Below are 48,407 nucleotides of genomic sequence, written 5' to 3'. Positions count from 1 at the left end.
TCCCATACCGAACACGGAAGTTAAGCTCTCTAGCGCCGATGGTAGTTGGGACCTTGTCCCTGTGAGAGTAGGACGTCGCCAAGCAACTAAAGCACGAGTCTTTTGACTCGTGTTTTTTCGTGTTTTTAAACAGTACGTGAAAGAAGTAAGGGAATACATAAGTAATACAAACACGTCGCCCAAGGATAAAACATATTATATAAGAAATTGAGGTATATTTTTCTGAAAATTGTTAAGGACTAGAAGTGTATAATATGTTTATTTAAATAGGGGAGGAAAGATCATGAAATTACCAAGTGAAACTTGCATTGTTTGTGAGACAAAAGGAAAAGAAGGCATATATGTTTATAATAATTTGATATGTTATGAATGTGAAAGAGATATGGTGAATACTGAGACAAATGACCCGAAGTATATACATTATTTAAAACAACTTCGAAAATTAGAAGTATCATATTTTTAAATAGGCATATGCCTATTATTTTTTTTGTCTTAATATCTGTATAATAGATACAGAATGAATAATAAGGAAGAGGTATATATGAATCAAAATCGTATGCCTTTATATGAGGCGTTAATGGAATTTAAAGAAAGACGACCACTATCTTTTCATGTTCCAGGTCATAAGAATGGTTTAAACTTCCCTCAGGAAGCTATAAGGGAGTTTAAAGATATATTACCTATCGATGTAACAGAATTAACAGGATTAGATGATTTGCATAGTCCGTTTGAATGTATAGATGAAGCACAGCAATTATTAGCTGATGTATATGGTGCGCAAAAAAGTTATTTTTTAATTAATGGTTCAACAGTTGGAAATTTAGCGATGATATTGTCTTGTTGCGGGGAAAATGATATTGTCCTTGTACAAAGAAATTGTCATAAATCAATCATTAATGGTTTGAAATTAGCTGGGGCTAATCCAGCCTTCTTAGATCCATGTATAGATGAAGTACATAATGTACCAGTAGGTGTTCAAGAGGAAGTTATTAAGAAAGCAATTGCAAGGTATCCTGATGCTAAAGCGCTTATTTTAACGCATCCTAACTATTATGGTATGGGAATTGATTTGGAGGCAAGTATAGCTTATGCACATGCGCATAAGATCCCGGTTTTAGTAGATGAAGCACATGGAGCACACTTTTGTATAGGTGGACCGTTTCCAAAGTCAGCATTAGCCTATGGTGCAGATATTGTGGTGCATTCTGCACATAAAACGTTACCTGCGATGACAATGGGGTCATACTTACATATAAATAGCCGTTTGGTGAACGAAGAAAAAGTTTCCGCTTATTTAAGTATGCTGCAATCTAGTAGCCCGTCGTACCCAATTATGGCTTCTCTTGATATAGCTCGATTTACAATAGCAGGTATAAAAGAAAAAGGTTACGATAAAATCGTTGAGTTCTTACGCCGATTTAAAGAAGGATTGCGCTCTATCCCACAAATAGCTACTTTGCAATATCCATTGCAAGATGAATTAAAGGTTACGGTACAAACTCGTTGTCAGCTATCAGGGTATGAATTACAGTCTGTATTTGAAAAGGCCGGTATATATACGGAAATGGCAGATCCATATAATGTCCTATTTATTTTGCCGTTGCAAGTAAATGAGGAGTACATGAAAGCAATAGAGATACTCCGAGTAGCGTTGCAACAATATAAGGTAAAAGACAAGACTGCATCTATTCGTTATACTTATAAAGGAGAAATCTCTCCTTTACCGTATACGTATAAACAATTAGAGAGATACAAAACGAAGCTAGTATCTATAGAAGAATCTGTGGATATGATAGCAGCGGAAATGGTAATTCCATATCCACCTGGAATTCCATTGATTATGTATGGAGAGAGAATTACTAAAGAGCATACAGAGCAAATTGCTCATTTAGAGAAAACAGGGGCTCGTTTTCAAGGTAGTACGAAATATATGAAAGTGTATGATATAGAAAGTAGGTTTTAGGATGAAAGGATTATTTGTAACAATTGAAGGGCCAGAAGGTTCGGGTAAGACAACATTAATTAAAAGGTTATTGCCGTACTTTGAGCAAAAGGACCAAAAGGTAATGGCGACGAGAGAACCAGGTGGTATTGCAATTTCTGAAGATATTAGGACGATTTTACATAAGCAAGAATATACAATGATGGAAGCACGCACAGAGGCGCTTTTATATGCTGCTGCACGTAGACAACATTTAGTGGAGAAAGTTATGCCAGCACTTAATGAGAACTATCTTGTGTTATGTGATCGTTTTATAGATAGCTCTTTAGCATATCAAGGATATGCAAGGGGATTAGGTATGGACAACGTATTTGAGATTAATCGTTTCGCAACAGAAGGTTGTATGCCTAGCTTAACAATTTATTTAGACATTGAACCAGAGGTTGGTTTAGCGCGAATTGAAAAAGATGCAGGGCGCGAAGTGAATCGACTAGATATGGAAGACATCTCTTTCCATAAACGTGTGCGTGAAGGCTATTTACAAGTTGTAGAACGCTTTTCTGATCGTATTGTATTAGTCAATGCTGACCAACCAATGGAAAAACTTATAGAAGAAGTTGTTCAGATTATAGAAGATAAATTGGTATAATAGAAGGAAAGAATGAAATAAGTGAGGTATGCATTATGATGAAGACGTGGGAGCAGCTTTCTTCTATACAGCCCATCGGTGTCAAAATGTTGATGAATAGCATTGCAAAAGAGCGTATATCCCACGCTTACCTGTTAGAGGGAGGAAAAGGGACCGGGAAGTTCGCAACAGCAATTCAAATGGCAAAAAGTTTTCTTTGTTTACAAAGGGCTGGGGTAGAACCTTGTCACGTATGTACGAATTGCCGCCGAATTGATTCAGGTAACCACCCAAACTTACATATTGTAAAACCAGATGGATTATCTATTAAAAAACAGCAAATTCATGACTTACAAGAAGAGTTTTCGAAAACAGGATTAGAAGCAAATAAAAAAGTATATATTATTGAGCATGCAGATCGTATGACAGCGAATGCAGCGAATACACTCTTGAAATTTTTAGAAGAACCAAGTAGTGATACAACAGCTATTTTACTTACTGAACAAAGTCATCAGATTTTAAATACGATTTTATCTCGGTGTCAAGTTGTTACATTTAGACCTTTATCTACAGAATCTTTAATTAAGAGATTAGAGGAAGAAGGTATTACAGTCTCGTTATCGATGCTTGCTGCACAGCTTACAAATAGTTTTGAAGAAGCTTTATTAATGTGTAATGATGAATGGTTTGCACAAGCAAGAGCTTTAGTGATAAAATTATGTGAAGCGCTCGAAAAAGATAAAGCCTCTATTTTTTTTGTACAAGAAAAATGGGGGAAACACTTTAGAGAGAAAGAACAATTACAGCAAGGTTTAGATATGTTACTCCTTATTTATAAGGATTTATTATATGTTCAACTTGGAGAAGAAGATCGACTTGTTTTTCATGAGCAGAAAGAGATGTTTGAATCATTCTCCTATGCTCAGAAGCGCATTGTATCAGCTCTCTTTAATATATTAGAGGCAAAAAATAGAATCAACGCTAATGTAAATGCGCAGCTTGTGTTCGAACAGTTAGTGTTGCGGTTGCAGGAGGGATGACCGTTTTGTATGATGTAGTAGGTGTTCGCTTTAAGAAGGCCGGAAAGGTATATTACTTTGATCCGAATCAGTTCGATATCTCAGAAAATGAGTTTGTAATTGTAGAAACGGTAAGAGGTATTGAATACGGAAAAGTAGTTATTACCAAAAAGCAAGTTGATGAAAATGACGTTGTATTACCGCTTAAAAAGGTTATTCGTATTGCAAATGAAAATGATCGTACCATTGTTGAAGAGAATAAGCATGCTGCGAAAGAAGCATATCAAGTGTGTCAACAAAAGGTAGGAGAACATAATCTTGATATGAAGCTTGTAGATGTAGAGTATACGTTCGATCGTAATAAGATTATTTTCTACTTTACTGCGGATGGGCGGATTGATTTCCGTGAACTAGTGAAAGACTTAGCGGCAATTTTTAGGACAAGAATTGAGCTTAGACAGATCGGTGTTCGTGACGAAGCAAAAATGCTTGGTGGTATTGGTCCATGTGGTCGTATGCTTTGTTGTTCTACTTTTTTAGGGGATTTTGAACCTGTATCCATTAAAATGGCGAAGGATCAAAATTTATCATTAAATCCTGCAAAAATCTCTGGTTTATGTGGTCGCTTAATGTGTTGCTTAAAGTATGAGAATGATGAATACGAGGCAGCAAAGGAACAACTTCCTGATTTAGATCAACGTATACAAACACCACATGGTACTGGCCGTGTTATCGGATTAAATATTTTAGAAAGATTAATTCAAGTGGAACTAGTAGACAAGGAACGGATAGTAGAATATACGTTAGATGAATTAATGAATAAAGGGGTCGTTTCGAGTCAAACCACAGATTAATGAGGTGGGTGCTTGTGGAGAAAAAGGATATTTTTGCATCGGTTTCTAGTATGGAAGAGCAAATTGGACATTTATACAAACAGTTGGGAGAATTAAAACAGCATCTTGCAGAATTACTGGAAGAAAACCAACATATAAAAATGGAAAATGAAAATTTGCGACATCGTTTTGAAGAAGTGCAGAATAAGGAAAAACAAAAAACTCAAAAACGCAAAGAAATGAAGCCGAAGACAGATATTGGTGAAGGTTACGATAACTTAGCAAGACTGTATCAAGAAGGTTTTCATATTTGCAATCTACATTATGGAAGTGTACGTAAAGAGGGAGATTGTTTATTCTGTCTGTCATTTTTAAATAAAAAGTGAAATTACCTTTCCAATATAATTGGAAAGGTAATTTTTTATACATGAGAGTAGAATGAAATTTATTTTTACATTAATAGAGGCTGAAATAGGGTAGGTTAAGTGTAAGAAAGGGAGCAATATATGAATTTATATGAAGATGAACGTTTAGATTACTTATTAGCGCAAGATATGAAGATTGTACAAAGTCCATCAGTATTTAATTTTTCTTTAGATGCAGTTTTACTTGCAGATTTTGCTTGGGTGCCAATTCAAAAAGGTAATTTACTTGATTTGTGTACAGGTAACGCAGTTATCCCTCTTTTATTAAGTACAAGGACAAAAGGGAAAATTACAGGTGTAGAAATTCAAGAGCGTCTATATGATATGGGAATAAGAAGCGTTCAATACAATAAGTTAGAAGAAAGAATCAATTTAATCCATGGAGATTTGAAAGATATGCCGGAGAAACTTGGGCGTCATCAATATGATGTTGTAACGTGTAATCCTCCTTATTTTCAAACACCACAAACCTCTGAGAAGAATATCAATGAGCATTTAGCGATAGCTCGTCATGAAATTATGTGCACATTAGAAGATGTTGTATATGCAAGTAGCCAGTTAGTGAAACAAGGCGGGAAGGTAGCATTTGTACACCGCCCAGGTCGTTTGCTCGACATCGTCACATTAATGCGTAAATACAAAATCGAACCGAAACGTGTGCGATTTGTTTATCCTAAGGCTGGTAAAGAAGCGAATACATTGTTAATTGAAGGAATTAAGGATGGAAATGCAGATTTAAAAATCTTGCCACCTCTTTTTGTATATGAAGAAAATAACGAATATACAAAGGAGCTTCGTTCAATTTTATATGGAGAAGAATAAGCATTGTTTTTATGTGGTGGAGTGTTCTGATGGAAGTTATTATGCCGGGTATACAAATCATATAGAAAAGCGGATTCAGATCCATAATAGTGGAAAAGGTGCTAGATATACACGCGCTAGACTTCCAGTTATTTTAAAATATGTAGAGGGTCACGAGGATAAACGAACGGCTATGCAAGCTGAGTATCACTTTAAACAGTTAACGAGGAAACAAAAAGAAGAATATATGCAAAAAGGAGAACGCTATGTGGCAGCAAAAAAGCTTTCAGCAAAATGAAAAGGGAGTTTTATATTTAGTACCGACTCCAATCGGAAATTTAGAGGATATGACATTTCGTGCAATCCGAATGTTAAAAGAGGCAGACATTATTGCAGCGGAAGATACAAGGCAAACGAAGAAGCTTTGTAATTATTTTGAAATTGAAACACCAGTTATGAGTTATCACGAGCATAATAAAGAAGTAAGTGGACGAAAAATTTTAGATAAGTTAGAAGACGGTAAGACTGTAGCCATTGTGAGCGATGCTGGTATGCCGTGTATTTCAGACCCTGGTTACGATATTGTTGTAGAGGCTGTAGCAGAACAATATCATGTTATTCCGCTTCCTGGGGCAAATGCGGCCCTTACAGCGTTAATTGCATCAGGACTTGAGACAAAACACTTTTATTTCTATGGTTTCCTGCAAAGAAATAAAAAAGAACGTAAGAATGAGTTAGAAAAATTGCGCTATATTCCAACTACAATGATGTTTTACGAGGCACCACATCGTTTAGATGATACTTTGATTTCTATGCAAGAAGTATTAGGAAATAGAGAAGTTGTATTATGTCGTGAGCTAACGAAAAAATTTGAAGAGTTTATTCGTGGCACAATTGAAGAAGCAATTGAGTGGACGAAGCAAAATGAAGTTCGTGGTGAGTTTTGTATTTTAGTAGCCGGTTCAACAGAAGAAGCTACTCCAGAAGAACAATGGTGGGAATCTATTTCAGTATATAATCATATTGAACATTATATAAATGAAAAAGGTATGAATTCAAAAGAAGCGATTAAAACAGTCGCTAAAGATCGAGATTTGTCGAAACGAGATGTATATCAAATTTATCATGTCGATAAAAAATAAGCTTCTCATAATTGAGAAGCTTATTTTGCTGTTTCGATATAATCTTGAAGTTCGTTTAAGATTTGTTCAGCGCCTTCTTTGCTTAAGATAATTTTACCCTCAGCTAAAGATAGGTTACCATCAGATACTTCACCAGTTACTTGGCAAGTCATGTTTGGTTTATATTTCTTTAAGATGATTTTTTCGTCATCTACGTAGATTTCAAGAGCATCCTTTTCTGCAATACCTAAAGTACGGCGTAATTCGATTGGAATTACTACACGACCTAATTCATCAACTTTACGAACGATACCAGTAGATTTCATATTTTGTTCCTCCTAATAGTTTATAAGTTTCGAGTCTATTTTTTGATTCGTCATTTTTCGACAAAATACCCTATGGACATATGATACCAATCATTTACATTTCCGTCAATTCTTAAATTCTATATTTTTAAAAAAGATTTATAGATTTTTATACTACTTATATATAATAGAATGTGAGTAATTTCTACAATTATTTTGTTTTATTTTCTGAAAAATATATATTTTTCAGAAAGGGATTGTATATTTTTTTTGAATATGAGTAATAGATGATAAAGATATCGAGCATTAACTCGTTTTTACATGTGAGTTTTTGTTATACTGTTTATAAATACATATGAGGTTATTCGGGAGGTCCAAAACAATGACAGAGGAAAATAAGTCCTTTTATATCACTACCCCAATTTATTATCCAAGTGGAAAGTTACACATTGGACATGCTTATACGACAGTGGCAGGAGATGCGATGGCACGATATAAGCGTATGCAAGGATACAATGTTCATTATTTAACAGGAACTGATGAGCATGGACAGAAGATCCAAAAGAAAGCAGAAGAACTAAATGTTACACCACAAGCATATGTGGATAACATTGTATCAGGGATTAAAGAACTTTGGGGGAAGATGGATATCTCTTATGATGACTTTATTCGTACAACTGAAGATCGTCATAAAGATGTTGTTGAGAAAATCTTCAAGCAGTTAGTAGACCAAGGTGATATTTATCTTGATGAATATGAAGGTTGGTATTCTGTACAAGATGAAACATTCTATACAGCGCATCAATTAGTTGATCCAATTATGGAAGGTGATAAAGTAGTTGGCGGGAAAAGCCCAGATAGTGGTCACGATGTAGAGCTTGTTCGTGAAGAATCTTATTTCTTTAGAATGGGTAAATATGTAGACCGACTATTAAAGTTCTATGAAGATAATCCTCATTTCATTCAGCCAGAGTCTCGTAAAAATGAAATGATTAATAACTTCATTAAACCAGGATTAGAAGATTTAGCTGTTTCTCGTACTTCATTTGACTGGGGAGTTCGTGTTCCGGGTAACCCAAAACACGTTATTTACGTATGGGTAGATGCCTTGTCTAATTACATTACTGCATTAGGATATGGAACAGAAAATGAAGAGAAGTATAAAAAGTTCTGGCCAGCAGATGTCCATTTAGTTGGTAAAGAAATCGTTCGTTTCCATACAATTTATTGGCCAATTATTTTAATGGCTTTAGATTTACCACTTCCGAAGAAAGTCTTTGCTCATGGCTGGATTTTAATGAAGGATGGAAAAATGAGTAAGTCAAAAGGAAACGTAGTAGATCCAGTTACACTAATTGATCGTTACGGATTAGATGCATTACGTTACTATTTACTTCGCGAAGTTCCATTTGGATCTGATGGAGTATTCACACCAGAAGGATTTGTTGAACGAATCAACTTTGATTTAGCGAATGATTTAGGGAACTTATTAAATCGTACAGTAGCTATGATTGATAAATACTTTAATGGGGAAATCCCTGCATATAAAGCAAATGTAACTGAGTTCGATGAAACGCTAGTGACATTTGCGAAAGATACATTGAAAAAAGTAGAAGAGGCAATGGAGAATATGGAATTCTCTGTAGCGCTAAGTTCAATTTGGCAATTAGTTAGCCGTACGAATAAATACATTGATGAAACACAGCCATGGGTATTAGCGAAGGATGAGAATGATCGCGAAAAACTTGCATCTGTAATGGCCCACTTAGCAGAGGTGCTTCGTCAAACAGGTATTATGCTTCTGCCATTCCTAACAGTAGCACCAAGTAAGATGTTTGCTCAACTTGGCCTTACTGAAGAGGCACATAAATCTTGGGAGAGCCTATCTACAATTGGATGTATTCCAGCTGGAACAAAAGTAGAAAAAGGAAACCCAATCTTCCCTCGTTTAGAAATGGAAGTAGAAGTAGAGTATATTAAAGAACAAATGCAAGCGTCTGCCCCTAAAGTGGAAGAGAAAAAAGAAGAAGAACCAAAGGCAGAAGAAATTACAATTGATGATTTCTTTAAAGTAGAATTACGAGTAGCTGAAGTAATATCCGCTGAACCTGTGAAAAAAGCAGATAAGTTGTTAAAAATTCAACTTGATTTAGGTACAGAAAAGCGTCAAGTTGTTTCAGGAATTGCAAAGTTCTATACGCCAGAAGAACTAAAAGGTAAAAAGGTTATTTGTGTAACGAATTTAAAGCCTGTAAAATTACGTGGTGAATTATCACAAGGTATGATTTTAGCAGGTGAAGAGAATGGCGTATTGTCATTAGCAACAATCGACCAAAACTTACCAAACGGTACAAAAATTAAGTAATTGAGACAAGAAAAGAGGTGTTTCACGTGTAACATTTGTGAAGCATCTTTTTTCTTTTTAAATTCCCCTTTTTTGCATTAAAATTGTAGTATTGTTATCGTTAAGTTATAAAGGGCTTAATTTTTCTCGAGAATAGAATTGATTTCAATATAAAAGGAGTTATTTATTATGTTGTTTGATACACATTCACATTTAAATGCAGAGCAGTTTGAAGAAGATTTACAAGAAGTTATTGCAAGGATGAAAGAAGCGGGAGTTACATATACAGTTGTTGTTGGATTTGATGAAGTAACGATAAAGAAAGCAATTGAATTAGCAGAAGTTTATGATTTTATTTATGCTGCGGTGGGGTGGCATCCTGTGGATGCAATCGATATGAAAGAAGAACATTTAGTTTGGTTAGAGGAACTAGCTTCACACCCAAAGGTAGTTGCTCTTGGAGAAATGGGACTAGATTATCACTGGGATAAGTCTCCAAAGGAAATACAAAAAGAAGTATTCCGTAAACAAATCGCATTAGCGAAAAAGGTGAAATTACCGATTATTATACATAACCGTGATGCAACTCAGGATATCGTTGATATTTTAGAAGAAGAACAAGCTGCTGAAGTGGGAGGTATTATGCATTGCTTTAGCGGTAGTGTAGAAGTAGCGCAGCGATGTGTCGATATGAATTTTTTAATTTCGTTAGGTGGACCAGTAACATTTAAAAATGCCAAGAAACCGAAAGAAGTTGCTGTGGAGATCCCGTTAGAAAAATTATTAATAGAAACAGATTGTCCATATTTAACACCGCATCCATTTCGAGGAAAACGAAATGAACCTAGTTATGTAAAACTTGTAGCAGAAGAAATTGCAAATTTAAAAGGAATTTCTTATGACGAAGTAGCACAAATCACAACAAAGAATGCAAAAGCCTTATTTGGTGTTGAATAAAAAAGAGTGGGGAGACCCATTCTTTTTTGTTTTTTGAGAAGAGAGACGTAGAAATGATAAGACTCGATTATTTATTCGTAATATGAGTGTAGATATATTGCGGATAAATTAAGGAAAAGATGGAAGTGTTACAATAAGAATAGTGAACAAAGATATTTTTCTTCCGTTTTTTAAAATATTAGAATGGGAAAATAATAATGGAAAAGTCGTCATTTTTTTGTTTTACTAAGTAGAGACGAAACGAGTGTGGAGGCAAGTATGAAAATTAAAGAGATTATCGTTGTAGAAGGTAAAGATGATACAGTTGCGATTAAACGCGCTGTTGATGGGGATACAATCGAAACGAACGGTTCAGCAATCGGTGATCATGTTATTGAGCAAGTTAAATTAGCGCAGCAAAAACGAGGCGTTATTATTTTCACGGATCCGGATTATCCTGGAGAACGTATTCGAAAGATTATTTCAGATAAGGTTCCAGGATGTAAGCATGCTTTTTTACCAAAGGAAGAAGCACTTGCTAAAAGGAAAAAAGGTGTTGGAATTGAACATGCTTCTAACGAATCGATTCGCCGTGCTTTAGAGAACGTACATGAAGAAATGGAAGCTTACACAAGTGAAATTAGTTGGAGTGATTTAGTCGATGCAGGCTTAGTGGGCGGAGAAATGGCAAAGAGTCGCAGAGAAAGAATGGGTAAGCTATTAAAGATTGGTTATACAAACGCAAAACAGTTACATAAACGTTTACAAATGTTTCAAGTTTCAAAGGAATCATTTGCAGAAGCTTATAAGCAAGTAATACAGGAGGAAAAAAAATGAAGGATATCGCAACACCAAATCGTACGAAAGACATTGTTGAAAAGTATGGATTTTCATTCAAAAAAAGTTTAGGACAAAATTTTTTAATTGATACAAACGTATTAAACCGTATTGTTGATCACGCAGAAATCGGTTCAGAAAGTGGTGCAATTGAGATTGGACCAGGTATCGGTGCGTTAACAGAGCAGTTAGCGAAGCGTGCTAAAAAAGTAGTAGCTTTTGAAATTGATCAGAGATTATTACCAATTTTGGACGAGACGTTAGCACCATATGGTAACGTTACAGTTATTAATAAAGACGTACTAAAAGCGGATGTACATGAAGTATTTGGTGAGCAATTTGAAGAAGGACAAGATGTAATGGTTGTAGCTAACTTACCATACTATATTACAACACCAATTTTGTTTAAATTGCTTGAAGAAAAATTACCGGTTCGTGGATTTGTTGTTATGATGCAAAAAGAGGTTGGGGATCGTTTAGCAGCTAAACCTGGAACAAAAGAGTACGGTTCTTTATCAATTGCAATTCAGTACTATACTGAGGTAGAAACAGTTATGACAGTACCGCGTACAGTGTTTGTACCACAACCAAATGTTGATTCTGCGATTATCCGCCTTCTAAAGCGTCCGAAACCAGTTGTAGAAGTAACAGATGAGACTTTCTTCTTTGAAGTAGTACGAGCAAGTTTCGCACAGCGACGTAAAACTTTAATGAATAATTTATCAAATAATTTAAATGGTTTCCCGAAGGATAAAGAACTGTTGAATCAAATTTTAACAGAAGTAGAGATTGATCCAAAACGAAGAGGCGAAACACTATCTATTGAAGAGTTTGCGAAACTAAGTAATGCGTTAGTTCTTCATAAATTATAATAAGAATAATAAAGGGACAGTTCAACTTGAACTGTCCCTTTTGTCACCTTTCCTACTCAAAATTCATACTTTAAAAACAGGTAAGATGGCCTAATGAGTTTGGGGGTAGGAGAATGGCTTTACATGTTGGAGAGTTAGTGGAACGATATTCGTATAAGAGAGATATTCTTTTTCGTGTTATAGAAATAAAAGGTGAAACAGCAATATTGTTTGGAGAAGAAATTAGACTTGTGGCAGATGCACCACTAGAAGATTTAGTTAGTATAGATCAACGAGAACATAAAAATAGAGTGAAGCATGAAAAAGAAACGATGGAGCGTACGTACCGTTTGTTTCAGCAAGATTACGTATTGATGAAACAAAGGCATGAACACACTTCAACTGGTGGGTACACAAGCGAAGTGAATTATTTTCAAATGCCAGGACGTGTATTGCATATAGACGGAGATCCTTTATATTTGCGTAAGTGTTTAGATTTATATAATAAAATAGGCGTTCCTGTTCAAGGTATTCATTGTAAGGAAACAGAGATGCATGAAAAGGTAGTAGATTTAATAGATCACTTTCGTCCAGACATTTTAGTAATTACAGGGCATGATGCATATACAAGGTCAAAAGGGGTTATGGGAGATTTAGCGGCATATAGACATTCTAGACATTTTGTACAGGCTGTTCGAGAAGTTCGAAAAAAATATCCATCATTGGATCAACTTGTTATTTTTGCTGGAGCTTGTCAATCACACTTTGAGGCGTTGATTCGAGCGGGTGCTAATTTTGCTAGTTCACCGGCTAGGATTAATATTCATGCTCTAGATCCTGTATATGTAGTTGGAAAAATTAGTTTCACTTCATTTATGGAAAGAGTAAATGTATGGGACGTTGTGCGTAATACAATTACTGGTGAAAAGGGACTGGGCGGGATTGAAACAAGAGGGATTTTACGAACAGGGTTACCCTTTCAACATTATGACGAATGAGCAAGGTACATACGTATCTTGCTTTTTTATGCGGAAATGATTTGAATGAATTTGGATAAAAAGCGGCAAGAACGTGCAGACTATACAATGATACTTTTACAATATAGTATTTCTTCTATCTATTCGAACGCATGATGCTTTTATAATGATATTGTCTGTGAATTGCGGTTAATAATTGGGATAGATATATCGTGTTTTAAGTGTTCAATCTAAATTACAGCGAGGTGTAGCAAGGTATATGTCAAAACGTTTAGATGATATTAAAAACGAATTAGATCACCATCTTGGACAGCGACTTATGTTAAAGGCGAACAGCGGAAGAAGAAAAACTGTGGAGCAGTCGGGTGTACTTGCAGAAACGTATCGTTCTGTCTTTGTTGTACAATTAGATCAGCAAGAAGATGCATTGCAACGTGTATCGTATAGTTATGCAGATGTTTTAACAGAGACAGTAGAGTTAACATTTTACGATGAACCTCATAATGAAGCATTTTATAATTAATGCGCTGTCTGTTACATATATTTCCATAAATGAAAAGCTATATTATTTTGCATACTAATTATACCGTAGCAAAATAAGGAGGGACTCTGCATTGAGTAGACGAAGAGGAGTCATGTCAAATCAATTTAAAGAAGAGCTTGCAAAAGAGCTTGGCTTTTATGATGTTGTTCAGAAAGAAGGATGGGGCGGAATTCGTGCGAAAGATGCTGGTAATATGGTGAAACGTGCTATAGAAATTGCAGAACAGCAATTAATGAAACAAAACCAGTAGTTGTAAGATACTTTCTATGCTACGGTAGCCGAGGAGAGATTCCTCGGCTTTTTGTACGCTAAAAGGTGCCATCATTTGACATAAGTAGTTTCATTCTGAATGCTTTTCGTTATAATTAGGGAAGTGTCATCGTCTTACTATAAATTTATGGTAAAATAAACGATAAAAGATTGAGTACATAGAGTGGGTGAATAGATTGAAGCTACTAGTGAAAGCACCAGCAAAGATTAATCTGTCGTTAGATGTACTGGGGAAAAGACAAGACGGATATCATGAAGTGAAAATGATTATGACAACAATCGACTTAGCAGATCGTTTAGAGCTAACTGAATTAGTAGAAGACCGTATTGAAATTTTGTCCCATAATCGGTATGTCCCAGACGACCAACGCAATTTAGCTTATCAAGCAGCAAAATTATTAAAAGAGAAGTTTAATGTAAAAAAAGGTGTATCTATTACTATTGAAAAAACGATTCCAGTAGCCGCTGGATTAGCAGGTGGAAGTAGTGATGCAGCAGCGACATTACGTGGCCTTAATAAGTTATGGAATTTAGGGCTAACAATCGATGAATTAGCAGGGCTTGGCGCAGAAATTGGGTCAGATGTATCGTTCTGTGTATATGGTGGAACTGCAATTGCCACTGGAAGAGGAGAAAAAATTGAACATATAAAAACTCCGCCTTCTTGTTGGGTTATTTTGGCAAAGCCCCACATTGGTGTATCTACTGCTGACGTGTACGGAAATTTAAAATTAAATCGTGTTACTCATCCAAATGTAGATAAAATGGTTGAAGTCATTAACCATGGGGATTATAAAGGAATTTGTGATACTGTTGGTAATGTTTTAGAAGATGTGACGTTTGCGATGCATCCTGAAGTTGCACGTATTAAGGCGCAGATGAAACGCTTCGGTGCGGATGCTGTATTAATGAGTGGAAGTGGCCCAACTGTATTTGGTCTTGTACACCATGATTCGCGAATGCATCGTATATATAACGGATTAAAAGGATTTTGCGAACAAGTATATGCAGTACGCTTATTAGGAGAACGAGAAACGCTTGAATAAAGACGTATAATAAGTTATGATTTGTTTAGAATATTCGTGATTTGAGGTGAGAGTATGAAAATTAGACGAAGTACAAGATTGGTCGATATGACTTATTACTTGTTACAAAACCCTCGTCAGCTAGTTTCTCTCACTTTTTTTGCTGAAAGGTATCAATCGGCTAAATCTTCCATTAGTGAAGATTTAGTTATTATTAAGCAAACGTTTGAACAACAAGGGGTCGGCACATTGCAAACGGTACCAGGAGCAGCAGGAGGAGTGAAATATATTCCCTATATAAGTGAAGAAGAGGCAAATCTGATTATTAATGAGCTTTGTAGCTTATTTGAAAACCCAGATCGTATTTTGCCTGGCGGTTACTTATATATGACGGATCTTTTAAGTAATCCTCGCCAGATTAATGGCGCAGGTCGTTTGTTTGCTTCTGTTTTTGCTAGACAACCGATTGACGCGGTTATGACAGTAGCGACAAAAGGGATTCCGCTTGCTTATGCAGTGGCAAATTACTTAGATGTACCAGTAGTAATTGCGAGAAAAGATAACAAGGTAACAGAAGGACCCACTGTTAGTATTAACTATGTATCAGGTTCCTCTAAGCGAATCCAAACGATGACGTTAGCGAAGCGTAGCCTTCCAGAAGGCTCTAATGTTTTAATTATTGATGACTTTATGAAAGCTGGCGGAACAATTCAAGGTATGATGAGCATGCTAGAAGAGTTTAAAGCTAATGTTGTTGGAATTGGCGTATTAGTAGAATCTACGGACATTGAAGAAAGACTTATTAATAACTTTGTATCATTAATTCGTCTGTCAGAAGTTGATGTGAAAGAAAAAGCAATTCAAGTGGAAAAAGGGAACTATTCACTTGCGCCATTTGATGAGGGGCTTGTAGAGGCCGAGTAGAAAGATAAAGCAGATAGCTTTATCTTTTTTTTATCCCTATTTATAAATGATAAAATAGATGGACAAACTGCCTTTGTTGCACTATTTTTAAATAGTAAAAATAAATATTAAAGGGTGAAAAATATGAAGGTTGTTCAAACAAGCAAAGCGCCACAAGCGATTGGGCCATATTCACAAGGGATTATTGTAAATAATATGTTCTATAGTTCGGGACAAATTCCATTAACTACAAGTGGGGAACTTGTAACAGGAGATGTGACAGTACAAACAGAGCAAGTATTTCAAAATTTACAAGCGGTATTAGAAGAAGCAGGTGCTTCATTTGATACAGTGGTAAAAACGACAGTATTCTTAAAGGATATGGATGATTTTAATGCTGTTAATGAAGTATATGGCTCTTATTTCTCTACTCATAAACCAGCTCGTTCTTGTGTACAAGTAGCAAAATTACCGAAAGATGTTTCAGTTGAAATTGAAGTAATTGCCCTAGTGAAGTAAGTCTTTGTAAGCGATAACCTCCACTAATTCTTATATTCAACTAATTTAAAAATTTTTATCTTAAAAATTTTTAAAAAATTAAAGGGAAAATAGAAAATTTGTGGAATTTATACAAATATATCGCTTATTTAGAAAAGGGTGGTGAACACAAGATGGAAGTGACTGACGTAAGATTACGCCGCGTAAACACAGAAGGCCGTATGAGAGCGATTGCCTCTATTACTCTAGACCATGAATTTGTTGTTCATGATATTCGTGTAATTGATGGCAATAATGGATTATTTGTAGCAATGCCAAGTAAACGTACTCCAGATGGAGAATTCCGTGACATTGCACATCCAATTAATTCTAACACACGTTCTAAAATTCAAGATGCGGTTTTAGCAGAGTATCACCGTTTAGGCGAGTTAGAAGAAGTTGAGTTTGAAGAAGCAGGCGCTTCGTAAAATTCGAATGAAAAGGGCTTCTTAAAGAAAGCCCTATAATTTTGTAGCAAACTCCTGTAAGCATTTACAGGGGTTTGTTTTTTTTGTGGAATTTTGCACGTTTCTTATTTTAAATATTCATATTACATTAAAATAAAAATGAAAAACTTCTAATTTTTTCAAAATCATTTAAAATAGTATAGCTTATTTCTTAAAAAAGATACTAAAGAGTAAAACATCGTATAAGAATTATGGTAAAATTTAATAGTTATAATGTGTTTCTTGAAATATATGATGATTTAGGATAATATCTTTAATGGATAAATAGGTTGCGATGGAGGGTCTATATGTCAAACAGATTTGCAGTGATTCTAGCTGCAGGTAAAGGCACACGTATGAAGTCCAAGCTATACAAAGTGCTTCATCCTGTATGTGGAAAACCGATGGTACAACATGTAGTCGATCAAGTATCTCAATTAGGATTGCAGAAACTTGTAACAGTCGTTGGACATGGTGCCGAAAAGGTACAAGAACAGCTAGGAAACGTAAGTGAGTTTGCATTACAAGCAGAACAACTTGGTACAGCTCATGCTGTAGACCAAGCTGCAAGTGTACTTGCAAATGAAGAAGGAACAACTTTAGTTATTTGTGGTGATACACCTCTAATAACTGCTGAAACGATGGAAGCATTGCTTCAGCAACACGAAGAAGCGGGAGCAATGGCGACGGTGCTAACAGCGTACATAGAAGAGCCTGCTGGATATGGCCGTATCGTTCGTAATGAGAATGGTCATGTTGAAAAGATTGTTGAGCATAAGGATGCAAATGAAAAAGAATTAGCTATTAAAGAAATCAATACAGGTACGTATTGTTTTGATAATAAAGCTCTATTTGCTTCACTTTCTAAAGTTTCAAATGATAATGTACAAGGTGAATATTACCTTCCGGATGTTATTGAGATTTTAAAAAATGAAGGTCATATCGTATCAGCTTATCAAACAGAGCACTTCGATGAAACGTTAGGTGTTAACGACAGAGTCGCTCTATCGCAAGCGGAAATTATTATGAAAAACCGTATCAACCGAAAGAATATGGTGAATGGTGTTACAATCATTGATCCAAGTAACACATACATTTCTGCTGATGCAATTATTGGCAGTGATACAGTTCTTCACCCAGGAACAGTTATTGAGGGTAACACTGTAATTGGTTCTGATTGTGAAATTGGACCACATACAGTAATTCGCGATAGTGAAATTGGAGATCGTACGGTAATTCGTCAATCTACTGTACATGAAAGTAAACTTGGTACAGAAGTATCGGTTGGTCCATTTGCACATATTCGCCCAGATTCAGTTATTGGAGATGAAGTGCGCGTTGGAAACTTCGTAGAAATCAAAAAAACTGTTTTTGGTAATAGAAGTAAAGCTTCACACTTAAGTTATATCGGGGATGCACAAGTTGGAGAAGACGTGAATCTTGGTTGTGGTTCAATTACGGTGAACTACGACGGCAAGAATAAATTTAAAACTGTGATTGGTAACGGGGTATTTATTGGATGTAATTCAAATCTTGTTGCTCCTGTAACAGTTGAAGATGGTGCTTATGTGGCAGCAGGCTCTACAATTACAGAGAATGTTCCATCAAAAGCATTATCAGTAGCACGTGCACGTCAAGTTAACAAAGAAGACTATGTTGATCAATTGCTGAATAAGAAAAAATCATAATGTGGAGGGTTAATCTAGATGTCGACTCAATATCTAAATTCTAATTTGAAAGTATTCTCTTTAAACTCTAATAAGGAACTTGCTGAGCAAATCGCAAAGCATATTGGAGTAGGGCTAGGAAAATGTTCTGTTGATCGTTTTAGTGATGGAGAAGTTCAAATTAACATTGAAGAAAGTATCCGTGGTTGCGATGTATTCATTATTCAATCTACAAGCTTCCCAGTAAACGAACATATCATGGAATTACTTATTATGATCGATGCATTAAAACGTGCATCTGCAAAAACAATTAATATTGTTATTCCTTACTATGGTTATGCGCGTCAAGACCGTAAAGCGCGTTCTCGTGAACCAATTACATCGAAACTTGTAGCAAACTTGCTTGAAACAGCAGGTGCAACTCGTGTAATCACTCTAGATTTACATGCTCCACAAATTCAAGGATTCTTTGATATCCCAATCGACCACTTAATGGGTGTACCGATTCTTTCAGATTACTTTGAGACAAAAGGTCTTAAAGATATCGTAATCGTGTCTCCTGATCACGGTGGTGTAACTCGTGCTAGAAAAATGGCAGATCGTCTTAAAGCGCCAATCGCTATTATCGATAAGCGTCGTCCTCGTCCGAATGTATCAGAGGTAATGAACATTATCGGTAACATTGAAGGCAAAACAGCAATTTTAATTGATGACATCATTGATACAGCTGGTACAATTACATTAGCGGCAAACGCTCTTGTTGAGAACGGTGCTTCTGAAGTATATGCTTGCTGTACACACCCAGTATTATCTGGCCCAGCAATTGAGCGTATTCAAAATTCGAACATTAAAGAGTTAGTTGTAACGAACTCTATTGTATTACCAGAAGACAAGAAAATTGATAAGGTACATGAACTTTCAGTTGCTCCATTAATCGGAGAAGCAATCATTCGTGTATACGAAGAAGAATCTGTAAGTGTATTATTCAATTAATTGGATAGAATGAGACGTAACCAAGCTTGGTTACGTCTTTTCGTATCGAAAAAAGAAAGTAGTGGTACAAGAATGAAATTAATAGTAGGACTTGGGAACCCAGGTAGAGAATATGAATTAACAAGGCATAATATTGGGTTTATGGCGATTGATGAACTTGCAAAGCGTTGGAATATTTCTTTGAATGAACAAAAATTCAAAGGGTTATTTGGTGCAGGCTTTGTTAACGGGGAAAAAGTAATCTTACTAAAACCACTTACATATATGAATTTATCTGGAGAAAGTATCCGTCCGCTCATGGATTATTATAAAATTGATGTCGAGGACTTCATTGTCATGTACGATGATTTAGATATTCCTGTAGGTAAATTACGCCTTCGTATGAAAGGTAGTGCGGGTGGACATAATGGTGTAAAATCAACAATTTCACATTTAGGAACACAAGAATTTCAACGTATCCGCATGGGAATCGATCGTCCAAAAAATGGGATGAAAGTAGTGGATTATGTATTAGGGCGTTTTACGTCTGAAGAAACTTCCGGTGTCAATCAGTCCATTGAAAAAGCAGCTGATGCATGTGAGGAATGGTTAAATAAGCCTTTTCTTCAAATCATGAATACTTTCAATAGTTAGGCGTATAATTGGGAATATTTTATTTTATTTTAACCCATACTAGTAGTAATTGGATATTTAGGAGGCTAGTATGGAAGGATATTATTACTGCAGACATTGTGGGAACAATGTAGGTTCCATTATCGCAGAAAAAGTATATAGCGACGTTTTGTTTCAACTAACAGAGCAAGAAGTAGTGGATATGATTCATTTTCATGAGAATGGAAATATATATATAAAAACGATTTGTGAATCGTGTCAAGAAACGCTAGCATCTTATCCTGAGTATTATGAATATGAAAAATTTCTGCAATAAAATGTTGTCGCTTTGGCATGTCCAAAGCATTTTTCTGTTTTCTTTTTCCAAAATATTTGCATAAAATATAGTAACTTGCTCTTTATGTTGAGAGGAGTTTTGATAATGATAGGTTTATTAGAGCAATTTTATAAAAATGAAGAGATACAATCGGTTATTAATGGGCTGGAAGATGGGTTGAAAGAGCAACTTGTATCGGGTATGGCAACATCCTCTCGTTCATTATTAATGGCAGCTTTATATAAAAAAACAAAAAAATCACAACTTATTGTGACGCACAATTTATACCAAGCACAAAAAGTACATGAAGATTTAGTGGCGTTACTTGGTGAAAAAGATGTATGGCTATATCCAGTAAATGAATTGATTGCGTCAGAAATTGGTGTTGCAAGTCCAGAATTGAAGGCGCAGCGCATTGAAGTGTTAAATCGCTTAGCTGCGGGAGAGAATGGGATTATTGTAGCGCCAGTTGCAGGACTACGTAGATTTTTACCAATAAAAGAATTGTGGAAGCAAAGGCAAATTGAAATCAATCTAGGGCAAGAGATTGATTTAGATGCACTCTTGCATACTTTACATCATATTGGTTATGAGCGTAAGTCGATGGTAGAAGCTCCAGGGGAGTTCAGTCTGCGCGGGGGAATATTAGATATTTATCCATTAACTGAAGAATTACCGTTTCGCATTGAATTCTTCGATACAGAAGTCGATTCTATTCGATTATTTGATGTGGAAGAACAGCGCTCTCAAGATAAAAGGGAAAGTGTTAGGTTTGGTCCGGCAACAGAGTTTTTATTTTCACAGGAAGAATTGAAATCGGGAATTAAGCAGCTTGAAGAAGGCTTGACTAAAACGATGCAAAAGCTTTCCGATGATAAATTAAAGACTACGGTGCTTGAGACGGTAAGTCATGAAATTGAAATGTTGAAAAATGGGCAAAGTATAGAACAAATGTTTAAATACTTATCTATTTTTTATAAAGAACCTGCTAGTCTGATAGATTATTTACCGGAAAATGGTGTAGTTATTTTAGATGAGCTTTCCCGTATTCAAGAAACAGCATCACATCTTGAAACAGAAGAAGCGGAATGGTATATCTCACTTCTTGGTGAAGGAACAATTATTCAGGATTTATCTTTCTCCCACTCATTTGAGGAGTTTCTTCATCATAAAAAAAGAAGTTTTGTATATTTAACGTTATTCTTACGTCATATAGCACATACACATCCGCAAAACATTGTGAATGTGACGTGTAAAACGATGCAAGATTTCCACGGGCAGATGCAGTTGTTAAAAACTGAAATTGATAGATGGAATGAAGGACAGTTTACGACCGTTGTGCTCGGAACAGATGATGAACGTGTGAAAAAATTACAACATATTTTAAGTGATTATGATATTGATGCAGACATTGTGGAGGCCACAGATATCTTATTGCCTGGAAGGTTACAAATTGCTGTAGGTGATTTACATGCAGGATTTGAAATGCCGATGCAAAAGTTTGTTGTTATTACTGAAAAAGAGCTTTTTCATAAGAAAGTTAAAAAATCGCAACGCAAACAAAAGTTATCTAACGCTGAACGTATTAAAAGTTATTCGGAATTAAAAGTTGGAGACTATGTAGTTCATGTAAACCATGGTATAGGTAAATTTTTAGGTATTGAGACATTAGAGATTAACGGTGTTCATAAAGATTATTTAAATATTAAATATCAAGGTAATGATAAGTTATACGTTCCAATTGAACAAATTGACCAAGTGCAAAAATATGTAGGATCTGAAGGTAAGGATCCAAAAGTTTATAAATTGGGCGGAAATGATTGGAAGAAGGTCAAAACGAAAGTTGAAAAATCTGTACAAGACATTGCAGATGACCTAATTAAATTATATGCCGAGCGCGAAGCTTCAAAAGGTTATGCATATACGCCAGATACGGCAGAACAACAAGAATTTGAATCTTCTTTCCCATATCAAGAGACAGAGGATCAATTACGTTCTATTGAAGAGATTAAGAAAGATATGGAACGCGGACGTCCGATGGATAGGCTTCTTTGTGGTGACGTAGGGTATGGAAAGACTGAAGTAGCTATTCGTGCGGCATTTAAAGCAATTATGGATGAAAAACAAGTTGCGATTTTAGTACCGACAACAATCCTTGCGCAACAACACTATGAAACAATTCGAGAGCGTTTTCAAGATTACCCAATTAATATAGGGTTACTAAGTAGATTCCGTACGCGGAAACAACAAAATGAAACGATTAAGGGTTTAAAAGATGGAACGGTGGATATTGTAATCGGAACGCATCGTATTTTATCTAAAGATGTTACTTATAAAGATTTAGGACTTCTTATTATTGATGAGGAACAAAGATTCGGCGTTACGCATAAAGAAAAAATTAAACAATTGAAAGCAAATGTTGACGTGTTAACATTAACGGCAACGCCGATTCCACGTACCCTACATATGTCTATGCTTGGTGTGCGCGATTTATCTGTTATTGAGACACCGCCAGAGAATCGTTTCCCAGTACAAACATATGTAGTAGAGTATAATCCAGCGTTAATGCGAGAAGCGATAGAGCGAGAGCTTGCAAGAGGTGGTCAAATTTACTTCCTATATAACCGTGTGGAGGATATTGAAAGAAAAGCAGATGAAATTTCGATGTTAGTTCCAGATGCGCGTGTAACATACGCACACGGGAAAATGAATGAAGGTGAATTAGAGTCTGTTATGCTATCGTTTTTAGAAGGACAGCATGATGTTCTTGTAAGTACAACTATTATTGAGACGGGTGTAGATATTCCGAATGTAAATACATTAATTGTATTTGATGCAGATCGTATGGGATTATCGCAGTTGTATCAGCTTCGTGGGCGCGTTGGACGTTCTAATCGCGTCGCGTATGCATACTTTGCATACAAACGTGATAAAGTGTTATCGGAAGTTGCAGAGAAGCGTTTGCAGGCAATTAAAGAGTTCACAGAGCTTGGATCTGGTTTCAAAATTGCGATGAGAGACTTATCAATTCGTGGTGCGGGTAACTTGTTAGGGGCAGAACAACATGGATTTATTGATTCTGTCGGATTTGATCTGTATTCTCAAATGTTAAAAGATGCAATTGAACAACGTAGAGGAACAGACGGAGTTGAAAATACGGTTAATGTTGAAATTGACTTAGAAGTAGATGCATATTTACCGGATGCTTATATTTCAGATAGTAAACAAAAAATTATGATGTATAAACAATTTAGAGGTGTTTCTGCAATTGAGGATATTGAAGAGTTGCAGGAAGAGATGATCGATAGATTTGGCGATTATCCACAAGAAGTTGGTTATTTATTACAAATCGCAAACATTAAAGTGTTGGCAATGAAAGAACAAATTGAGTTAATTAAGCAAAATAAATTTGAAGTAACATTCCTGTTTTCTGAACAAGCGAGCCAAAATATCGATGGTGGAAAATTATTCATGCTTGGGAATAGCTTTGGTCGTATGATCGGTCTTGGCATGGAAGGTTCACAATTGAAAATTGTTATGAAAACGAATGGTTTAGAGACATCGAAATGGTTAACAATTGCTGAAAATTTATTAAAAGGTTTGCCAGATGTAAAAAAAGAAGTAATAAATGCCTAATATAAGATAAAAAAATGCAATTCGACGTGCATAGAAGAACTAATGTGTAAAATACTATGTTTAACAGTTGGTGATTTTTACATGAACAGGTAAATTCACCACTTTGATCATCAGTAGAAAGTGAGGCAGCATTAGAATGAAAGCAACTGGAATCGTACGTCGAATTGATGATTTAGGCAGGGTAGTAATTCCGAAGGAAATTCGTAGAACTTTACGTATTCGTGAGGGAGACCCTTTAGAGATTTTTGTTGATCGCGATGGAGAAGTCATTTTGAAAAAATATTCTCCGATTAGTGAACTAGGTGATTTTGCAAAAGAATATACGGAAGCTTTATACGATAGCTTAGGACATAATGTGCTTGTATGCGATCGTGATTCTATTATCGCAGTAGCGGGCGTATCTAAAAAAGAATACTTAAATAAAAGTGTTGGCGATTTAATTGAGAAGACAATGGAAGAGCGTAAGTCTGTAATTATGACAGATGAAAGTGAAATTTCAATTATTGATGGAGTAGCAGAAAGAGTTAGCTCCTATACAATTGGCCCGATTGTTGCGAATGGAGATCCAATTGGAGCTGTTATTATCTTCTCTAAAGAGGCTATTATAAGTGAAGTAGAGCATAAGTCAGTAAATACAGCTGCAAGCTTTTTAGCGAAACAAATGGAGCAGTAAGGCCATATCGAATTTTAGAAGTAGCAATCTTTCCTAATTATGATATTTCTTCTTAAGAAATCAATTATTTGGAGATGTAGGTATATCGAATGAAGGTAGCGCTTTGCTACCTTTTTTCGTTGGATATTTTTGAAATTGAAAGAAGCCATTATTACTCGCGTATGCAAGGGAGTTTGTTTTTTTCTTTATGATATAATACGAGGGGTGAGAATAGAAAAAGGAGTTTTCTTGTATGGAAGCGAAGAAGTATCAAGCCTTTTGGCGTGGGGCTATTATATTAACAATCGCAAGTTTTGTTACGAAAGTATTAAGCGCTTTTTACCGTATTCCATATCAAAATATAGCGGGTGATATTGGTTTTTATATTTACCAACAAATTTATCCGTTTTATGGATTTTGTTTAATTTTAGCTACTTATGGATTTCCCATTATTATTTCAAAAATGGTCGCAGAAAGATTAGAACGAGGAAAACAAAAAGAAGCAGAAGAAATTATTTGTGTATCTTTTTGGTTTTTATTAGGGATTGGCTTTATAGGATTTTTTACATTATTCTTTGGGGCCGAAACAATTGCATCGGCTATGGGCGATATACATTTAGATAAATTATTACGTGTTATTTCGTTTTCATTTCTACTAATGCCATTCTTATCTGTAGCGAGAGGGTATTTTCAAGGGTTCAATAATATGATGCCGACAGCTGTTTCGCAAGTAATTGAACAAACGATTCGTGTTTCTATTATTGTATTTTTATCACTATTCCTTATTGCTCACGGATTTGACCTATATACAGTAGGTGCAGGTGCTATGGTAGGTTCGATCGCAGGCGGGCTTATTGGGATTATTGTACTTTTACTTTATATGCGCCATGATTTTCGAGCTATTTTCTTCAAAAGTTGGAAGAGTATTGGAAATAAAAAAAGGATTATTAAAATCCTTTTTTGGCAGGGTTTAGCGATTTGTGTTAGTAATTTAGTCCTTATTTTTATACAAATGGCTGATTCTGTTTCCTTTTATACTTTGCTTATCCGTGCGGGAGAGCAAGTTGAAAATGCAAAGGTACTAAAAGGGGTTTATGATAGAAGCATCCCGCTTATGCAACTAGGTACTGTTGTGACAACTTCTTTCTCGTTGTCACTTATTCCTATTATTACAGCGGCGAAGGAAAGAGGAGATCTTTCATTTATTCAAGAAAAGGTAAAGTTAGCAATGAAAATAACATTTGTTATTGGATTTGCATCGGCTATTGGATTAACTTGTATTATTCAACCTACAAATATTATGTTGTTTGAAAATGGTGATGGATCAGATGTGCTATCGATTTTATCTTTATCTATTTTATTTAGTTCATTGTCAATTACAACTGCTTCTATTTTGCAGGGGTTGGGACAAACATTAAAACCAGCAATATTCGTTGTATTTGGAGGTTGTTTGAAGCTAGCTTTAAACTATATATTAATGCCGTACTTTGATGTGAAAGGAGCTGCAATTGCAACTTTAGTTACGCTTATTGTAATCGCCTTGCTAAATAGTGGATTACTTATGCAAGCTGTATCGGGGTCACTTATTGATAAGCGGAATATGTTAGGTATAGCTATTAGTGGTATCGGTATGGGATTTGTATTAATAGTATTTATGCGTGTATCACAAATGTCTGGATTAGTAATTGATGCAGGACATAGAGGAATCGCAACAATTGAAGCGTTGTTAGGTGTAGCTATTGGTGGATTGACATATACGTTTCTAATTTTAAAATTATGTGTATTTACAAAAGAAGAATTAGGAACCGTTATGAAACAAGAGAAAAAAGAAGGTTCATTGAAGAAGAGTGGATAGAGGTGGCAGGTTGTGAGTGGAATCATTACTGTTTTGGGATTAGGTGCTGGCGAGTTAGATCAGTTGACGATGGGTGTATATCGAAAGATAAAAGAAGCGGACCATATGTTTGTTAGAACGAAGGAGCATCCAGTTATAGAAGAATTGGGAAAAGAAGGTATAAAGTATACGGCTTTTGATAATGTATATGAAGCACATGATACATTTGAAATCGTATATGAAACAATCGCGAATACATTACTGGAACAAGCTAAAGGTGCAGAAATTATTTATGCTGTTCCAGGTCATCCGCTTGTAGCAGAAAGAACAGTTCAGCTCCTTTTGCAAAAAGGAGAAGTGGCAAATGTTGAAGTGCGAATTGAAGGCGGACAAAGTTTCCTTGATCCGATGTTTGCAAGTTTAAAGATTGATCCGATCGAAGGGTTCCAATTAATTGATGCTACATCATTTGAAAGAGGGCAATTAGAATTACGTCAACATTTAATCTTTTGCCAAGTGTATGATGCGTTCGTTGCTTCGGATGTGAAGCTAACGTTAATGGAGATGTTGCCAGATGATTACGAGGTATACATCGTAACAGCTGCAGGAACTTCATTTGAGCAAGTGAAAAAGGTGCCGTTATACATGTTAGATCATGAAACGGAATTAAATAATTTAACGAGTGTATATGTACCGCCAGTTAAGGAACGTGCGTCCTTATATCAGCAGTTTGATGTGCTTAGAGAAATTATAGCTGATCTGCGTGGACCGAATGGTTGTCCGTGGGATAAAAAGCAGACGCATCAATCTTTAAAGAAATACTTAATTGAAGAAGCGTATGAAGTGTTAGAAGCAATTGATGAAGAGGATGATGATCACTTAGTAGAAGAGCTGGGTGATATATTATTGCAAGTTATGCTCCATGCCCAAATTGGAGAGGATGAAGGTTGGTTCTCGATAGATGATATTATTCGAACTTTATCTGAGAAAATGGTTCGTCGTCATCCACATGTGTTTGGAAATACAGATGTAAATAATGCTGATGAAGTGATTGTGAATTGGGAAGAAATTAAAAAACAAGAAAAAGGATTCGTAAAAGAATCTGTTTTAACCGGAATTCCAAAAAGTTTACCGCAATTAATGCGTGCTTATGAAATTCAGAAGAAGGCTGGAAAAGTTGGGTTTGATTGGGTTGATGTGCAGCCGATGATAGAGAAAGCCTTAGAAGAATGGCAAGAATTCCAGCAAGAAGTTATAAATATGGATGAGGAAAAGATGCTAGGTGAATTTGGTGATTTACTATTTGCATTTGTTAATATAGCTCGTCATTATAACTTAGATCCAGAAGAAGCGTTACGTTCAACTAATGAGAAATTTATGGGCCGTTTTTTATACATGGAAGCAAAAGTAGCCGAAATGAATAAAGAAATGCAAGATTTATCATTAGAACAGTTAGATGTTTTATGGGAAGAGGCAAAACAAACAGAGCGCTAATAGGGGGATTTGATATGCGTCTAGATAAGTTTTTGAAAGTATCACGTTTAATTAAAAGAAGAACATTAGCAAAAGAAGTATCTGATCAAGGAAGAATATCGATCAATGGCCAAGTGGCAAAAGCGAGTTCAGATGTAAAAGTGGATGATGAATTAACAATTCGTTTCGGTCAAAAAATAGTAACTGTGAAAGTAAACGAATTGAAAGAAACAACTAAAAAAGAAGATGCGGCAAACATGTATAGTATGGTTCGCGAAGAAAAAGTAAAAGCGGAAGAAGGCTTGTTCTAAAGTCGGTTGCCCCTTCATACATTACTATTAGCTAGTATAAAGCTATGGGGGGATTTTCGTGAATAATGGTTACTCACCTATGTCTTCTAATCAACAAAATGTTTCTGTAGAGCATGATATTATCATGCGTGGCAGGCGTGTAATCGATATTACTGGTGTAAAGCAAGTGGAGAGTTTTGATAGCGAAGAATTTTTACTCGAGACTGTAATGGGCTTTTTAACAATTCGTGGTCAAAATTTGCAAATGAAGAATTTAGATGTAGAAAAGGGTGTTGTATCGATTAAAGGGAAAGTTCATGAGATGCTGTATATTGATGAGAACCAAGGGGAGAAAACTAAAGGCTTCTTTAGTAAGTTGTTTAAATGAGCCTAACAGTCCAGCTGTATACAATGCTTTCAATGATTGGAATGGGTGCTTGGATTGGTGCATCTTTAGATACATATCAACGGTTTTTAAAACGCCAAGAGCGGAAGCGTTGGCTTGTATTTATACACGATATACTATTTTGGATTGTCCAAGCATTATTCGTTTTTTATGTATTACTGCTTGTGAATGAAGCTGAACTACGTATATATGTATTTTTGGCATTATTATGTGGTTTTGCAGCATATCAAAGCTTATTGAAAGCATTATACATGAAGATGTTAAATTTTCTCATCTATATTTTTGTACAAACAACACAATTTTTTGTTCGAATTATACAGCTACTCATGATAAAACCTGTTATTATTATAGCGCAGCTATTTATTGCATTTATATTATTCTTATTTCGTATACTGCTTTCAATTGGACATGTGTTATGGAAAATGGTGATTTGGATATTACTTTTCATATGGAAAGTTTTTGTCTGGCCTGTTCGATTTATTGCTTCGCTCATATGGAAACTTCTCCCTAATCGTGTTAAACTTTTTATAATGAAGCATGTAGGGTTCCTGCAATATGTAGCAAAATTGAAGGGACATATCTTCCAATTATGGGAGCGTATAAAAAAGAAGTTAGGGGGACCTCGGAAATGAGGGAACTGAGACAAAGAACAATCGAAAAACAGAGTCCAAATCCTGTTAAAGAGCATATAATACAAACGGATGAGAACGGGAAGCGACTTTATCGCCGTTTAGCGGTTTTTCTTGTCTTTGCTTTTACAATTATTGCTAGTATTAGTGTGACGTTTTATCAACAAAACAGTTCCATTAAAGCAAAAGAAGCAAAAGTTAAGGACATGAAAAAAGAACTGGATTCATTAACGAAAAAAGAAAAGAATCTAAAAGATGAAGTTCAAAAGTTGAATGATGAAGAGTACGTTTTAAAGATTGCTAGAAGGGATTATTTCTTCTCCGGAAAAGGGGAGATAATTTTTCCTGTTTCTAAGTAGAGTATGTCTTATTGACACTATATTTTAGGATTATATATAATAAAGTAAAATTTGACTTTTTAACCACTAAGGAGGAGCATTTTTTTTATGTCAATCGAGGTAGGCAGCAAGTTACAGGGTAAAGTAACAGGTATTACAAATTTTGGGGCTTTTGTGGAGCTGCCAGAAGGCTTAACGGGTCTTGTTCATATTAGTGAGGTTGCTGATAATTATGTGAAAGATATCAACGATCACTTAAAAGTGGGCGACCAAGTAGAAGTAAAAGTTATTAATGTTGAAAAAGATGGAAAAATTGGTCTATCTATTAAAAAAGCGAAAGAACGTGAAAAAACAGAAGGAGATCGTCCACGTGGTGAATACCAACGCGGTGGTGATCAACAACGTTCTGGACGTCCACAACGTAATAATCGTTCTTTCAACAGAGATAACCGCGGTGGTGGTAACGACCGAGCTCCAAAAGAAACATTTGAGCAAAAGATGGCACGCTTTTTAAAAGATAGTGAAGATCGTTTAACTTCTTTAAAGCGTAACACAGAATCTAAACGTGGTGGCCGTGGCGCACGTCGCGGATAATAAGTCCGTTTAATTCTTAACATATAGAGAGGTACCCAGAGTGATTACTCGGGGTGCTTTTTTATATGGGAGAATATATTTTAAAAAAGTTTTTGAGATGTGTTGACTTTAAAGTATATCTGATGTAAGATACTAATTGTCCGTTAAATAAGACGACATGGCGGTGTAGCTCAGCTGGCTAGAGCGTACGGTTCATACCCGTGAGGTCGGGGGTTCGATCCCCTCCGCCGCTATATTTAATTTAACGGCCCGTTGGTCAAGTGGTTAAGACACCGCCCTTTCACGGCGGTAACACGGGTTCGAATCCCGTACGGGTCATCTAAAAAGATCATGCAAATTGCATGATCTTTTTTTGTTAAATAAATTCAGACATACAATACTTCTACAAAATCGCCCTATATTTTCTGAACATTCTTTTAATTATCTTTAAATAAATTAAATACCATGTATATATGTAGAGTTATTTCGAATAAAAAGTCGAACGATTATAAAAGTGAGAACTGTTGTTTTGACAAAAATCCCAATAATCATCTTTTATAATGACAGTAATTAAACTATGCAGGTGGTGTTAAAAATATGCCTAAAGCAGGAAGGAATACTATGAATACAAGTGCATTGGCGATGAATGAAAGTCAGCTTGGAACAATAAAGTGGACGAGTAAGTTGCGAATGAAGTTTGAACAAGTTTTCTTTAGATGGGGGTTCATTATTGTTGTTATTGGTTTTCTTTTGGGACGAGCATATATATTAACAAACATTTTACCGTTTGCATTGCCGTTTTTTGCTGCTGTTTATGTTATGAAGCGAGATAAAATGCCGCTCGCGTTCTTAGCTCTCATGGGTGGGGCACTTTCAGTTTCGATAGATAATTTATTTTTTACTTTTGCATCTATTTTTACGTTCTTTATTTATAATATCTTCTTTAGTCGGTTTACACGTAAAACTGTTGGACTTGTACCATTCCAAGTATTTATCTCCGCATTAACCGCACATTTAGTTGTTGTATATTTTGCACAGCAAACTGTCACCATGTATGATTTGCTCGTTAGTACGATTGAAGCAGGGCTTAGCTTCGTATTAACGATGATATTTTTACAAAGTGTTCCGCTTTTAGTGGAAAGGAAAGGGAAACAACAAGCGTTAGAAACAGAAGAAATTGTTTGTTTAATTATATTACTAGCATCTGTTTTAACGGGTACAACAGATTGGTTTGTTTATGATGCTTCTATTCAACATATTTTCACTAGATATTTAGTATTAGTATTTGCCTTTATTGCCGGTGCGGCTACAGGATCCACAGTGGGAGTCGTTACTGGATTAATATTAAGTTTAGCGAATGTGTCTAGCTTGTCTCAACTTAGTCTCCTTGCCTTTTCAGGATTGCTTGGTGGATTGTTAAAAGAAGGGAAACGTATAGGAGTTAGTTTAGGTTTATTAATTGGTACAAGTTTAATTACGTTATATGTAGACAAGCAAACAAGTATTGTAACAACTTTAATTGAATCTGGTGTGGCGATTGTTTTCTTCTTATTAACACCGAAACTTGTTATGGATCGTATTGCTAAATTTATGCCGGGTACACAGGAGCATTCACAAGATCAACAACAATATTTAAGAAGGATGCGCGATGTTACGGCGAACAAAATCAATCAATTTGCTAATGTATTTGCTGCTTTGTCTAATAGCTTTTCTGTATATGGATATGTGGAAGAGGAAGATAAAGAAACAGAAGCGGATTTATTTTTAAGTACAATTACTGCGAAAACATGCCAAACATGCTTTAAAAAAGATCAATGCTGGGTAGTTAATTTCGATAAAACGTACGATTATATGAAACAAATAATGAGCGAAACGGAAGAAGGAACGTTGCAACATAATCGGAAGTTAGTTCGCGAATGGGACAAGCATTGTGTGAGAGGGAAGAAAGTGACAGATTTAGTAGCGGGTGAATTAGATCACTTCTATGAGGGACAGAAATTACGCAAACAAATGAAAGAAAATCGTAGAATTGTAGCGGAGCAATTACTAGGTGTATCAAAAGTAATGGAAGATTTCGCTAAGGAGATACAACGAGAACGAGAAAACCACCAAGTGCAAGAAGAACAGATTTTGCAAGCATTTCGCGATTTCGGCGTCGAAGTGGAGCATGTTGATATTTATTGTTTAGATAGAGGAAGTATTGATATTGAAATGTTGATTCCAGCTGCATCTAATGAGCATGGAGAATGTGAGAAGTTGGTTGCGCCGATGCTTTCAGATATTTTAAAAGAAAATATTGTCGTTAAGCATGAAGAGAAATCCTCTTATCCAAATGGTCATAGTTTAATATCATTTGGTTCAGCGAAGACGTATTCTCTTGATACAGGATTGGCCACAGCTGCAAAAGGTGGTGGATTTGTTTCAGGTGATTCCTATGCGATGATGGATTTAAGTGTTGGTAAATATGCACTTGCGATTAGTGATGGTATGGGAAATGGGCAAAGGGCTCATATGGAGAGTAAGGAAACGGTAAAATTATTACAAAAGATACTTCAATCAGGTATTGATGAAGAAATAGCGATTAAGTCCATCAATTCAATTCTTTCTTTAAGAACGACAGAGGAGATGTATACAACACTTGACTTAGCTATGGTAGATTTACGGGATGCGAGTGCGAAGTTTTTAAAGGTTGGATCGACGCCGAGTTTTGTTAAACGCGGAAATAATATTTTGAAAATTGAAGCAAGTAATTTACCGATTGGAATCATTGAAGATGTTGAAGTTGATGTGGTTGGTGAACAATTAAAAACGGGAGATATTCTTATCATGATGAGCGATGGTATTTTTGAGGGAGCGCAACATGTGGAGAATCACGAATTATGGATAAAACGTAAAATTAAAGAACTACAAACAGAAGATCCACAAGAAATTGCTGATATCATCATGGAAGAAGTAATTAGGTCTGGCGATGGTTATATAAATGATGATATGACTATTGTGGTGGCAAAGGTAAAGAAAAATATGCCGAAGTGGGCCACGATTCCGATAGTAGGAATGCAGGCGCAATAAATTAAATTATTACTGAAAAGACCTAGGTAAATGCCTAGGTCTTTTTGATTAAAAAAGGTAATGTTATTACTTTTGTGAATATACAGAGGGGATGTAAGATAAAAATGTGAATTTTGTACATCTTTTTTTTGCACAATGTTTGTAAAAGTTGTACCATTATATACAAGGTAACTAATGTTGCTGTTCTTGTTTAATGAAAGGTGATTGCGAAGTTGAAAGATACATTTGTTGAAAAAGTAGATGACTTTGTAAAGCGGCATGATGTATTAAAGGAACATTCAACAATTGTTGTAGGGGTTTCTGGTGGCCCTGACTCTTTGGCTCTTCTATATTATTTGTTAGAAAAAAGAGCAGAAAAGCAGCTCGAAATTGTAGTAGCCCATGTGGATCACATGTTTAGAGGTGATGAATCTCATGAGGACCTACAGTTTGTACGTAATCTTTGCAAAGAGTTAGGAATTATTTGCGAAACGATAAGGGTTAATGTGTCGCAATATCAACAGCAATATGGAATGAATGCACAAGTTGCTGCTAGAGAATGCAGATATGCATTTTTGGAAAGAATAATGAAGAAATATGATGCGAGATATGTAGCTCTTGGCCATCATGGAGATGATCAAGTAGAGACGATTTTAATGCGCCTTGTACGAGGAAGTACTCCGAAAGGGTACGCAGGAATTGCAGTGAAGCGTCCTTTTCATAATGGATATTTAATTAGGCCGTTACTTGGAGTAACTAAGGAAGAAATTGTTGATTACTGTAATAAGCTAAAAGTAATCCCACGTATAGATCCGAGTAATAAAAAGGAAGTATATACAAGGAATCGATTACGTAAATATGTCCTTCCTTATTTGAAAGAGGAAAATCCACAAATGCATGAGAAATTTCAAAAATTTAGCGTGCAGATGCAAGAGGATGAGGCATATTTGCAGGAATTAGCTTTTGAGAAGATGAATAAAGTAATTACAAAAAAAAGCGATAAACAAATTAGCTTATCAATTCCTGCCTTTGAATCCATGTCTATGCCTTTACAAAGGAGAGGGATTCAACTAATATTAAACTATCTTTATGAATATAAGATTCCATCTTCGCTTTCTTCTATACATATTGACAAGGTGATTGAATTTTTTAAGCGGACACAACCCTCAGGTTCACTTGATTTTCCAGGTGGTTTGAAAATTGTTCGCACATACGAAGAATGTAGCTTTGGATTTAAACAAGAAATTGTTTCTCCTTTTTCGCAAGATTTATCAGTGCCTGGGACAATTACATTGCCGAATGGGGATAAACTTGTAACAGAGGTGAGCGAAGATATACCAAGTAGCATGAATGAAACAGTATTTGTTGCTAAGTATAATGATATATCGTATCCACTTCGTATCCGTTCTAGGGAAAATGGAGATCGCATGTCAATACAAGGTATGGATGGTACAAAAAAGATAAAAGCTATTTTTATCGAAGCGAAAGTACCTAAAGAAAAAAGAGAAGAGTGGCCGATCGTTTGTGACGCAAGTGGAAATATTATTTGGGTACCCTTGTTGAAACGATCTGCATTTGCTACTTCGAAAGAGATAGCAAAGAGGGATAAATATATGATTATTCACTACAAAAGCAAGGAGTCTTCCGGGAGGATAATGAAATGATGAATCAAGATATCGAAAAAGTATTAATTTCTGAAGAACAAATACAGGAAAAGGTGCACGAACTAGGTGCGATTATTGCAGAGGATTACAAAAATACAGTACCTCTTGCAATTGGTGTACTAAAGGGCGCAATGCCATTTATGGCAGATTTATTAAAGAGAACAGATACATATCTTGAAATGGATTTTATGGCTGTATCTAGCTATGGCCACTCTACAGTTTCGACAGGCGAAGTAAAAATCTTAAAAGACCTTGATACTTCTGTAGAAGGTCGCGATATTTTAATCGTTGAAGATATTATTGATAGCGGTCTTACGCTAAGCTATTTAGTGGACCTATTTAAATATCGTAAAGCGAAATCTGTAAAAATTGTTACGTTATTAGATAAGCCAACAGGCCGTAAGGTTGATCTGAAAGCAGATTATGTTGGATTTACTGTTCCTCATGAATTTGTTGTAGGATATGGATTAGATTATAAAGAGCAATACCGTAATCTTCCTTATGTAGGAGTATTAAAACCAAGTGTTTACTCAAATTAATTAAATACAGGCGTTACAATTGTATAGGAAAGTTTTTCTATGTTACGATTTACTATAGTGTTTATGCCGTGAGAGGAGGTTAGGAATGAATCGTATCTTCCGTAATACCATCTTTTATTTACTGATATTCTTAGTAGTAATTGGAATCGTGAGCTATTTTAATGGTTCGACGCAAAAAACGACATCAGTTAGCTACGATAAATTCATTACTAAACTTGAAAAAGGTGAAGTGCGTAATGTGCAGCTTCAACCGAAAAATGGTGTGTTTGAAGTAAAAGGACAATTCAATACTTCTAACCAAGGAGAACAATTTGTTACTTATGCACCAAATACTGAGGAATTACAAAAGAAAATTAATGATAAGGCGCAAGGGGCTGAAGTTAAGTATCAACCAGCAGAAGAAACAAGTGCTTGGGTAACGTTCTTCACTTCTATCATTCCGTTTGTCATTATCTTCATTTTATTCTTCTTCTTATTAAACCAGGCTCAGGGCGGCGGTAGCCGTGTTATGAACTTCGGGAAAAGTAAGGCGAAGCTATACAATGATGAAAAGAAAAAAATTCGTTTCAGAGATGTTGCTGGAGCGGATGAAGAGAAACAAGAACTTGTTGAGGTAGTTGAATTCTTGAAAGACCCTCGTAAGTTCGCTGAAGTTGGTGCCCGTATTCCAAAGGGTGTTCTATTAGTGGGACCTCCAGGTACAGGTAAAACTTTATTAGCACGTGCCGTTGCAGGTGAAGCAGGCGTTCCGTTCTTCTCTATTAGTGGTTCTGACTTCGTAGAGATGTTCGTCGGTGTCGGTGCATCCCGTGTACGTGATTTATTTGAAAATGCAAAGAAAAATGCTCCTTGTATCATTTTCATTGATGAAATTGATGCAGTAGGACGTCAACGTGGCGCGGGTCTTGGCGGTGGTCATGATGAGCGTGAACAAACGTTGAACCAATTGCTTGTTGAAATGGATGGATTCGGTGCAAACGAAGGTATTATTATCATCGCTGCGACAAACCGTCCTGATATTCTTGATCCAGCGTTATTACGTCCAGGTCGTTTTGACCGTCAAATTACAGTAGATCGTCCAGATGTAAATGGTCGTGAAGCTGTACTTAAAGTACACGCTCGTAATAAACCGCTTGATGAGAATGTCAACTTAAGAGCGATTGCAACTCGTACACCAGGATTCTCTGGTGCCGATCTTGAAAACTTATTAAACGAAGCTGCTTTAGTAGCTGCGCGTCAAGATAAGAAGAAAATTGATATGAGTGACATCGATGAAGCAACGGATCGTGTTATTGCAGGTCCAGCTAAGAAAAGTCGTGTTATCTCTGAAAAAGAACGTAATATCGTTGCATTCCATGAGGCTGGCCATACTGTAATTGGTGTTGTCCTGGATGAAGCAGATATCGTTCATAAAGTAACAATTGTCCCTCGTGGTCAAGCTGGTGGATATGCGGTAATGCTTCCGAAAGAAGATCGTTACTTCATGACAAAACCAGAGTTACTTGATAAAATCACTGGTTTACTTGGTGGTCGAGTAGCTGAGGAGATTGTATTTGGTGAAGTGAGTACAGGTGCTCACAATGACTTCCAACGTGCGACTGGTATTGCAAGACGTATGGTTACAGAATTCGGTATGAGTGATAAGCTTGGGCCGATGCAATTCGGTAGCTCGCAAGGTGGTCAGGTGTTCTTAGGAAGAGACTTCCATTCAGAGCAAAACTACAGTGATGCAATTGCACATGAAATCGATGTGGAAATGCAAACTATTATGAAAGACTGTTATGCTCGTGCGAAACAAATTCTTACTGAAAAGCGTGATAAGCTAGATATTATTGCGAAAACGTTACTTGAAGTAGAAACATTAGATGCAGAGCAAATTAATCATTTATATGATTATGGCAGATTACCTGAGCGTCCAACATCTTCAGATGATGTGAAAGTAAACATCAATATGAAGAAAGACGATGAAGACACAGAAGATAAGTAAGAGATGAAGGAGTGACGATAGTCACTCCTTTTTTGTTTGTGGAATAAATTTAAGTGGCAAAAGAATTTAAATAAAACTCGTATTAAAAATTGAAATAGAGAGTGATCTTTTTGTAAAATGATGAGGATAGAAAAGCTGAATATATAAGTATGTGTGATATGATGTTTTTATAAGTTTTATACATACTGCACAAATATAGATTAAATAAGATAAGTGGTGAGAATATGATTTTTGTATTGGATGTAGGGAACACAAATGCGGTGCTAGGTGTATTTGAAGAGGGGAAACTTCGCCAGCATTGGCGCATGGAAACAGATCGTCATAAAACAGAAGATGAGTATGGGATGCTTGTAAAGCAGTTACTTGAGCATGAAGGTCTTTCTTTTGAAGATGTGAAAGGTATTATCGTATCTTCAGTCGTACCGCCAATTATGTTCGCTTTAGAGCGTATGTGCGAAAAGTATTTTAAAATTAAACCGCTTGTAGTGGGGCCTGGGATAAAAACTGGCTTGAATATTAAATATGAAAATCCACGTGAAGTAGGCGCGGACCGAATTGTAAATGCAGTAGCAGGTATCCATTTGTATGGAAGTCCTCTTATCATTGTTGATTTTGGTACGGCTACTACATATTGTTATATTAACGAAGAGAAACATTATATGGGTGGCGTTATTACACCGGGAATTATGATCTCGGCAGAGGCGTTATATAGCAGAGCAGCAAAGCTTCCTCGTATTGAAATTACAAAACCGAGTAGTGTTATTGGGAAGAATACAGTAAGTGCAATGCAATCAGGTATTCTTTATGGGTACGTTGGACAAGTGGAAGGTATTGTTAAGCGTATGAAAGAAGAAGCTAAACAAGAACCGAAAGTTATTGCAACAGGTGGGTTAGCGAAATTAATTTCAGAAGAATCAAATGTAATTGATATTGTAGATCCATTTTTAACGTTAAAAGGTTTGTATATGTTATATGAACGTAATGCAAATTTACAGCATGAGAAGGGTGAATAAATAAGTATGAAAGATTATTTAGTAAAAGCGTTAGCGTTTGATGGAGAAGTACGTGCGTATAGTGTACGTACAACAAACACAGTAAGTGAGGCGCAAAAACGTCATGATACATGGAGAACAGCTTCAGCGGCACTTGGCCGTTCGTTAACTGCGGGCACAATGATGGGTGCCATGTTAAAAGGCGAACAGAAGTTAACGATTAAAGTAGAGGGTAACGGTCCAATTGGTCCGATCTTAGTCGATGCTCATGCAAATGGGGATGTACGTGGTTATGTAACGAATCCGCATGTTGATTTTGAAGGGACTGAACAAGGGAAATTACGTGTATATCAAGCGGTAGGTACAGAAGGATTTGTAACGGTAATTAAAGATATCGGTATGCGTGAACCGTTTATCGGTCAATCTCCAATTGTTTCAGGAGAACTAGGGGAAGATTTCACATATTATTTCGCAGTTTCTGAGCAGACACCTTCTTCTGTAGGTGTCGGTGTTCTCGTAAATGGGGACGATAGCATATTGGCGGCGGGTGGATTCATTCTTCAAATTATGCCAGGTGCACAGGAAGAAACAATTTCATTTATTGAAGAGCGTTTGCAAAAAATTCCTCCTGTATCAACATTGATTGAACAAGGGCTTTCTCCAGAAGAGCTACTATATAAAGTGCTTGGAGAAGATAAAGTGAAAGTGCTAGAAACAATGGATGTTCAATTTAATTGTACATGTTCACGCGAGCGTATTGAAAGTGTACTAATTAGTTTAGGTAAAGCAGAGTTAGAGCAAATTCGTGCAGAAGAAGAAGAGACGGAAGTTCATTGTCACTTCTGTAATGAACGATATAAATTCGCTAAAGAAGATATTACAAACTTAATTGAGAGCCTGTAATAAGGGAGTTAAAGCATAGAATCGTTCATCCAAATGGATTGACAAAAAGGAAATTTTCTGACAAAATCTAAATATAAATAAAACCAATAAAAATACTCGGTGTTAGGAGTGACAGGAATGCGAGTGGCACAATCAGTTTCAGAATTAATCGGGAAAACGCCGATCGTTAAGTTGAACCGCATCGTAGAATCAGATAGCGCAGATGTATACTTGAAATTAGAATTTATGAATCCGGGGAGCAGTGTTAAAGATCGTATTGCGTTAGCTATGATCGAAGATGCTGAAAAGAAAGGATTATTAAAAGAAGGCGATACAATCATTGAACCGACAAGTGGTAACACGGGTATTGGTTTAGCGATGGTAGCGGCTGCTAAAGGATATAAGGCGATTTTAGTAATGCCAGAAACAATGAGTATCGAGCGACGTAATTTATTACGTGCTTATGGTGCTGAATTAGTATTGACTCCAGGGCCTGAAGGGATGGGCGGAGCGATTCGTAAAGCGACTGAATTAGCGAAAGAACATGGTTACTTTATACCGCAACAATTTCAAAACCAAGCGAATCCAGAAATCCATCGTTTAACGACGGGTCCAGAAATTGTTGAACAAATGGGTGATCAATTAGATGCGTTTATCGCAGGTATTGGTACAGGTGGGACAATTACAGGTGCCGGTGAAGTGCTGAAAGAAGCGTATAACGATATTAAAATTTATGCGGTAGAACCTGCGGATTCACCAGTGTTATCTGGAGGGAAGCCAGGACCGCATAAAATCCAAGGAATTGGAGCGGGATTTGTTCCGGAGACATTGGATGTAGAAGTATATGATGAAATTATTCAAGTGAAAACAGAGCAAGCGTTTGAATATGCGAGAAGAGTAGCTAAAGAAGAAGGTATTTTAGTTGGTATCTCTTCAGGAGCAGTCATTTATGCAGCGACAGAAGTTGCGAAGAAATTAGGTAAAGGGAAAAAGGTACTTGTTATTATCCCAAGTAACGGTGAACGTTATTTAAGTACACCACTTTATCAATTTGAATCATAATTGAATGTGATTTGAAAAGCATCCTTGAAAAAGGATGCTTTTTCTTTTTTGATTGGAAAAAGGAAAAGAGTGAATGACTAGAAAACTTCATGTAAAATAAGAAGTAGTATAATTAATTTATTTTCACTAGCCCTCGAGTGTAATCATTCTCTATGTAAATAACTTTATGTAGTTTGAGCTGGTTAGCTTAAGAGGGTGGGATAAAAGAAGACGGGGTGTTGATATGCAACGAAGAAAATCTTTAGCGCTTTCTATTCCATATCAGTTAGATTTCTTTAAGCAATATAAATTTCTTTCCCAAGATAAGCCGCAACATATTTTGTTAGAAAGTGGACGTGGTGGTCGTTATAACATTGTTGGGCTGGACCCAGTAGCAGTAATTCAAGGGAAGAATGAGACGTTACATATAAGTGAAAGTGGTAAGGAAACAATAGAACATGGGAATCCATTAGATTTAATGCAAGAATATATGGAGAAATGGAAAACGGATTATAATCCGAAGTATCCACCTTTTCAAGGTGGTGCAATTGGATACTTTAGTTATGATTGTATCCGTTATATTGAAAAGTTACCTACTCTTGCAGAGGATGACATTAATATACCTGATATATTCTTTTTATTGTTTGATGACGTGTTTGTATATGATCAAAAAGAAAAAGTATTATGGATTATTACGCATTATGTAGATGAGCATAAAGAGGCAGAAGAACGATTAAATGAATGGAAGGATCTTTGGATGAAAGAAGCATCTGAAGTGACTATGTCATTTAAATGTCCTGAAGAGAAAAATGAAGCAGTTGCTTTTACAGAAGAAGGCTTTATGGAGGCTGTTGAACGTATTCAAGAATATATTGGGGCAGGTGACGTGTTCCAAGTAAACTTGTCGACACGACAAGAACGGACGTTACACACACATCCGCTAGAAATCTATACAAGTCTTCGTGAAATTAATCCATCTCCATATATGGGTTACTTGGAGCTTGGAGATTTTCAAATTGTTAGTGGTTCGCCTGAATTACTAATTAAAAAGCAAGGAAAAGAAGTAAGTACGAGGCCAATTGCTGGTACGCGTTCTCGAGGGGCAAGTGAGCAAGAGGATGAAGAATTGGCGAGAGAATTAATTGAAAACGAAAAGGAAAGAGCAGAGCACGTGATGCTTGTGGATTTGGAACGAAATGATTTGGGTCGGGTTTGTAAATATGGCACTGTTGAAGTAGATGAATTTATGGTAATTGAAAAATACTCACACGTTATGCATATTGTTTCTAATGTGCGTGGTGAGGTGGAAGAAGATAAAGATGCTTTCGATTTGGTGAAGGCTGTATTTCCTGGTGGGACAATTACTGGTGCCCCGAAAATACGTACGATGGAAATTATTGAAGAATTAGAACCTGTTCGCCGAGGGATTTATACAGGTTCAATTGGTTGGATTGGATATTCTGGAGATACGGAATTGAATATTGTAATACGAACATTGCTTGCCAAAGATGGACAAGCACATGTTCAAGCGGGAGCGGGAATTGTAATTGATTCAAATCCTAAAAACGAATATAAAGAGTCGTTAAAAAAAGCAATCGCTTTATGGCGTGCAAAAGAAAGTAGCGAAGAAACGGTTAGGTGAGAGAAATGATATTAATGATTGATAATTATGATTCTTTTACATTTAATTTAGTGCAGTTTCTTGGGGAACTTGGACAAGAGCTTGTTATTAAGCGTAATGATGAAGTGACTATTTCAGATATTGAGAATATGAAACCGGATTTTTTAATGATTTCGCCAGGTCCATGTAGCCCTAATGAGGCAGGGGTTAGCATGGATGTTATTAAATACTTCGCAGGTAAAATTCCGATTTTCGGAGTTTGTCTTGGGCATCAATCAATTGCGCAAGTATTTGGAGGAGATGTTGTCAGGGCAGAACGTTTAATGCACGGCAAAACTTCTTTAATGTATCATGATGGACAGACGATTTTTTCTGATATCCCAAATCCATTTGCCGCGACACGTTATCACTCTCTTATCGTTAAAAAAGAGACGTTGCCTAATTGTTTAGAGATAACATCTTGGACGGAAGAAGGAGAAATTATGGCGCTTCGTCATAAAACATTGCCGATTGAAGGTGTGCAGTTCCATCCGGAATCTATTATGACTTCTCATGGGAAAGAGCTGTTACAGAATTTCATCCGTAAATATAGTCCAAGTGTGACATCATGTTAATTTACGTAAATGGTGCGTATGTAGAAGCGAGTGAAGCGAAAATTTCTCCTTATGACCATGGTTATTTATATGGACTTGGAGTTTTTGAGACGTTTCGTATTTATAATGGTCACCCCTTTTTGCTGGATGATCATTATGAACGTTTAATGGATGCGCTGGATACATTGCAAATTAAATGGACAATGACAAAAGATGACGTAATGCTTATTTTGAAGAATCTACTCGTTAAGAATGGATTAAAGCATGCGTATGTGCGCTTTAATGTATCGGCGGGTATAGACGAAATAGGATTGCAAACAGAAATGTATGAAGAGCCATCTGTTATTGTTTTTATAAAACCTTTAGCGGCCCCGGGGGATGTAGTGGAAAAAGAAGGGGTTGTTTTAAAGCAAGTACGAAATACACCAGAGGGTGCATTTCGCTTGAAGTCCCATCATTATTTAAATAATATTTTAGGGAAACGAGAAATTGGAAATGTTGTGAATAAGGAAGGTATTTTCCTTACAGAAACAGGTTATGTTGCAGAGGGAATTGTTTCGAATCTCTTTTTTGTTAAAGGAGATACTTTGTATACTCCTTCATTAGAAACAGGGATTTTAAACGGAATCACTCGTGCGTTTATTATAAAGGTTGCTGAAGAGCTGGGTATAGAAGTAAAGGAAGGTTTCTTTACAAAAGATGAATTGCTTTCAGCGGATGAAGTATTCGTAACAAACTCCATTCAAGAGATTGTCCCTCTTTGTCATATAGAGGGGGAAGATTTCCCGGGTAAAGTGGGGATGGTTACAAAAAGATTTATGGATCTTTATGAAATGCAGAGAGAGCAATTGTGGAGCAGAAATGAATTGCGAAGAGGAGATGTGTAGTTTGAAGTGGGATTATGATTTGCGCTGCGGCGAATATACATTGAATTTAAATGAAAAGACATTAATTATGGGAATTTTAAATGTAACGCCAGATTCATTTTCTGATGGTGGGAGTTACAACGAAGTAGATGCCGCGGTGCGCCATGCGAAAGAAATGAAAAACGAAGGTGCTCATATTATTGATATCGGCGGCGAATCTACTCGCCCGGGTTTCGCTAAAGTTTCAGTAGAAGAAGAAATAAAGCGAGTTGTTCCGATGATTCAGGCAGTTTCAAAAGAAGTGAAGTTGCCTATTTCTATTGATACGTATAAAGCTGAGGTTGCGAAACAAGCGATTGAAGCTGGTGCTCATATTATTAATGATATTTGGGGAGCGAAGGCAGAACCGAAGATTGCTGAAGTTGCAGCCTATTATGATGTGCCTATTATCTTAATGCATAATCGCGATAATATGAATTATCGTAACTTAATGGCTGATATGATTGCTGATTTGCATGAGAGTATTAAAATTGCTAAAGATGCTGGTGTGCGAGATGAGAACATTATTTTAGACCCAGGTATTGGTTTTGCAAAAACACCTGAACAGAATTTAGAAGCGATGCGCCATTTAGAGCAGTTAAACGTACTAGGTTATCCGGTTCTATTAGGTACTTCAAGAAAATCCTTTATTGGACATGTATTAGATTTACCGGTGGAGGAACGACTTGAAGGAACGGGTGCTACCGTTTGCCTTGGTATTGAAAAAGGTTGTGAGTTTGTTCGTGTTCACGATGTAAAAGAAATGGCGCGTATGGCTAAGATGATGGATGCGATGATTGGTAAGGGGGGAAAGTAATTGGATAAAATTTATGTCCATGATATGGAGTTTTACGGTTATCATGGTGTATTCCCGGAAGAAAATAAGCTAGGTCAGAGATTTAAAGTGGACTTAACGGTGGAATTGGATTTAAAGCGTGCGGGAGAAAGTGATGACTTAGAGCATTCTGTCAATTATGGAGAGCTTTTCGAATTATGTAGGAAAGTTGTTGAAGATAGAACGTATAAGCTTGTGGAGAGTATCGCTGAAAATATCGCTACAGATATATTGGCACAATATGAGAGTATTTCACGATGTACGATAAAGGTTATTAAACCGGATCCGCCGATACCGGGGCATTATCGTGCTGTAGCGGTAGAAATTACGAGAGAACGTTCATGAATAATATAGCGTACATTGCGTTAGGTTCAAATATTGGAGAGCGTTATACTTATTTAACTGAAGCGATTCAGTTTTTAAACAAAAGCCCTTATATCCGAGTTGACGATATTTCATCTGTATATGAAACTGAACCAGTTGGCTATACTGACCAAAGTTGCTTTTTGAATTTAGTTATAAAAATTTCTACCAATTTATCACCACAAGAATTATTGAAAATAACACAAAAAGTAGAGAATGATCTAGGAAGAAAAAGGGAAATCAGGTGGGGTCCGAGGACCATCGACCTTGACATTTTACTATATAATCAAGAGAATATTGAAGCAGAGAATCTTATTGTTCCGCATCCGCGGATGTTTGAAAGAGCTTTTGTTATCGTTCCGTTGTTAGAGATTAATCAAGATATAAAACAAGACATTTCACGTTCACAAGTAGAAGAAATGAAAAGGCGAGAGGGAGTAACGGTATGGAAGCAGAAAAATGGGGAAGACGCATTCGTGCTTTTCGAAAGCTAAAAGGCTATACGCAAGAAGGTTTTGCTAAAGAATTAGGGGTATCTGTATCTGTTTTAGGTGAAGTTGAGAGAGGGAATCGATCGCCTTCCCAAGATTTTGTAGTAGAAGTTGCTAAAGCATTAAAGGTCTCAATAGATGAACTAATGCCAAGGTGACTATGATGGAAGGAGTAAGTCGAGTGTTAAAGATTGCAAATATTGAGATGAAAAATCCGGTTGTATTAGCACCGATGGCGGGAGTGTGTAACTCTGCATTCCGTTTGACAGTAAAAGAATTCGGTGCAGGTTTAGTTTGTGCTGAAATGGTAAGTGATAAGGCAATATTACTTAATAACAAAAGAACATTAGATATGTTATATATCGATGAGAGAGAAAAACCATTAAGTTTACAAATTTTTGGTGGAGAGAAAGAAACTCTTGTAGATGCTGCGAAATACGTAGATAAATATACGACAGCAGACATTATTGATATTAATATGGGTTGCCCAGTACCGAAAATCACTAAGTGTGATGCGGGAGCAAAGTGGCTTTTAGATCCAAATAAAATATATGAAATGGTAGCGGCAGTTGTAGATGCTGTTGAAAAGCCAGTTACAGTTAAGATGCGTATTGGTTGGGATGAAGATCATATTTTTGCAGTAGAGAACGCCAAAGCTGTTGAGCGTGCTGGTGGGCAAGCGGTAGCGGTCCATGGGCGTACACGAGTGCAAATGTATGAAGGGAAAGCAGATTGGGATATTATTAAACAAGTAAAGCAAGCTGTAAATATCCCGGTTATCGGAAATGGTGATGTCGAAACACCACAAGATGCAAAGCGTATGCTTGATGAAATTGGTGTAGACGGTGTTATGATTGGCCGCGCTGCTCTTGGAGACCCATGGATGATTTATCGTACGGTAAAGTATTTAGAGACAGGCGAATTAATGCCGGAACCAACAGTGCGTGAGAAAATTGATGTATGTATGTTGCACCTAGATCGTCTTATCGATTTAAAGAACGAAAATATCGCTGTAAGAGAGATGAGAAAGCATGCAGCTTGGTATTTAAAAGGTGTTCGTGGTAATGCGAGCGTGCGTAATGGTATCAATACGTGTAACACACGTGAAGACCTTGCGAATTTATTAGGTGCATTTGTAGAAGAGGTAGAAGCGAAACAACAAACAATTTACGTTGGCTAATAAGGGAACATGGAAGATTGACATTCTTTTGTACACTTCCTATAATTACGTGAAAGAAAGAAGAGCTGCCAGTTAGTTGCTGGCAGTTTTTCTAGTTGAGTAGAAAATGCTATACTGTATATATTGTAAAATTAAATAGAGCTGGAGTGATATCAATATCATGGATAACATGAACCACGAAGAATTAAACGACCAATTGCTTGTTCGTCGTGAAAAGTTACATAACTTACGTGAACAAGGGATCGATCCGTTCGGTAAACGCTTTGAACGTACGAATTCAACAAACGACTTATTAAGCTTATATGGAGAGTTCTCTAAAGAAGAATTAGAAGAGAAAGAAATCTCTGTTTCTATCGCTGGTCGTATTATGACAAAACGCGGTAAAGGAAAAGCGGGATTTGCACACGTTCAAGATTTACATGGACAAGTTCAAATCTATGTTCGTAAAGATGCTGTTGGGGATGAAGAGTATGAATTGTTTAAGACAGCAGATTTAGGTGACTTAGTAGGGATTGAAGGTAAAGTTTTCAAAACGAATGTTGGAGAACTTTCAGTAAAGGCAACGGGCTTTACGTTATTAACGAAATCTCTTCGTCCATTACCGGATAAATATCACGGATTAAAAGATATTGAACAACGTTACCGTCAACGTTATTTAGATTTAATTACAAGTATGGAAAGTCGTGAAACATTCGTTACTCGTAGTAAAATCATTCGTGAGATGAGAAGATACTTAGACGATAATGGTTATCTTGAAGTGGAAACACCTATGATGCATGCAATTGCAGGTGGAGCGTCTGCTCGTCCTTTCACTACACATCATAATGCATTAGATATGGAATTATATATGCGTATCGCAATTGAACTTCATTTAAAACGTCTTATTGTGGGCGGATTAGAAAAAGTTTATGAAATCGGCCGTGTATTCCGTAATGAGGGTGTATCAACACGTCATAACCCTGAGTTTACGATGATTGAACTATATGAGGCGTATGCCGATTATAAAGATATTATGAAACTAACAGAAAATATGGTTGCTCATATTGCGAAACAAGTACTAGGTACAACAACAATCCAATATGGTGATCAAGAAATCAATCTAGAGCCAGAATGGACACGCCTTCATATGGTAGATGCAATTAAACAATATTCTGGAGCGGATTTCTGGAATACAATGAGTGTAGAAGAAGCGCGTGAACTTGCAAAAGAACATGGTGTAGAAATTAAAGATACAATGGAAGTTGGTCATATTATTAACGAATTCTTCGAGCAAAAGGTAGAGGATAAATTAATTCAGCCTACATTTATCTATGGCCACCCGGTAGAGATTTCACCACTTGCGAAAAAGAACGATGAAGATCCACGATTTACAGATCGTTTCGAATTATTCATTGTTGCTCGTGAGCATGCAAATGCATTCACTGAGTTAAACGATCCAATTGATCAAAAAGAACGTTTTGAAGCTCAATTAAAAGAGCGTGAACAAGGTAATGATGAAGCACATATGATGGATGATGATTATATTGAAGCTCTTGAGTACGGTATGCCTCCTACAGGTGGGTTAGGAATTGGTATTGATCGTCTAGTTATGTTATTAACAAATGCACCATCTATTCGTGACGTACTGTTATTCCCGGCTATGCGTCATAAACAAGACTAAGCTTTGGAGATTTCTCCAAAGCTTTTTTTATTCCTTTATTGGAGGCGGGATAATTAGCGAGGGGTGAGGGAATCTTCTATTGAAAGGAAGATGAGATCATTGCTCATTAAATGGATAATGGATTAACAAAACTATATTTATATAGAAGAAATGTACTGTTTTTATAGTTTTTTACTAAGTTAAAAATTTTATTAGAAAAACTATTGCATTTTAATAATCAAACTGGTATATTTATATTCGTTGTCACGGAAGACAACACAAGAAACAAATGAAAAACAACTTATTAAAAAAAGTTGTTGACGAAAATATAACAAAATGTTATATTGATAAAGTCGCTTCTGAGCGGCAGACAAGTTCTTTGAAAACTGAACGAAACAAACAACGTGAAACGTCAATTTTTATTTTAGATGCTAGACAAACTAACTTTATTGGAGAGTTTGATC

General features: G+C 36.3%; 50 protein-coding genes, 2 tRNA genes and 1 rRNA gene. 52 read left to right on the top strand and 1 reads right to left on the bottom strand.

Features of this window, described 5'->3' with window-relative positions:
* The 10 genes from rrf to rsmI form a co-directional block, all read left to right on the top strand.
* A 5S ribosomal RNA gene (rrf, locus tag MR109_RS30570) occupies window positions 1-84 on the top strand; the annotation flags it as partial.
* 199 nt (window positions 85-283) lie between these two features.
* Window positions 284-463, top strand: coding sequence for a sigma factor G inhibitor Gin (locus tag MR109_RS25795; protein WP_002174536.1), 180 nt, complete (start codon window positions 284-286; stop codon window positions 461-463).
* A 78-nt stretch (window positions 464-541) separates the two neighbouring features.
* Window positions 542-1,963 carry an aminotransferase class I/II-fold pyridoxal phosphate-dependent enzyme gene (locus MR109_RS25790; RefSeq protein ID WP_178941321.1) on the top strand — a complete coding sequence of 474 codons (1,422 nt, stop codon included), beginning with the start codon at window positions 542-544 and terminating at the stop codon, window positions 1,961-1,963.
* A 1-nt stretch (window position 1,964) separates the two neighbouring features.
* Window positions 1,965-2,591, top strand: a complete 627-nt coding sequence (gene tmk / locus MR109_RS25785; protein WP_025151188.1) for a dTMP kinase — start codon at window positions 1,965-1,967, stop codon at window positions 2,589-2,591.
* Between the two features lie 35 nt (window positions 2,592-2,626).
* Window positions 2,627-3,610, top strand: a complete 984-nt coding sequence (gene holB, locus MR109_RS25780; protein WP_025151187.1) for a DNA polymerase III subunit delta' — start codon at window positions 2,627-2,629, stop codon at window positions 3,608-3,610.
* A 5-nt stretch (window positions 3,611-3,615) separates the two neighbouring features.
* A complete protein-coding gene (locus tag MR109_RS25775; RefSeq protein WP_002174540.1) occupies window positions 3,616-4,443 on the top strand; it encodes a PSP1 domain-containing protein in 828 nt (275 codons plus the stop codon).
* Window positions 4,444-4,457: 14 nt separating this feature from the next.
* Window positions 4,458-4,808 (top strand): DNA replication initiation control protein YabA, encoded by a 351-nt coding sequence (gene yabA / locus MR109_RS25770; RefSeq protein WP_000412059.1) that lies wholly within the window; start codon window positions 4,458-4,460, stop codon window positions 4,806-4,808.
* 120 nt (window positions 4,809-4,928) lie between these two features.
* On the top strand, window positions 4,929-5,669 hold the full coding sequence (locus tag MR109_RS25765; protein ID WP_002174541.1) for a tRNA1(Val) (adenine(37)-N6)-methyltransferase: 741 nt from the start codon (window positions 4,929-4,931) through the stop codon (window positions 5,667-5,669).
* Window positions 5,656-5,946: a GIY-YIG nuclease family protein gene (locus tag MR109_RS25760; protein ID WP_242274382.1), complete on the top strand. Its 291-nt coding sequence runs from the start codon at window positions 5,656-5,658 to the stop codon at window positions 5,944-5,946. The genes MR109_RS25765 and MR109_RS25760 overlap by 14 nt, the downstream gene beginning before the upstream one ends.
* On the top strand, window positions 5,915-6,790 hold the full coding sequence (gene rsmI, locus MR109_RS25755) for a 16S rRNA (cytidine(1402)-2'-O)-methyltransferase (RefSeq protein WP_025151186.1): 876 nt from the start codon (window positions 5,915-5,917) through the stop codon (window positions 6,788-6,790). The genes MR109_RS25760 and rsmI overlap by 32 nt, the downstream gene beginning before the upstream one ends.
* Before the next feature lie 20 nt (window positions 6,791-6,810).
* Here the strand turns inward: rsmI and MR109_RS25750 are convergent, their stop codons facing one another.
* Complete coding sequence (locus MR109_RS25750) at window positions 6,811-7,095, bottom strand: AbrB/MazE/SpoVT family DNA-binding domain-containing protein (RefSeq protein ID WP_000843036.1); 285 nt, start codon at window positions 7,093-7,095, stop codon at window positions 6,811-6,813.
* Between the two features lie 334 nt (window positions 7,096-7,429).
* Here MR109_RS25750 and metG point away from each other — a divergent pair, with 334 nt between their 5' ends.
* The 42 genes from metG (at window position 7,430) to lysS (ending at window position 47,964) form a co-directional block, all read left to right on the top strand.
* Entirely contained in the window at window positions 7,430-9,439 is a 2,010-nt protein-coding gene (gene metG / locus MR109_RS25745) for a methionine--tRNA ligase (protein WP_082183276.1), read from the top strand.
* 168 nt (window positions 9,440-9,607) lie between these two features.
* Window positions 9,608-10,375: a TatD family hydrolase gene (locus tag MR109_RS25740; protein WP_002174545.1), complete on the top strand. Its 768-nt coding sequence runs from the start codon at window positions 9,608-9,610 to the stop codon at window positions 10,373-10,375.
* A 258-nt stretch (window positions 10,376-10,633) separates the two neighbouring features.
* Window positions 10,634-11,191, top strand: coding sequence for a ribonuclease M5 (gene rnmV / locus MR109_RS25735; RefSeq protein WP_002174547.1), 558 nt, complete (start codon window positions 10,634-10,636; stop codon window positions 11,189-11,191).
* Entirely contained in the window at window positions 11,188-12,063 is an 876-nt protein-coding gene (gene rsmA / locus MR109_RS25730; protein ID WP_025151184.1) for a 16S rRNA (adenine(1518)-N(6)/adenine(1519)-N(6))-dimethyltransferase RsmA, read from the top strand. Before rnmV ends, rsmA begins: the two co-directional genes overlap by 4 nt.
* A 113-nt stretch (window positions 12,064-12,176) precedes the next feature.
* Window positions 12,177-13,040 carry a sporulation peptidase YabG gene (gene yabG / locus MR109_RS25725; RefSeq protein WP_002174549.1) on the top strand — a complete coding sequence of 288 codons (864 nt, stop codon included), beginning with the start codon at window positions 12,177-12,179 and terminating at the stop codon, window positions 13,038-13,040.
* A gap of 238 nt (window positions 13,041-13,278) precedes the next feature.
* Window positions 13,279-13,542, top strand: a complete 264-nt coding sequence (veg, locus tag MR109_RS25720) for a biofilm formation stimulator Veg (RefSeq protein ID WP_000044339.1) — start codon at window positions 13,279-13,281, stop codon at window positions 13,540-13,542.
* Between the two features lie 91 nt (window positions 13,543-13,633).
* Window positions 13,634-13,813, top strand: a complete 180-nt coding sequence (sspF, locus tag MR109_RS25715) for an acid-soluble spore protein SspF (protein WP_001985066.1) — start codon at window positions 13,634-13,636, stop codon at window positions 13,811-13,813.
* A gap of 196 nt (window positions 13,814-14,009) precedes the next feature.
* On the top strand, window positions 14,010-14,879 hold the full coding sequence (gene ispE / locus MR109_RS25710) for a 4-(cytidine 5'-diphospho)-2-C-methyl-D-erythritol kinase (protein WP_131801217.1): 870 nt from the start codon (window positions 14,010-14,012) through the stop codon (window positions 14,877-14,879).
* Between the two features lie 54 nt (window positions 14,880-14,933).
* On the top strand, window positions 14,934-15,782 hold the full coding sequence (gene purR, locus MR109_RS25705) for a pur operon repressor (protein ID WP_025151181.1): 849 nt from the start codon (window positions 14,934-14,936) through the stop codon (window positions 15,780-15,782).
* A 123-nt stretch (window positions 15,783-15,905) separates the two neighbouring features.
* Window positions 15,906-16,280, top strand: a complete 375-nt coding sequence (locus MR109_RS25700) for a RidA family protein (protein WP_071720066.1) — start codon at window positions 15,906-15,908, stop codon at window positions 16,278-16,280.
* A 152-nt stretch (window positions 16,281-16,432) separates the two neighbouring features.
* Window positions 16,433-16,726, top strand: coding sequence for a septation regulator SpoVG (gene spoVG, locus MR109_RS25695; RefSeq protein ID WP_002174553.1), 294 nt, complete (start codon window positions 16,433-16,435; stop codon window positions 16,724-16,726).
* A gap of 326 nt (window positions 16,727-17,052) precedes the next feature.
* Window positions 17,053-18,432 carry a bifunctional UDP-N-acetylglucosamine diphosphorylase/glucosamine-1-phosphate N-acetyltransferase GlmU gene (gene glmU / locus MR109_RS25690; protein ID WP_002174554.1) on the top strand — a complete coding sequence of 460 codons (1,380 nt, stop codon included), beginning with the start codon at window positions 17,053-17,055 and terminating at the stop codon, window positions 18,430-18,432.
* 18 nt (window positions 18,433-18,450) lie between these two features.
* Window positions 18,451-19,404, top strand: coding sequence for a ribose-phosphate diphosphokinase (locus MR109_RS25685; protein ID WP_002174555.1), 954 nt, complete (start codon window positions 18,451-18,453; stop codon window positions 19,402-19,404).
* Window positions 19,405-19,476: 72 nt separating this feature from the next.
* Window positions 19,477-20,037 carry an aminoacyl-tRNA hydrolase gene (pth, locus tag MR109_RS25680; protein ID WP_277931103.1) on the top strand — a complete coding sequence of 187 codons (561 nt, stop codon included), beginning with the start codon at window positions 19,477-19,479 and terminating at the stop codon, window positions 20,035-20,037.
* A 70-nt stretch (window positions 20,038-20,107) separates the two neighbouring features.
* On the top strand, window positions 20,108-20,332 hold the full coding sequence (locus MR109_RS25675; RefSeq protein WP_002174557.1) for an anti-sigma-F factor Fin family protein: 225 nt from the start codon (window positions 20,108-20,110) through the stop codon (window positions 20,330-20,332).
* A 105-nt stretch (window positions 20,333-20,437) separates the two neighbouring features.
* Window positions 20,438-23,968, top strand: a complete 3,531-nt coding sequence (mfd, locus tag MR109_RS25670) for a transcription-repair coupling factor (protein ID WP_002174558.1) — start codon at window positions 20,438-20,440, stop codon at window positions 23,966-23,968.
* Between the two features lie 136 nt (window positions 23,969-24,104).
* A complete protein-coding gene (gene spoVT, locus MR109_RS25665; RefSeq protein ID WP_002174559.1) occupies window positions 24,105-24,641 on the top strand; it encodes a stage V sporulation protein T in 537 nt (178 codons plus the stop codon).
* A 232-nt stretch (window positions 24,642-24,873) separates the two neighbouring features.
* Entirely contained in the window at window positions 24,874-26,475 is a 1,602-nt protein-coding gene (locus tag MR109_RS25660; protein WP_242274381.1) for a putative polysaccharide biosynthesis protein, read from the top strand.
* A gap of 12 nt (window positions 26,476-26,487) precedes the next feature.
* Entirely contained in the window at window positions 26,488-27,948 is a 1,461-nt protein-coding gene (yabN, locus tag MR109_RS25655) for a bifunctional methyltransferase/pyrophosphohydrolase YabN (protein ID WP_242274380.1), read from the top strand.
* Between the two features lie 14 nt (window positions 27,949-27,962).
* Window positions 27,963-28,238 (top strand): RNA-binding S4 domain-containing protein, encoded by a 276-nt coding sequence (locus MR109_RS25650; RefSeq protein ID WP_002174562.1) that lies wholly within the window; start codon window positions 27,963-27,965, stop codon window positions 28,236-28,238.
* Between the two features lie 58 nt (window positions 28,239-28,296).
* Complete coding sequence (gene yabP / locus MR109_RS25645) at window positions 28,297-28,605, top strand: sporulation protein YabP (RefSeq protein WP_001059101.1); 309 nt, start codon at window positions 28,297-28,299, stop codon at window positions 28,603-28,605.
* The gene (gene yabQ / locus MR109_RS25640) at window positions 28,602-29,255 is read left to right on the top strand and encodes a spore cortex biosynthesis protein YabQ (RefSeq protein ID WP_048375170.1); all 654 of its coding nucleotides are present in this window, start codon (window positions 28,602-28,604) and stop codon (window positions 29,253-29,255) included. The genes yabP and yabQ overlap by 4 nt, the downstream gene beginning before the upstream one ends.
* Window positions 29,252-29,611 (top strand): cell division protein DivIC, encoded by a 360-nt coding sequence (gene divIC, locus MR109_RS25635; protein ID WP_002174564.1) that lies wholly within the window; start codon window positions 29,252-29,254, stop codon window positions 29,609-29,611. The genes yabQ and divIC overlap by 4 nt, the downstream gene beginning before the upstream one ends.
* Before the next feature lie 87 nt (window positions 29,612-29,698).
* Window positions 29,699-30,184 (top strand): S1 domain-containing RNA-binding protein, encoded by a 486-nt coding sequence (locus MR109_RS25630; RefSeq protein WP_000021451.1) that lies wholly within the window; start codon window positions 29,699-29,701, stop codon window positions 30,182-30,184.
* A 159-nt stretch (window positions 30,185-30,343) separates the two neighbouring features.
* Window positions 30,344-30,417, top strand: a tRNA-Met gene (locus tag MR109_RS25625).
* 13 nt (window positions 30,418-30,430) lie between these two features.
* A tRNA-Glu gene (locus tag MR109_RS25620) sits at window positions 30,431-30,502 on the top strand.
* A gap of 258 nt (window positions 30,503-30,760) precedes the next feature.
* Window positions 30,761-33,232, top strand: a complete 2,472-nt coding sequence (spoIIE, locus tag MR109_RS25615) for a stage II sporulation protein E (RefSeq protein ID WP_025151175.1) — start codon at window positions 30,761-30,763, stop codon at window positions 33,230-33,232.
* A 212-nt stretch (window positions 33,233-33,444) separates the two neighbouring features.
* Window positions 33,445-34,875 (top strand): tRNA lysidine(34) synthetase TilS, encoded by a 1,431-nt coding sequence (tilS, locus tag MR109_RS25610; protein ID WP_242274379.1) that lies wholly within the window; start codon window positions 33,445-33,447, stop codon window positions 34,873-34,875.
* Window positions 34,872-35,414 (top strand): hypoxanthine phosphoribosyltransferase, encoded by a 543-nt coding sequence (gene hpt, locus MR109_RS25605; RefSeq protein ID WP_000981837.1) that lies wholly within the window; start codon window positions 34,872-34,874, stop codon window positions 35,412-35,414. The genes tilS and hpt overlap by 4 nt, the downstream gene beginning before the upstream one ends.
* A gap of 85 nt (window positions 35,415-35,499) precedes the next feature.
* On the top strand, window positions 35,500-37,401 hold the full coding sequence (gene ftsH / locus MR109_RS25600) for an ATP-dependent zinc metalloprotease FtsH (RefSeq protein ID WP_071720060.1): 1,902 nt from the start codon (window positions 35,500-35,502) through the stop codon (window positions 37,399-37,401).
* Window positions 37,402-37,625: 224 nt separating this feature from the next.
* Entirely contained in the window at window positions 37,626-38,414 is a 789-nt protein-coding gene (locus MR109_RS25595) for a type III pantothenate kinase (RefSeq protein WP_002144522.1), read from the top strand.
* 6 nt (window positions 38,415-38,420) lie between these two features.
* On the top strand, window positions 38,421-39,296 hold the full coding sequence (gene hslO, locus MR109_RS25590) for a redox-regulated molecular chaperone HslO (protein ID WP_098474789.1): 876 nt from the start codon (window positions 38,421-38,423) through the stop codon (window positions 39,294-39,296).
* 117 nt (window positions 39,297-39,413) lie between these two features.
* Complete coding sequence (cysK, locus tag MR109_RS25585; protein ID WP_002174570.1) at window positions 39,414-40,337, top strand: cysteine synthase A; 924 nt, start codon at window positions 39,414-39,416, stop codon at window positions 40,335-40,337.
* 223 nt (window positions 40,338-40,560) lie between these two features.
* Window positions 40,561-41,958 carry an anthranilate synthase component I gene (gene trpE / locus MR109_RS25580; RefSeq protein ID WP_242274378.1) on the top strand — a complete coding sequence of 466 codons (1,398 nt, stop codon included), beginning with the start codon at window positions 40,561-40,563 and terminating at the stop codon, window positions 41,956-41,958.
* A gap of 5 nt (window positions 41,959-41,963) precedes the next feature.
* Window positions 41,964-42,551, top strand: a complete 588-nt coding sequence (pabA, locus tag MR109_RS25575; protein ID WP_242274377.1) for an aminodeoxychorismate/anthranilate synthase component II — start codon at window positions 41,964-41,966, stop codon at window positions 42,549-42,551.
* Window positions 42,545-43,417: an aminodeoxychorismate lyase gene (pabC, locus tag MR109_RS25570; protein WP_242274375.1), complete on the top strand. Its 873-nt coding sequence runs from the start codon at window positions 42,545-42,547 to the stop codon at window positions 43,415-43,417. The genes pabA and pabC overlap by 7 nt, the downstream gene beginning before the upstream one ends.
* Entirely contained in the window at window positions 43,392-44,252 is an 861-nt protein-coding gene (gene folP / locus MR109_RS25565) for a dihydropteroate synthase (protein ID WP_071720055.1), read from the top strand. Before pabC ends, folP begins: the two co-directional genes overlap by 26 nt.
* Complete coding sequence (gene folB / locus MR109_RS25560; protein ID WP_002174575.1) at window positions 44,253-44,615, top strand: dihydroneopterin aldolase; 363 nt, start codon at window positions 44,253-44,255, stop codon at window positions 44,613-44,615.
* Window positions 44,612-45,127, top strand: coding sequence for a 2-amino-4-hydroxy-6-hydroxymethyldihydropteridine diphosphokinase (gene folK / locus MR109_RS25555; RefSeq protein WP_242274373.1), 516 nt, complete (start codon window positions 44,612-44,614; stop codon window positions 45,125-45,127). Before folB ends, folK begins: the two co-directional genes overlap by 4 nt.
* Complete coding sequence (locus tag MR109_RS25550; protein WP_220779936.1) at window positions 45,079-45,282, top strand: helix-turn-helix domain-containing protein; 204 nt, start codon at window positions 45,079-45,081, stop codon at window positions 45,280-45,282. Before folK ends, MR109_RS25550 begins: the two co-directional genes overlap by 49 nt.
* A 23-nt stretch (window positions 45,283-45,305) precedes the next feature.
* On the top strand, window positions 45,306-46,304 hold the full coding sequence (gene dusB / locus MR109_RS25545) for a tRNA dihydrouridine synthase DusB (protein WP_002174577.1): 999 nt from the start codon (window positions 45,306-45,308) through the stop codon (window positions 46,302-46,304).
* Window positions 46,305-46,464: 160 nt separating this feature from the next.
* Window positions 46,465-47,964, top strand: a complete 1,500-nt coding sequence (gene lysS, locus MR109_RS25540) for a lysine--tRNA ligase (protein WP_002174578.1) — start codon at window positions 46,465-46,467, stop codon at window positions 47,962-47,964.
* The last annotated feature ends 443 nt before the right edge of the window (window positions 47,965-48,407 follow it).

The organism is Bacillus cereus group sp. BfR-BA-01310 (assembly GCF_022664325.1).
GTDB lineage: Bacteria > Bacillota > Bacilli > Bacillales > Bacillaceae_G > Bacillus_A > Bacillus_A paramycoides.
Note: the sequence above shows the minus strand (reverse complement) of the source record. Positions and strands in the feature narration are given on the sequence as shown.

What these genes read in the sequence shown, in the direction of transcription:
- MR109_RS25795 (WP_002174536.1), top strand. Translation starts at nt 284, where the DNA reads ATGAAATTACCAAGTGAAACTTGCATTGTTTGTGAGACAAAAGGAAAA.
- MR109_RS25790 (WP_178941321.1), top strand. Translation starts at nt 542, where the DNA reads ATGAATCAAAATCGTATGCCTTTATATGAGGCGTTAATGGAATTTAAA.
- tmk (WP_025151188.1), top strand. Translation starts at nt 1,965, where the DNA reads ATGAAAGGATTATTTGTAACAATTGAAGGGCCAGAAGGTTCGGGTAAG.
- holB (WP_025151187.1), top strand. Translation starts at nt 2,627, where the DNA reads ATGATGAAGACGTGGGAGCAGCTTTCTTCTATACAGCCCATCGGTGTC.
- MR109_RS25765 (WP_002174541.1), top strand. Translation starts at nt 4,929, where the DNA reads ATGAATTTATATGAAGATGAACGTTTAGATTACTTATTAGCGCAAGAT.
- MR109_RS25760 (WP_242274382.1), top strand. Translation starts at nt 5,656, where the DNA reads ATGGAGAAGAATAAGCATTGTTTTTATGTGGTGGAGTGTTCTGATGGA.
- rsmI (WP_025151186.1), top strand. Translation starts at nt 5,915, where the DNA reads ATGTGGCAGCAAAAAAGCTTTCAGCAAAATGAAAAGGGAGTTTTATAT.
- MR109_RS25750 (WP_000843036.1), bottom strand. Translation starts at nt 7,095, where the DNA reads ATGAAATCTACTGGTATCGTTCGTAAAGTTGATGAATTAGGTCGTGTA.
- metG (WP_082183276.1), top strand. Translation starts at nt 7,430, where the DNA reads ATGAGGTTATTCGGGAGGTCCAAAACAATGACAGAGGAAAATAAGTCC.
- MR109_RS25740 (WP_002174545.1), top strand. Translation starts at nt 9,608, where the DNA reads ATGTTGTTTGATACACATTCACATTTAAATGCAGAGCAGTTTGAAGAA.
- rnmV (WP_002174547.1), top strand. Translation starts at nt 10,634, where the DNA reads ATGAAAATTAAAGAGATTATCGTTGTAGAAGGTAAAGATGATACAGTT.
- rsmA (WP_025151184.1), top strand. Translation starts at nt 11,188, where the DNA reads ATGAAGGATATCGCAACACCAAATCGTACGAAAGACATTGTTGAAAAG.
- yabG (WP_002174549.1), top strand. Translation starts at nt 12,177, where the DNA reads ATGGCTTTACATGTTGGAGAGTTAGTGGAACGATATTCGTATAAGAGA.
- veg (WP_000044339.1), top strand. Translation starts at nt 13,279, where the DNA reads ATGTCAAAACGTTTAGATGATATTAAAAACGAATTAGATCACCATCTT.
- purR (WP_025151181.1), top strand. Translation starts at nt 14,934, where the DNA reads ATGAAAATTAGACGAAGTACAAGATTGGTCGATATGACTTATTACTTG.
- MR109_RS25700 (WP_071720066.1), top strand. Translation starts at nt 15,906, where the DNA reads ATGAAGGTTGTTCAAACAAGCAAAGCGCCACAAGCGATTGGGCCATAT.
- spoVG (WP_002174553.1), top strand. Translation starts at nt 16,433, where the DNA reads ATGGAAGTGACTGACGTAAGATTACGCCGCGTAAACACAGAAGGCCGT.
- glmU (WP_002174554.1), top strand. Translation starts at nt 17,053, where the DNA reads ATGTCAAACAGATTTGCAGTGATTCTAGCTGCAGGTAAAGGCACACGT.
- MR109_RS25685 (WP_002174555.1), top strand. Translation starts at nt 18,451, where the DNA reads ATGTCGACTCAATATCTAAATTCTAATTTGAAAGTATTCTCTTTAAAC.
- pth (WP_277931103.1), top strand. Translation starts at nt 19,477, where the DNA reads ATGAAATTAATAGTAGGACTTGGGAACCCAGGTAGAGAATATGAATTA.
- MR109_RS25675 (WP_002174557.1), top strand. Translation starts at nt 20,108, where the DNA reads ATGGAAGGATATTATTACTGCAGACATTGTGGGAACAATGTAGGTTCC.
- mfd (WP_002174558.1), top strand. Translation starts at nt 20,438, where the DNA reads ATGATAGGTTTATTAGAGCAATTTTATAAAAATGAAGAGATACAATCG.
- spoVT (WP_002174559.1), top strand. Translation starts at nt 24,105, where the DNA reads ATGAAAGCAACTGGAATCGTACGTCGAATTGATGATTTAGGCAGGGTA.
- MR109_RS25660 (WP_242274381.1), top strand. Translation starts at nt 24,874, where the DNA reads ATGGAAGCGAAGAAGTATCAAGCCTTTTGGCGTGGGGCTATTATATTA.
- MR109_RS25650 (WP_002174562.1), top strand. Translation starts at nt 27,963, where the DNA reads ATGCGTCTAGATAAGTTTTTGAAAGTATCACGTTTAATTAAAAGAAGA.
- yabQ (WP_048375170.1), top strand. Translation starts at nt 28,602, where the DNA reads ATGAGCCTAACAGTCCAGCTGTATACAATGCTTTCAATGATTGGAATG.
- divIC (WP_002174564.1), top strand. Translation starts at nt 29,252, where the DNA reads ATGAGGGAACTGAGACAAAGAACAATCGAAAAACAGAGTCCAAATCCT.
- MR109_RS25630 (WP_000021451.1), top strand. Translation starts at nt 29,699, where the DNA reads ATGTCAATCGAGGTAGGCAGCAAGTTACAGGGTAAAGTAACAGGTATT.
- spoIIE (WP_025151175.1), top strand. Translation starts at nt 30,761, where the DNA reads ATGCCTAAAGCAGGAAGGAATACTATGAATACAAGTGCATTGGCGATG.
- hpt (WP_000981837.1), top strand. Translation starts at nt 34,872, where the DNA reads ATGATGAATCAAGATATCGAAAAAGTATTAATTTCTGAAGAACAAATA.
- ftsH (WP_071720060.1), top strand. Translation starts at nt 35,500, where the DNA reads ATGAATCGTATCTTCCGTAATACCATCTTTTATTTACTGATATTCTTA.
- MR109_RS25595 (WP_002144522.1), top strand. Translation starts at nt 37,626, where the DNA reads ATGATTTTTGTATTGGATGTAGGGAACACAAATGCGGTGCTAGGTGTA.
- hslO (WP_098474789.1), top strand. Translation starts at nt 38,421, where the DNA reads ATGAAAGATTATTTAGTAAAAGCGTTAGCGTTTGATGGAGAAGTACGT.
- cysK (WP_002174570.1), top strand. Translation starts at nt 39,414, where the DNA reads ATGCGAGTGGCACAATCAGTTTCAGAATTAATCGGGAAAACGCCGATC.
- trpE (WP_242274378.1), top strand. Translation starts at nt 40,561, where the DNA reads ATGCAACGAAGAAAATCTTTAGCGCTTTCTATTCCATATCAGTTAGAT.
- pabA (WP_242274377.1), top strand. Translation starts at nt 41,964, where the DNA reads ATGATATTAATGATTGATAATTATGATTCTTTTACATTTAATTTAGTG.
- pabC (WP_242274375.1), top strand. Translation starts at nt 42,545, where the DNA reads ATGTTAATTTACGTAAATGGTGCGTATGTAGAAGCGAGTGAAGCGAAA.
- folP (WP_071720055.1), top strand. Translation starts at nt 43,392, where the DNA reads ATGAATTGCGAAGAGGAGATGTGTAGTTTGAAGTGGGATTATGATTTG.
- folK (WP_242274373.1), top strand. Translation starts at nt 44,612, where the DNA reads ATGAATAATATAGCGTACATTGCGTTAGGTTCAAATATTGGAGAGCGT.
- MR109_RS25550 (WP_220779936.1), top strand. Translation starts at nt 45,079, where the DNA reads ATGGAAGCAGAAAAATGGGGAAGACGCATTCGTGCTTTTCGAAAGCTA.
- lysS (WP_002174578.1), top strand. Translation starts at nt 46,465, where the DNA reads ATGGATAACATGAACCACGAAGAATTAAACGACCAATTGCTTGTTCGT.